We start from the raw sequence: 57,350 nt of genomic DNA on the forward strand, positions 1-57,350 counted from the left end.
CGCTGTTCTCACAGAGTTTGGAGGCCGAGGTCCCGTCGGCGCACGCGCCGACGAGGACCTCGTAGATGTCTTCTGCGTCGACCTCAGCATTCTTGCCGAGGTCAAGATCGACTTCCTCGTCAATGGAGTTGACGAGGAAGTTAAGGAGCTGGTCCTCGTGGATTGAACCGTCCGCTTGCTTTGCTTGCTTGGACACAACTCAGCAAGCGGACTTCTCAATTAACGGCTTTGTGAAGTACTGAGAATATTCTCTGTTGTCGAGTGGCGGGGAACTCCAAATTTGCAACTTCGGCGGCTGATTGCGAACCGGTTTCACTCGCGGGCCTCCGACGGTTTTTCGTCTCGAGCCGTGAGCTAGGTACCGGCAGGAAAGCGGGCCGGGCGCGATTTGAACACTCGGTCACACGGTCGCCCGATCCGCTCGCGCTGCGTGTTCCCTGCGTTCAAATCGCGGTAGCCGCTTCGCTCCTCGCGTACGTGTCCGGAGCAGAAGCGGGCCGGGCGCGATTTGAACACGCGACCGTCTGATTAAGAGTCAGACGCTCTGCCTAACTGAGCTACCGGCCCTTCACCCCCGACTTTCAGTCGGTCGGTAAAATACGTTTCCCTTGGTGCCTCCCATGGCAGAGATCCACGTGCGGAGTTTACGGGCCGTGAACTGCTCGTATCGGCCGTCAGTATTTGCTACTCTTCGGGACCGTTAAGTGCGACCGGTCCGACCACTTGGGCATATGAGTACGGGGGTTACGATCTCGTCGATTTCTGACTACGCAATTTTGGGCTGTGGGAGCGTGGGATACGCCGTCGCGGAGGAGCTCGTTGAGCAGGGGAAAGACGTCCTGATCATCGACCGCGACGAGAGCCGCGTGGAATCACTTCGAGATCAGGATCTGGACGCCCGAACGGCCGACATTAGCGAACCTGGCATCGCCGAACTGGTGACCGACCGCGACGTCGTCCTCATCCTCGCCTCCGACGTCGAGTCCAATAAACGGGCCGTCGAACACATCCGCGAGAGTACGACCGACCAGTTCGTCGTCGCACGCGCGAGCGACCCCGTCTCCGGCGACGAACTCTCCGAACTCGGGGCCGATATCGTCATCAACCCCTCCTCCGTCATCGCCGAATCGGCCCTCAGGGCGCTCGAGTCGGGCGAACTCGAGTACAACGCGGGCAAACTCGCCGAGATCGTCGAGGAGACGTCGACGCGGCTCGCGATCGTCACGCAAGATAGCCCGGATCCGGATTCGATCGCGAGTGCGGCCGCAATCCAGGCGATCGCGATCCACCTCGGAATCGAATCCGACATCATCTATCTCGGCGACGTGGGCCACCAGGAAAACCGGGCGTTCGTCAATCTCCTCGGAATCGACCTCGTCCAGTGGGACGAAATCGAGGATCACTCGATCTACGACACCGTCGCGCTGGTCGATCACGCGACCTCGAGCGAGATGGAACTCCCGGTCGACATCGTCATCGACCACCTCGAAACGGAATCGGAGACGGAGACGGGGTTCGAACCCGAGTTCGTCGATATTCGGCCGAACATGTCCTCGACATCGACGATCATGACGAAGTACATCCAGGAGTTCGATATGAACGTCTCCGAGAAGGTCGCCACGGCCCTGCTCTACGGCATCCGAGCGGAGACTCTGGATTTCAAACGCGACACGACCCCCGCCGACCTCACCGCCGCCGCCTACCTCTACCCGTTCGCGAATCACGACACGCTCGAGCAAGTCGAGTCGCCGTCGATGTCTCCCGAGACGTTGGACGTCCTCGCGGAAGCGATCACGAATCGCGACGTTCAGGGCAGTCACCTCGTCTCCAACGCCGGGTTCGTCCGCGACCGCGAGGCGCTCACGCAGGCCGCAAGCCACCTCCTGAATCTCGAGGGCGTCACGACGACCGCGGTCTTCGGAATTGCCAACGAGACGATCTTTCTCACCGGTCGCTCGAAGGATATCCGCATCAACATCGGCAAAGTGCTCGACGACGCCTACGGCGAGATCGGCGAGACGGCCGGCCACTCGACGCAGGCGAGCGCGGAGATCCCACTCGGTATCTTCACCGGAATCGAAATCTCGGAGGACACGCGGGAGACGTTGCTCGAGTTGACCGAAGAAGCCGTCAAGCGAACGCTGTTCGACGCGATGGGCGTCGAAGGCGGGAGCGAAGGGTCGAACGGGAGCTGAAAGACTCTCAGACGGTCTTCGCTGGGAACGGGGGCTTAGCGCCCCCGTCCTCACGGAGTGATCGAGTCGGGTAGTTCACACCACCAGTTCGTCTTCTTCGTCGTCGGGTTCGCGAACGCGCTCGACCACATCGTTGATCAGAATGATGTCGCCGACGGATCGGATCCAGCGGTAGGGAACGATGATACCCTGACCCCTGCGGGCTTCCTCCGCGAACAGTTCGCTGTTTAGATTCGCCACGGCGAGGCCGGTGACAGCTTCGCCGTCGATGTTGAGGCGGAGATCCTCGACTTCGCCCACGAAGACGCCGTTGTTCGAGTACACCTCGCGGCCGACGAGCGACGTTATCTCTTGGGAAATGTCGTCCATGACTGGCTTCATGCGTGGTGGACTCTTAATTCTTAGTCAGACGTGACAGTCACCGAGACGAATGTGACAGCGCCCCGTCGGGAACGACACGGCTGCAAGCCGGTCGGCAGCCCGGAGACGCAGTGACAGTCACTCGTAAACCGGGTCTCGCCCCTCGCGGAACGCGGCGACGGATTCGGCGAAATCCGGATGGCGCACGCATTGTTCGTCTAAGGCGCGACGATACGTCGACGCTCGAGCGATCGCATCGGCCCGATGCCTGACCATGGCTCGCTTCGTTTGTGCGACTGCGTTTGGACTTCGAGCAGCGATTCGACCGGCGACGTCCCGGACTGCTGCATCGAGTCGGTCGGGAGCGACGACGCGACTGAAAAGATCCGTCTCCGCGACTGCTTCGGCTTCGAGGACGCCTCCGGTATAGCACAGTTCCCTCGCAATCCCGTCGCCGAGTTCCAAAACGAGACGCTCGAACGGCGGGACGAGACCCATTCTGATTTCGGCGGGACAGAGCGTTGCATCGGTCGAGGCGATCCGAACGTCACAGGCCATGGCGAGTTCGTATCCGCCACCGTAGGCAGGGCCGTTCACGCGGCCGATAACCGGAATCGACGCGGACTCGATGATGGCGTACAGTTCCGAGAACGACTCCAGATACTCGATCACAGCATCGGGGTCGTCGGCGCGGGCCGCGAACGCGTCGACGTCCGCACCTGCCGAAAACGTTCGGCCGGAACCCGTGACGACGATCGATCGAACGGAGTCGTCCGCTGCAACCGTTTCGATTTGCTCTCCGAGGTCGTCGATAACTGCAGGCGACATCGCGTTCCCCGCGTCCGGTCGGTCGATCGTCACGGTCGCGTACCGGTCCGTAGAGTCATGTGAGACGATAACGTTAGCCATTCGATCGGAACCCACTGCGGCCAGCGATAAAACAGTACTCGTCCGGCCGGTTGCGATCCAGCTCTCCCGGGTCGCAGTGGGACCGTTGCTCCGACGGCCAGACTGCGCCGACCGCCGCGGGCTTATCCCAGAATCGAGCCGACGGCGGCGTGGTCGGACAACAGCTGTTGCATCCGGTCGACCGTATCAGCGTCGCGAACGCGGCCGCTGCGGACGACTTTCTCCGCGCGGTCGACGGTCGCGAGCGTGTCCGTTCGAACCGAGATAATCGGGACGCCCTTCTCGCTTGCCTGACCCAGGATCGCACCCGAGGGCCGATGGCCCCCGGTCAAGATGAGACAGCGAACGCCGGGGGCCTCGAGCGCCGCAGTGTGGATTTCCGCGCGGTCGCCGCCAGTGATGACGGCCGCGTCTTTCGTCCGCCGGAATCGCCGCAAGGCGCTATCCGCACCCATCGCACCGACGGAGAACCGTTCGATGTAGGCGTCCTGTCCGGCCTCGACGAGCATCGTCCCGCCGAGTTCGTCGGCCAGTTCGGCAACCGTCACGCCCGATAACTCGCGTTCGCTCGGAAGGACGCCAGTGACCGGAATCCCGCGTTCCTCGAGGAACGGGATCACGTCCGTCTCGAGCCTGTCGTACGCGTCGTCGAGCACCTGGTTGAACACGACTCCGCCGAGGCGGTCGCCGAACGACTCCGCGGCTGCGAGGACGTCGTCGACGTCTCCCGGCCTTTCGTAGGACGCGATCAGCAGAACGCGTGCGTCGAGGAGGTCCGCGATGTCCGGGTCCGTGAGACCGACGATACCACCCATGTCGTAGCGGCCACCGCCCTCGACAAACATTCGGTCGTGTTCGTCGGCGAGCGTCTCGAACGCCTCGCGGACGCGCTCGCGGAGGTCGACGGGCGATTCGCGCCCGCGGATCACCTGCTCGATGAACGTCGGCGAGTAGACCACTGGCTCGAGGTCCTGGACGTCTGCATCGAGTTCGAGCAGTTCGCGAGCGAGGAGCGGATCTTCGTCCAGGGTTTTCCCGACGTTGCTCTGGAGTCGGGTTCCCTTCGGTTTCATGTAGCCGACGCTGTCTCCATCGGCTGTGGCGAGCCGGGCCAGCGCCAACGTGATGGCCGTTTTGCCGATACTTTCCTCGAGTGAGCTCACGAGCAGCGTGTCGACTTCTCTACCGGGATCGGATATACCGGCATCGCCGTCCGTGTCTGTGGTGCGGGCAGTGTCACTATCTTCTGGGCCGGTCTGACTGTCGATGTCTGCGGTGGTGCTCTCGCTGTCGGCGGTCGTGGATTCGGGTTCTGGATCGGTCTCGGTCATAGTTCCTCCGTATCGACGGTGAGTCGCAGATCGATCGCCTGTACGCCGTCGGGACCCGCGACGAGCGGGTTGACGTCGAGCTCGAGGATCGCCGGAAAGTCCGACACCAGCTGTGAGAGCCGCTGGATCGTCTCGACGACGCCGTCGACGTCAGCCGGTTCGCGGCCTCGAGCCCCTCGCAACAACGGTGCGGCTCTGATCTCGTCGACCATCTCGCGGGCCTCGTCTTCGCCAATCGGTGCGACGCGGACTGACGTGTCCTCTAGGATCTCGACGAAGATACCGCCGAGTCCGAACAGCAACAGCGGGCCGAACTGCGGGTCGCGGTTCATCCCGACGATGGTCTCGGTCGCGGCCTCGAGGTCGAGCATCTCCTGGACCTGGACGCCGATAATACTCGCGTCGGGCTGGTAGGTACGCGCGCGGGAGACGACGTCCTCGTACGCATCGTACACGTCGTCGGTGGCGACGCCGACTTTGACGCCGCCGATGTCGGACTTGTGAGAGATGTCCGGGCTGACGATCTTCAGGACGACGTCGCCGTCGATCGAGTCCGCGACGTCCTGGGCGCGGACAGGATCGTCGACGATTTCGCCGGCCGGTGTGGGGATCCCGTAGGCCTCGAGCAGGTCCATCGACTCGACGCCGAGTCGGTTGTCGTCTCGGCGGGTTGCACGCTCCAGAATCGCTCGTGCGCGCTCGCGATCGACGTCGAACGTGGTGGGCACGTCGGCCGTGCGCTCGTGAATCTCGCTGAAGCGAGCGAGCGCGTCGAGTCCCGACACCGCCCGCGACGGATCGAAGTAGTTCGGAATCCCCGACTCGCGTAGCGTCGCTTCGGCGTCTCTGGCCCGTTTTCCGCCCATCAGGCACGTTACGACCGGCGTATCGTGCGCTTCTCGCTTCAAAATTACCGTCTCGGCGAGGTCGTCGTAGGACAGCACCGCGGTCGGCGCGGCGACCACGACTGCGCTCCCGACGGTGGGGTCTTCGAGCGCGATATCGAGGGCCTCGCCGAAGCGGTCGACGTCGGCGTCACCGATCGCGTCGATCGGGTTGTAGACGTTGGCCTCGTCCGGCATCACCTTGGCGAGCGCGGCGATCGTCTCGTCGGTGAAGTCGGCCATCTCGAGGCTCGAATCGCCAACCGCGTCGGTGGTGAGAACGCCGGGGCCGCCCGCGTTCGTCACGACTGCGACGCCGTCCGTCTCGGGTTCGGGAAGTCCCGACAGCGCCCGCGCGTAATCGAACAGTTCCTGGACCGAGTGCGCTCGGATGATTCCGGCCCGATCGAGACCGGCCTCGTAAGCCCGTTCGCTTCCCGCGATCGCTCCAGTGTGAGACGACGCCGCCTGTGCGCCGGCGTCCGTTCGGCCGGACTTGACGACGACGATCGGGGTGTCGTCGGTCACCTCGCGCGCAGCATCGACGAATTCCTGCCCGTCGTCGACGTCCTCGAGGTAGCCGATGATGACGTCTGTGTGTGGATCGTCACCCCACTCGCGGACGAAATCCGTCTCGTCCAGCACTGCCTTGTTGCCGAGCGAAACGACGTCTCGAAAGCCGATGCCTTGGTCGTTGGCCCAGTCGATGACGGCGGTGATGAACGCCCCGGACTGGCTCATGAAGGAAATCGGGCCTTCGAGTGCGCTTTCCGGCCCGAACGTGGCGTTCATGCCCGTCGCCGTGGCCATGATCCCCAGGCTGTTCGGGCCAACGACGTTGAGGTCGTTCTCGGCGGCGATCTTGCGGAGCCGGCGCTCGCGCTCGGCTCCCTTGCTGCCCGTTTCGGCGAAGCCGGCCGTGATGACGACGACGTTCTCGGTGCCCGCCTCGGCGAGATCGCGGATCGACTCGATCACGACCTCCGACGGGACCACGACTACCGCTAGATCTATCGGCGGCGCGCTCGACGCGTCCGGATAACACTCGAGCCCGAGCACTTCCTCGCGCGTGGGATTTATGGGTACGACCCTCCCCACGAACTGGTCTCGCAGGTTCTCGAGGATCGCCCGCCCGACTGCGCCTTCGCGGTCGGTCGCGCCGACCACAGCGACGGTCTCGGGATCGAAGAGTTCGGATAACCGTCCCATCGGTTGAGAGTTGGCCGACGAGCCTGTTAACAGTTGCTGGTAATACGATTTCGCTATTCATCCGCACCGTTGTATTTTTCTCGCCCGATTCACCCTGATTCTGGTGTTCCATTGGTGGCCCGTTAGCTGAAAGAGAGGGTGCTAAGCCCCCGTCTTCGAGGAGCGACCGACGGGAGCGAGGAGGGCGGGGATACAGTACCCGCACGATCGTCACACACCCCTACTCACAAACGCTTAATAAACCATACTCAGTACCTCACAAAGCGTCCCTGCTCACTCAGACTGAAGCCGCAGTTTTGTCCTGATCGGTAGTGACTGACGATAGTTCTGACCGAAGATTGAACAGAGTCGTCGCTGTCGGCGGCGGTCAGCCGCCGACGCGACGGCGTTGCCACTCGCAGAGAGGCTGGCTCGGTCGAGCGTTAGCGGTGGAACCGATCGTCCGGTGGCCGATTTGCAGGGACGGCCCGACGCATCGCGAGGGCCGTCCATGCTGCCCGGCACACCATCTTAATGAACTCCTTGAAAGACCAGGACCAGAGGCGACGCCCGCCACGGCGGGGCGTCGCCACATATTCCCAGTGCAAGTACCGCCAAACGTTCTGTAACAACAGACTCACCACGACGTACAACAGCCGAACCACCGGATTTTGCGTTGTCGTCGTTGCAATGCTTTGCTCGGAGAGCCGGTACGTCGCCTCGATACCGAAGCGTTTCGCGTAGTGGTATCGGGCGTCGCGTGGTGAGTCGATAAACGGCGCGTCAGCGGCGTAGCCGTGACGCGCCACCCCATGTTCGTCGTACCGCCCGTTTTGGTAGGAACAGTCGATGTAGACGGGAAAATCGACGGTCCAGCTGTGACCGTCGAGTTTCGCCGTCAGATCATGCTGGATGACGCGGCTCCAACCTTCCGAGAGTTCCTGCTTGATCGTCTGTCCCCAACGGATGATCGGTATCACGTAGGCGTGGTTGTGCGCCTGAAGCAGCGTGAGACACTTGCTATCGTAAAATTCACGGTCAAGATAGACGGCCTTGACGCTGAGGTCAAGGCCGTCGAGAATCCCGAGAAACTCAGCAAGGACGCTGCTGGCGGTGTCGCCGTCGGTGAGACGGCGCACCGCCAGCGTATAGCGCTTGTTCTGTACACGCGCGTAGAGAGTGGCATAGGCATGGAACGCGGTGGTTCCACGTTTCGCTTCCGAGTGATAGAGACCGTCTGTGTTGTTTTCATCACCATAGTAGGGCCGCAGGTGGAGGTCGGCGACGACCTCCACCTGCTCAGGAAGGACCTCAAGCACGTTCTTCTGAAGGAGCGCGTTCCCGGCTCGTTCAACCGATTCGAGCTCGAATTTCTCGCGGAGGTGGTACAGAACCGTGTTTTCGTGGGGCGAGTCTGCGCTGTTCTCACAGAGTTTGGAGACCGAGGTCCCGTCGGCGCACGCGCCGACGAGGACCTCGTAGATGTCTTCTGCGTCGACCTCAGCATTCTTGCCGAGGTCAAGATCGACTTCCTCGTCAATGGAGTTGACGAGGAAGTTAAGGAGCTGGTCCTCGTGGATTGAACCGTCCGCTTGCTTTGCTTGCTTGGACACAACTCAGCAAGCGGACTTCTCAATTAACGGCTTTGTGAAGTACTGATACTTCATAGACGAAAGCAAGTCGCATGGAGTACAGTCCCCGATACCGACTCTTCCCAACAACACCTATGAGAATCCTGTGATTGACCAAACCACGGATCGTCTCATAGCTGTTTCGTTGTCGATGGTGTCCGGCGCGTGTTGGTGACGTAGAACCGCACGACGTCGCTACAATTGAGTGGAAACAGCCCTCAGGCAGAGGCTATCTTGAAAGCGAGAGCAGTTGCTAACAGTGGGCGAATGCCCTGCTGAGTGGCACCATCGCGGTGCCACTCAGCGACTATGCTGTTGGCGGATCGTAGACTTCCTCACGGCTGAGCATGTGAAACATTGCGACAAGCATTTTCCGAGCTGTTGCAACGATTGCGATATTGTGATTCTTCCGCTGTTTCAGGCGGTTGTAGAACTCTCCAAGATACTCGTCAAACCGTACTGCCACGTTGGCACACTGAACGAGGGCCCAGCGCAACGGCGCTGAGCCCTCTTTCGAGATTCCACCACGCACCTCTTTGTCGCCAGATTGCCGAATAGATGGATCAAGCCCGGCGTAGCTGATCACTTTCTTTGCACTGCTAAACCGGTCGATCTCGCCAAGTTCGGACGTGATCAACAGCGACGTGAAATAACTCACGCCAGGGATAGTCATGAGCAGCTGCGCGTCACGACGCGCAGCGGCGGTGTCTTCGATACGCTTGTCGAGTTTCGTGATCTGTTCGTTTAGCGTATCAATCACCGCGAGATGTGCCTCAAGAACCGCTCGATCGACCTCAGAGAGCGTGAGTTCCGCGAGGAACTCACGCCCGGTCGGGCCGAACAGTTCGCGGCTATATTGGTTACCAGTTCGCTTGAGAACCGCTCGAACACGGTTTTTCTCCCGTGTTCGGCCTTCGACGAGTGCCTTGCGTGCGCGAACGAGATCACGTCGTTCGCGCACGTCCTTCGGCGGAACGTAGCTTTCAGCGACGAGATTCGCCCGAAGGAGATGTGCGAGCATCTTGGCGTCAACACGGTCAGTTTTGACCTTTGCATCGGCGATGACACGTGTTTTGCTTGGATTGACGAGGGTAACATCCATGTGCTCGTCAAGCGTTTCGTAGATTGGGCGGTAGTGCCCGGTCGCTTCGATGGCAACCGCCGACCCGGCATACTCGCGCGCGAACTCTTCGAGTTCGGCGCGCTCGGAGCCATGGGAGAGGCGGAATTCATCGACGAGACTGCCGTCCTGTCGCATGACCGCTACCTTCGAGTAGCGGTCATGCGTATCCATTCCGATGTACATGATATGATGTCTCTGGGGTTGGGTGAACGAACCGAATAGACACCTATGCGGGCTTTTCGCCCAATCCTTCGGATTCTTGCAAGGGGCCAGTCAGAGCAGCGTGTTCTCGGACACATGTTGAAAGACGGCCTCCTTCAACCCCAACGCGTTTCGTTCACCGACTTGGGGCTTAAACAGGATTCTCATAAAGTCAGAGCAACGGGAGAGTCTCGACTGGACTCGTGACACCGTGCGACAACTCTACAACCACGCCCTCCACGAATTCACCAAGATACCAGAAGACGAGGGGACGCTTCGACAGCGCGTCTGGCACGTCCGAGATGCACTCCCACAACTCAAACAACAGTGGACTGACCTCAAACAGGTCTACTCAACAGTGTTGCAGAAAGCTGTCGAGCGTATCCGAACCAACATCACCAACCTCGGCACACTCAAAGCCAAGGGATACGACGTTGGCTCGCTGAACTGGAAGTCACCGCGTGAGTATCGGAGTTTCACGTACCGGCAATCGGGCTTCGAACTCGACACGAAGAGTGGCCCGAGAGACCGAGCGATACTCCGACTCACAAAAGTTCGTGGTGAAACCATCGAAATCCCACTCCGACTTCACCGTGACCTTCCCGACCACGATGCTATCAAAGAAGTCACGGTGAAGAAAGAACCCACTGGAGCGTGGTACGCTTCGTTCTGCATCAGCACCGACACGCCAGAGAAACCAGACTCAGCGGACATCGACGCTGAGGATACCGTAGGAATCGACCTTGGCGTCCTTAACTTTGTCCACGATTCGGACGGACGCTCCGTCGGACGTCTTGACTTGTCTGTGGAGCGTGAGCGCCTCGAGCGCGAGCAACGCGCTCTTTCTCGCAAACAATACGAGTCGAACAACTGGGAGACGCAACGGCGGCGAGTCGCGACGGTCCATGCTCGCATGTCGAACAAGAAGCGAGATTATAAACACAAGCTCGCGCACTTTTACACGACCGAGCACGATGCCGTGTTCGTTGAGGATTTGAACGTGACGTCACTGCTTGAAGACAGTGGCAACGCGCGGAACAAGGCCGAAGTCGGCTGGCGAAACTTCAGTACGATTCTGAAACATCACGGTCGGAAGAACGGGTGTCACGTCATTGAGGTTCACCCACGTGGGACGACAACGGAGTGTGCGTCGTGTGGTATGGAGACTGAGAAGCCGTTGTGGGTTCGTGACCATTCGTGTCCATCGTGTGGGTTCGAACTGGAGAGGGATTGGAACGCGGCGTTAAACATCCAGTCGCGTGGTCTGGAGAACCTAGGAGTGGGTCACTCCGAAGCAACGCCTGTGGAGACTGCGACCGCTGTGGATACTTCTGAAGTGTCTGCAAGTCGCGTCGTCGAAGCAGGAAGCCCCGCCCTCAAGGAGTCGCCGAAGGCGACGAGTAGGGCGGGGTAGTTCACTTGCAGTTCTCCGAAGTCGTTATCGGGAGTGTGAGCCAATCCGCGTGAGGCCGTTCTTCGCGGTCTCCACCGGGCGGTCGCCGAGGCACTTCATGACTTGGCCGTGGTCCACCGTCACCAGCCTGAATACCTCGCGCTGTTCAAGGATTTTCTCCTCGCGGAGCCGGAGGTCGTCCACCCAATAGACGTGTCTCGACGGTCAGAGAACGTATCCCGTGGCGAACGCGAGGAGGCCGCTCGCGAGAACCCGTCCGTCGACGGGGAGCGATCCGACTCATACGCCTGGCGAAGACCTCAGTGCGTCGAGATAGCCGCCGTCGAGCGGCTCGACGCGAACACCGCGAGCAGATAGCACGCGATGGCGACGACGACGATCGAGCCGCCGGTCGGAAGACCCTGTGAAATCGAGAGGACGAATCCGCCGATCACCGCGACCTGTCCGAAGAGGATCGAGCAGTACAGCGTCTCACGGAAGCTACCTGCGATCTGGGTCGCCGCGGCAACGGGGACGACGAGCATCGCGGCGACGAGGATCACGCCGAGAATCTGCATCGCACCGACGACTACGACTGCGGTCATCACGATCAGTAGCGTGTTGTACCAGGTGACGTTGAGCCGCGCGACGCGAGCGGCCTGCTCGTCGAAGGTGATGAACAGGAGTTGTTTGTAGGTCGCGACGGTGACGGCCACGACGACGACGCTGATGACGGCCATCAGCCGCGCACCCGAGGGGGTGACGACGGAGATGCTGCCGAAGATGTAGTCTTCGACGGCGATCCCCGTCATTCCGCGACCGTAACTGACGACCAGCGTCCCCACGGCAAAGCTGCCGGTCAGCATGATCGCGATCGGCACGTCGCCGTAGGTGTCGGTCCGCTCGGCCAGCCACTGGACGCCGAGTGCGCCGAGAATGCCCACGACCAGTGCGACGAGCATCAACGAACCGTTCCAGCCAGTCGTCGCGCTCACCAGCAGGCCGACCGCGACCCCGGCGAAGGCCGTATGTGCCAGTGTCTCGCCGATCAAGGCCATCTCCCGGTGGACGAGGTAGGTCCCGACCAGGGGCGCGACCACGCCGATCAGGATTCCAGTCGCGATCGAGCGCCACATGAACGGGTGATAGAATACGTTCGTCCCGAGGTAGTGGTCCGCCCACCAGCCCGCGATACGAGCCTGATCGTACACCCCACCCACCAGCGGCGCCGCCCGAAGCGCGTCGATGGCGAGTAGGCCGATCATCGCGACCGAGAGGACCGCGGTCAGGCCGATACCGACGTGCTCGAGTCGCCGACGGAGTGGGTGAGTTCGACTCATCAGTGGTGGTGGTGGACGACCTGTCCCGACTTACCGTAGGCCTCCGTCAACGCGTCGCTTTCGACGAACGATTTGGTATCGCCGTGGTGGTATAGTTCGGTATTGATACAGGCGATACGGGTCGCGCGATCGGTGACGACCCCGATGTCGTGCTCGATCAGAATGATCGTGATCCCGTCGTCGTTGAGCGACTCGAGGAGCCGGTAGAACTCGTCTCTGGACTCGGCGTCGACGCCGACGGTCGGCTCGTCGAGCGCCAGCAGGTCGGCCTCGGAGGCCAGCGCGCGTGCGATGTACGTTCGTTGGCGCTGGCCACCCGAGAGCTGATCGAGTTGGCGGTCGGCAAGATCGGCGATGTCGACGGTCTGGAGTGCGTCGTCGACTGCCGTCCGGTCGTCGTCGGTTAGCTGCCCGTGGCCCGCGTGGGCGAATCGCCCCATCGTGACTACCTCGCGGACGGTAACCGGCATCGAGCCGCCACGGTTCGTCGCCTGCTGAGAGACGTACCCGATCCGCTCGCCGTCGTCAAATTCGGAGACGGGTTCGCCGAACAGTTTGATCGAGCCGCTATCGGGATTGCGCAGGCCGAGCATGAGGTGCAAGAGCGTGGTCTTGCCCGATCCGTTGGGACCGATCAGCCCCAGAAAGTCGCCCTCTCGAACCGTAAGCGAGACGTCTTCCACGGCCGGCTGCTCGCCGTAGGCGAACGTCACGCCCTCGAGATCGATCACGCTCACTGTACGTCTAGTGCCTCACTGAACGCGGGTACGTTTATTTCTTGCATCTGTTCGAGGTAGCCCCAGTCCTTGCGCTGCCACTTCGCGAGGGTTCCCGAGAGGTGCGTGATCGGCATCGCGTCGGTCGCGTCGGTATCGCGAAGAAGCGCGTTGACGAGCGGCGGGTATTGACCGTCGCGGTCTTCGAAGGGACTGTAAAGGATCGTTTCGATTCCCTCTTCGTCGACCAGGCTGATCGTCTCCGAGATGTCGCCCTGACTCGGCTCGGCTTGCGGGGAGACGCCGACAGGCGTGTAGAGTTCGAACCCGTATCGCTCCTGGAGGTAGGAAAACGAGTCGTGACCGGCGAAGACGGCGACCTGCCGGTCGGCCGCGGCGAACAGCTCTTCGAACTGCTGATCGAGAGCGTCGAGGGTCTCCGCGTACGCGGACGCGTTTTCCTCGTACGTCCCGGCGTTGTCCGGGTCTGCATCGGCGAGCCCCGACGAGATCGTCCCAACGATGTCCTGTGCGAGCACGGGGTCGAGCCAGACGTGCGGGTCGACGGACGATTCACCGTGCTCGTGCGAGTTACCGCCGTGATCATCGTCGTGACTGTCAACCGAATCGTCGTCCTGCGACCCGTTTTCGGTTCCGTGATCGTGGCCACCGCCGTCGACTTCGTGATTCCCGTCGAGTAACTGGTCATCCAGCCCAGCCAAGCCGTCGATCACCGACACGGTCTCGTAATCGGCCTCGAGCGTCGTCGCAATGTCCTGCGCCCACGAGAACTCGGGTGTGTCGAAGTAGACGAAGACCCCGGAATCGGCTATTTCGCGCGTGAGGTCGCCGCTCGGCGACCACCCGTGGCCGGGCTGGCCGGTTCCGACGGGGTTCTCGAATTCGATGCCATCCCCGGCGATTCGCTGTGACCAGTCCCACAGCGTAAAGAAGGCGGCGTACCCCCCGTCGAACGACTCGTTTGGAGCCCCTACGTCCTCGAGACAACCGGCGAGGGTTCCGACAGCAATTGCACCGGCCCCACGTCCGACCAGTGCGCGTCGGGTCAGTTCCATATACGGAAATGGCGATCCCGGCGTATAAGTATTATTATCTGGATAGGGAGTTTTATTAACAACTGGGTTCAAAAGCCATTTCTGTTAACAACAACTGGCGCTATAGCGGCTCGAGTTGCTAGAGCGATCGAGGCGACTGGTATCGGTTCAGTTGTGACGCCGGGTTCGACCGACGCTCACTCGAGTACCACCGTGAGTCGGACGTCGTCGCGTCGCCGGTAGGCCGGCCGCCGGTCGGAGTGGGAACCGCGGACGACGTCGAACGCGTCGAACCGAATCACGAGTCGGCCGGGATCGATCGTCGCCCGAAGAATAGGTCCGCGGCTCGTCACGACGACGTACGGCGGAGCGGGAACGGGACACGCCTGCAATTCGAAGCCCGTCGCCGAAACCACATCCGCCAGCACGTCAGGGAGCGACCCATGTATCCCGGTTTCCTCGAGTGATCGATGGAGGCCGCCCACGACTGCCTCGCGGTTGGTCGTTCGGGCGGTATCCCAGGGTTCGACTATCGCGTCGGCGCAGGCGCCGATCCCATCGACCACCGACTCATGCTCCGCTTGAATCCGCCGCCGAGCGGCCCGGATTGGATGGGACACGATTCTCGGTGGAACGGGCACTCACAAAGATGTCCCGACTCGAGGCGAGTCCACCATCACTTCCTTCGTCTCCAATTGCTGTGGAGCACCGCATTCCGTATGGGTTCTCATATAGCCCTCAGAGAGTTGAACAAAGGTACCAGCAATGCCGTCTATATCGAGTGAGAATTAGACGCATGCAATTCATTAGTACACCCTGGAACATATCTCATTCGTCAGGTTACTACGATTTGGACTGTCATCACAGTTCATCCACATAATGTAACGGTATTTCCGCGTTTTTCATTATCAGATGAAACATTCACGAATATTACTAAAGTCCACGACCCTAAATACAGGTGTTTATAATAGGAATGTATGAAATGATTGTTGAATATTGTGATCTATTAGACTCATCTTGTCCTAAATTTGGGTTTCTATTAGATAAATTTTCCCTGAATTTGGCTTCGAGAATAACTAATTACTGTGAAATAAAAATATCATGAAGCAACAGGGGAATTGGTCAAAAGAAACGTTATAACGAATCGAGAGCGTTGCATCTCCTCCTCGCTTTTCTCTTTCTGCCGGCTTTTCTAGCGATTGACCAGCATTTCTTGACCCAGTCACTGCATCCGAATGTGTTATAATAATCGGTTACCATGCGAGAACCTCGGCGGCGCAGGCAGATGACGTGAGAGAAGGCCCACTTTGAAATTCATCGTACTCGACAGTGTAGTTGATACCCTCGAGCACATCGATGACCGAGGAATCGAGAAACGGTATCGTTCGAAACGCTCCCGAGAGTGGACGATGATCTAGTAATAGTATGTTTAGGTTTTAATACCCGTGTTATGTATTCTATTCTTATAGTAAAGTAAATATAAATCTATACTGGATATTATTCATATAGTATCACTGATAGCGACATAGTATCTCGTCAGTAAATCGAAACCATCATCCAACTACTAGGTGTGGATAGTAGATGGTTTTGTCAAAATAATCGCACACCACATATAGGTGGATAAAAGTCGGTTATCACCGGTAAAATGCTTTTGGAGTTAAATTGCCATCCAGGTTCGGGTATGACGAGTAATTCTCATTTTGAAGGGAGAATATACTGAGCCCAAATAATTCATCGAAATATGATATTGAAAATACTGTCCCTGAATAAAGTCGCTAATCCAATTGAAACAGAGTTTTTCACTTATGACACAGGGACGTGGAGGGTGAGTGGTGAACTTGCATGATCGGGCTGGATACGACGGAGATGTACATTATGTGTTATTCCCTCCCGGTTCTTGGCCGGACAGAAAGAACTGACAGCACCGCCCAAAACTATCAAATAGGTGAGCGGACGTGGTCTGGGGTCGACGAACACGTAACGCCCTTGGTCCGTCTCTCTTCCCCCGGTACCGTCGATAATTTCACTCGACGGTCAGCCGTCCGTTGGTGCGCGCGCGAACTGATACGGCGCGTCTCGAGCCGCAGCTGGATAACAATTCACAACCTCGATAGCTGATGGCAATAACGAATTTAACGGATCAACCAGTTCGAGACGTACCGTCTTCTCCCGACCTCGATAGAGGCCACTCCGAGAGCCCGAATCTGCAGCCCGCGACGGAGGCTGCGGTCACCTCAACAGGGGGGACGATCATCATCCCTACGTTTAATGAATGTGAAAATATTTCCCAGGTCATCGCTATCTGCCTCAAAGTATTTCCGGTCTCCCAGTTCGATGTAGAGGTGGTAATCGTCGACGACGATTCTGACGATTACACGTGGCAATACCCGCCACGATTGTTCGGCCACGATCCCCGCGTTCGAGTCATACGACGGCAGACGAGTGACAAAGGGCTGGCAAAGTCGGTCACAAACGGGTTCGACGTGGCGAAATACGAATACTGCGCAGTGATCGACGCAGACTTGCAGCATCCGCCCGAGAAATTGGTCGACCTCTTCAGGGCGCTCGATCGGGGGGCCGATATCGCGATTGGGAGTCGCTACGTTTCAGGCGGCGGTATCGAGAATTGGTCGGTCTTGCGGAAACTCGTCAGTAAGGGGGCAACTGTTCTCGCAAGAATTGCTCTTCCCAATGCGCGATACGTCTCGGATCCCCTGTCCGGATTCTTTGCCGTGCGACGCAGCGTCGTCGGAGGAGTAACTCTCAGCCCACAAGGATACAAAATACTCTTAGAAATACTCGGGAAGGGATCGTACGAGACAATCGTCGAAGTCCCGTACGTCTTCAGCGAGCGCGAACGCGGAGAGAGCAATCTTACTGCAACCGAGTATCGACAATTTCTCGAGCATCTCGGTCAGCTAGCGTTCGCCAGCCGTGGCTTCGACGTAACCGAATCAGACGACACGAAACAGGTCTCTGATCACAGGCTCCTTTAGTGAAAGGCCGATCATAGCGACAAAACGACAATAATAATACATGAATGGGATACGATTGGATGGGAACTGAGTTAGAATCAAAAGATATCTTGGTCACCGGTGGAGCTGGTTTTATCGGATCGGACCTCGCAAACGAACTCGCGGTAGACAACGAGGTGCGGGTAGTCGATGATGGATACCTTGGCATTCAGGAGAATCTCCGAGACGAGGTCGAATTCCACGAACTGAGCGTCCTCGACGGCGATCTTCCGACCAAGGTTGACATCGTGTTCCACCTCGCAGCGCTATCGTCGTACGCGAAACATGAGTCGGATCCGTGCCGGGGTGCGCGTGTAAACGTCGAGGGGTTCGTCAACACGATCGAACAGGCCCGCGAGGACGGGTGTTCGATGGTCGTGTATGCCTCGACGGCTTCCGTCTACGGAGATCGGACCACACCGACCTCTGAAGGGACGGAGGTTACAGCGAGCACCGGCTTCGAAGCCTCGATGCTAGCTCGCGAACGGTACGCCGAGTACTTCGCGAATCACTATGGAATGGACATGGCCGGAATACGTTTGTTCTCCGTGTACCAGGGGTACCAGACCACCGAGGTACGGGAGAAGGGATACGCCAATGTCGTTGCACAGTTCGCCGACGACATCGCTCACGGGCGGTCACCAGTTCTATACGGCAACGGGGAACAGACCCATGACTTTACGCATATCAAAGACGTCGTCAGGGGATTGGTTACGGCGGCTGAAAATGAGCTTCTCGGCGTCTACAACGTGGGAACGGGGCGATCAGTTTCGCTCAACGACCTCGTCGAGTTGATCGGCGCTGAACTCGAGATGGACGCCGAACCTGAGTACATCGAAAATCCGATTCGTCGGGGCGCCTACGTTCGAAACGCAACAGCTGATTACTCGAAAATTCGCGCAGAAACGGGATGGGAACCGCAGATCCCACTTGAGGAGGGACTGGCTCGCGTTTGTTCGCAGTACGAGAGCGGAAACGGTAGTCGGAGGGGCCACAGATAGGTATGGTACTACAATGACAAGAATAGCGATCTGTCCGCATCTATCCGTCGAGCACTTCAGGGGCGGCGAGAAGTGGGTCGTCGAACTGGCGAACAGGCTCGTCAACGACGGGTACGACGTCTCCGTGAACGCGCTCCCATATGCGCCCGACGGCGAGCGTCGGGTCGACGCAACGGCCGTTCTCGACGATCGAATACCGTATGAGGAACGCTGGCGGCACGACCTTTCCGGTGTCGACACCGGATACCTGTTCTATCATCCCGGCGCGATGGGCTCGTTTCCCGGCGCGGAACGGTACGTCGCTGGCATCCACTCCTGGATCTACGTTTCACCGTACCTTCATGAGCGTCACTATGGTCTGGTCCCGACCGCCGTCAAGTTGCTATATCGACTCGCAGGAGAGTACGACCTGGCACGGTACGACGTCGTCCACACGGTTACGCCAGCGTTCGAGACCCGTCACTCGAACGTCGTCGCGATTCCAAACTTCGTCGACGCAGAACGCTTTTCCCCCGATCGGGCACCGCTCGCCGATGACTTCACGGTCCTATTCTCGGCGGCACACATTCCGGAGAAAGGATGGGATATCGCGCGACGGGTCGCCGCTAACCTCCCGACGGAAATCGCCGTTCTGACGACTGGGCAGACCGAGACGTCGCACATCGAAGGCATGGGATTCCTCTCCGAAGACGAACTCGCCCGCCTCTACGCGCGCTCGCACGTGGTCTTGCATCCAGCGCGGGTGGACACCGATAGCATGGTGATCAACGAAGCGTGTGCGTCGGGGACGCCGGTCGTTACGAGTCCGATCATCAGTCACGTTCGGAAAAACGGCGCGGTAATTCACGCCGGAACCGCCTCCGAGATGACAGCGGTTATACGCGGCCTCCGAGACGAGTTTCGGACCCACCGGGCGCGCTACGAGGAACGCTGTCGACTTGCGCGCGACCTCGCCGATTCGAGACGAATCGAACGGGTGTATCCCGAGTTGCAACGGCTTCTCGTAGCGCGTTCGGTGGATTCAGGAGGACCGAATCGTCGGTTACCGTTCGAACTCGCTGGTGAACGGAGCTGATACCGCAATGGATAGGAACACCATCTGGCGGTCGGTGGAATCGTACGATACGACTCGAAATCAGAGGCTTATCATGTACGTCCTGGTCGGGGCAATCGGTGTCGTGATCAATCAGAGCGTTCTCTATCTAACGACCGGCGTGATCGGTTTCAGCTACGCCGTCGGTGGATTCCTCGGCGTGACGATCAGTATCACGACCAACTATGCGATTAACGACGCCTGGACCTGGCGGGAGCACGGTGCTCGCGGGTGGAAACCCTGGGCGTGGCGGGGACTCAAGTACACGGGAACGCGCGTAGCCGGTATCGGCGTCCATATGGTGGCGCTGATCGTCTTCGTGGAATTCGTCGGGTTCCACTATCTACTCGCCAACTTGCTGGCGATTGCTGTTGGCTTCGCGTGGGGCTTCGGTGCCAGCGACGTCCTCGTGTGGAAGACGACCGACGCGCCGTACCTCGAAGAGACGGGAAACCGATGGCGCTGGCTCTCCGAGCAGATCGATCGACCGACCGCGTACGTGCTAACGTTCGCGGCGCTCATGTTCGTGTTCTTCACGACGTTTACGATCTTGCTGTACCGCGGATACTGGATGACCGGGGGCGACTTCGGCTCGTACGTACACGCGTTCGAAACGACGCGTCAGGGGATCGGGTTCATGGATACAGGTCGTTACCGCGCCGGGAATCCGACGAACAGCTACTGGGGCGAGCATTTTTCTGTGACGCTGTTTCTCGCATACCCGTTCTACTGGCTGGTTCCGACCCAGGAGACGCTCTTGGTCGTTAAATCGTTCGTGTTGGCACTCAGCGTTCCGCTTCTGTGGTTCGTCGCACGCGAGCACCTGTCGACGCGTATGGCCGGGATGTTCGTCCTGCTGTATGGGCTTAATCCGTTTTTACACGCCGCGTGGTTGTTCGACTTTCAGGAGCAGATTTTCCTTCCGGCACTGCTCTTCGGAGCGTACTACTGCTACCGGACCGAACGCTACCATGGATTTCTCGTCCTCGTCGCCGCCGCCTTGCTGACCAACGAGTTCGTCGTCTTCGTCGCCACAGGAGCGATTGTCGGCCTCGCGGTCGCGGCCCATCGTGAACCGGATCGAACGCTTCGAGACGAGTGGACTGTCTTCGCTGGCGCGTTCATGATGGCGATTGCGACCTATCTGCTCGCAATGTACGTGACCGCGCAATTCAACTTCTTCACTGGGATCCCGATCAACTCCATCGCGGAGCCGTTTCGACCGCACCTCGAAACCCGACGCGTCGGCGTGGTCGATTTGGTGCTTTTGCTCGTACGGGAGCCGATCTTACTCTGGGAGACCCTCGCGAGCAACGCGGTGGCCAAAGTGGGATTTCTAACGCTCTTTCTGGTGCCGGTCGCGTTCCTCGGAATATTCGACGAATTGACAATTGGTGCGTTCATCCCCTACCTCGGGTTCGCGTGGGTCTTCGCCGGAAACGAAGTCTATTATACGTTCGCCGTCCACTACCCGTTCTACCTGCTCCCGTTCCTCTATATCGGGGCTGTCCGGGTCGCTGACGGTCACCTGTCGATATCGGAGTCGCGCGACCTGTTGACACGAATTTTCGTCGCGGTTCTGGTGATGAGCGTGCTCGCGTCTGTCGGTGGGGGTCTGGATCGACAGGCGATCCCGGACGAACCGACTCACGCGGACGTACTCGAAACGTCCGTCGAACACGTCCCTGAGGGAGCGACGCTAGTCACGCAAAATGACGTCTATCCGCATCTGGCCGATCGGCCGAACACGCGGTACATCGCGTCTGCACTGCTGTTCAGGGAATACGAAAAGATGCACGGTACAAAACGCCCGGCGTACGTCCTCCTGAGTACTGAACCCCTGTCGGGATCGGGCCAGTGGGACGCAGAGGTGAAAAAGGCGTTCGGGGACGACTTCAACGAGGAATACGGACTCTACCGATACGAAGACGGGGTCTGGCTGTTCAAAAGAGGGTACAGCGGTGATCCGAAGGGGATCACCGACGAGTACCGTCCGCCGAGTCATGCATACACCGCCACCGACATTTCTGCGGACGAAGGGACGCTGTATGACGGCAAAATCGAGAGCCGCGTCGGCGTCGAGGACAGCACTGTCTGGTTCGGACCGTACGAGACGCTTCCCCCCGGAACGTACGACGTAACGTACCAAGTCAACGTTAGCTCGTCGGATGAGATACCCGTTGCCCGACTGGAGGTGGTGAACGAATCCGATCAATTCGCCGAGACCGCAGTCAACGAGACGGGCGGTTGGGAGGACGTGACGTTGACCGTAACTCTTGAGGAAGTCACCGACGAGATCCAGTTCCGCGGAGTCAGGGAGGCCGAAAACGGCTCGATCGCAGTTCGAAAAGTGGTCGTCGAACCCGTCGACTGAGACGGCGCTCACGGAGACGGACAGGTTCCCCTACACGTCGTAACACCGTCGCCACCGGACGCCCACGACAGTATCGCCGAATCTGGTGGAGACGGTCGGAAACTGGCGACCGGCAGTTGGAACGCGATGACCTGACTGGTCCGCCCTCACGCCGGCGAACGTGCTTCCGAAACGCGGTTACTCGAGACGCTGGTATCCGACCTCGGGCGTGGCCAGCTCGGTCGATTGACGTCGCCCGTGGTAATACTGTATTACCTGCTGCGCTCGTGGCCCGCGATACACCACCGCAGCGGATGCGGACCGTTCTTGCAGACAGTACGCCGGACATCGCCTGGAATCGCTCAGTTTTCATTCAGCCGCGGCAGCGAGGGCAATACCGGGTCACTGCCCGTCACCGTATCGGAATTGACCATGGCGGTGGTCACCAACTCCCTGCCCGGTGAGGGAGTTCCGACCAAGGGCCAGGACGATCCGACTCGAGGCGAGAACGGCTGTCTGGACTGGCGTCCGGACGAATTGGTGTCGGGCTTCGGACCTGCCACCGGGGACGTCTGATCGAGCCGCTGTTCTTCGTGAAGCCTCCCGTTCACGGCGGAGGCTGTCTCATTCCTTTCGGCTTTCGACGACACCCACTTTCAGTGTTCGAATTCGCCGGAGAGCCCCGTGTATCTTCGGTTGCCACATCGAGCCCTGGCGTGCCTCGAGATCGCGCCGGAGCCGTCCGATTTCCGACTCGAGTGCACTCTTCTCCGCCTCGAGACGATCGATCCGCGCTTCGAGTTCGTCGACACCGTCCTCGAGTCGGTACCGACGCGACCGTTGGGCGTCGCGATCGTTTTTCAGCTGATCTCGTTCCCGCTCGAGTTCTTCCACTCGACGCTCGAGGTGATTCCGTTCGCGCTCGCTCGAATCGCCCACCGGCTCGCGGTTCGGGTCTTCGTGGATCCCCTCGATCGCCTCGTCGGATTCGATCTCGATGTGGCCCGAGCGCGTCGCATTGACGACGGCGCCTGCGAGCAGGATCAGCCCGCCGAAGTACAGCCAGGTCAACAAGAGGAGAACGGCCCCGATCGGCCCTGCCGAGTCCGAGCTACTCGAGACGGCGACGTAGATCTGAAACAGCGACTGGAGGGCCGCCCAGCCGACGGCGGCGACGAGCACGCCCGGCAGCACCTGTCTGACTGTGACGTCGACGTCCGGGAAGAAGTAGTACATCGGGAGGAACGCGATCGACAGTCCGACGACGAGCAACAGCGGGTTCAAGAGGCCGATGAGGAGGCTGTTCGGGAAGAACGCGAAGACGACGGTGGTCGCTCCGGCGGCGATCAACGCGACGCTGATCGTCCCGAAGACGACAGCGCCGTCGCGCAGTTGGTCTACGAGCGAGTTCTCCTCGGTTGACGTGTAAATCTCCGAGAACGCGGTATCGAGTCCACGAAAGATTTTCAACGACCCCCAGACGAGCGCCGTAAGTCCAATGAGCGACGTTCCGACGCTGCCCGTCGAGCCTTCGATCCCGTCCTCGAGCAGGGTTTGCCCGCTTTCTGGGAGAAATCCTCCGGTCATCGACGACACCCGTGTGGCCAGCGCGTCATCACCGACGATCGAGACCAGAAAGAAGAGGAGGACGAGCAAGGGGATCAACGAAACGAACGCCTGATAGGCAATGCTGGCGGCCATGAACGTCACGTTTTTCTCCTGTATTCCCGTTACTACCGACTTCGCGAAGGGGACTGTACCGTGTTCGCCCAAGCGCATACGCTATCGTCCGCCGCAGAACCGGATAGCGATCCGGCTTGCAGCCACTTGTCTCCCGTCGAGTGCACGACTTCCAGCTACCCAACTGGTCGATCCCGTTTCCGATACCAGTGTCGCCGTGTCGGCTGCTACTCCTCGAGCACCGTCTCCACTGCCTTGCGCGTGGGCAGGGCCGTCATCGCCCCCGACTCCGTGGTCGCCGTTGCTCCGACCGCGTTCGCAAACGCGACGCTCGCACCGAGTTCTCGGCCGCTTCGTAGCGCATCGATTGCACCGGCGACGAACGCATCGCCTGCACCCGTCGTATCGACCACGTCGATCTCGAACCCGGAATGGTCGACCCTCGCTGCGGGCCAGGGTGCGTCCTCGCTCGCAATGGCGACGGCACCATCGCTTCCTCGGGTCACGAAGACGGTGTGGAGTGGCCAGCGGTCGATCGCCGCTCGAGCGATCGCGCTCGGCGTCTCACCCGCGACGCCGAGCGCCTCGAGTTCCTCGACGGTCGCGAGACAGACGTCGACGTTCTCGAGCGCCTCGGCCGCTGCGCTGGCGAACGCGCTCTCGTCCGGCCACAGTTCGGGCCGCAGATTCGGATCGAACGAGACGGTACACCCCGCACCCGCGGCGCGCGCGAGCAAATCCAGCGTCGCCGCGCGCGACGACCCGCTCGAGAGCGCGACACCGCCAGCGTGAACCCAGTCACAGTCGGCCAGCGCGTCGTCATCGATCCGTCCGGATTCGAGGCGCGTGTCGGCGGTTCCGTCCCGGTAGAAGCTGAACGACCGGTCACCGGTCTCGTCGTGGGTGACGAACGCGAGCGTCGTTTTCGCGTCGGCGTCCCGTTCGATCCATCGGTCCGTGAGACCGTACTCGACGAGCCGCCGCTCGAGATAGCGGCCGAACGGGTCGTCACCGACACGCGTCCAGAACAACGGCAGCCGCTCGAGTCGTGCGAGCGCGACGGCGACGTTTGCCGGCGCACCACCTGGACGGCGTTCGAAGGTGGCGATGTCGTCGAGTGGGCCGGGTCGATTGGGAATGAAATCGATGAGGGTCTCTCCGGCAACGAGTACGTCGTGAGCCATAGGTTGGTTCCGCACGTGGATGAGTTAGTTGTACCTTTGTTTCCGGCCTGTTGGGTGCCGTTCCGTCGCGATGTGAGCGGACGAACCCGAAAGAAACGGAGACGAGAATCGAGACTGTGTACGGGTGTCGTCGATCAGAGGATAATGCTTTTCTCGCGCATCATCGCGTGGATCGACGCGTCGAGGCCCTCGCGACCGATCCCCGAGTCCTTGTTCCCGCCGAAGGGAACGTCGCCGAGTCCGTGGCTCGGTGCGCCGTTGATTCGGACCGCACCGGCGTCGATGCGCTCTGCCATCCGCATCGCGCGCTTATAGTCGTTCGTAAAGACCGCGGCGTCGAGCGCGAGGTCGGAGCCGTTCGCGATTTCGAGTGCCTCGGCTTCGTCTTCGAACGTGGTTATCGCGGCGATGGGACCGAATTGCTCCTCGTCTACGATGCGGGCTTCGTGCGGGACGTTCGCGAGCAGGGTCGGCTCGAAGAACTGCGCGCCGAGTTCGTCCGGCACTCCATCCGGGGCGCGGCGCTCGCCCCCGCGGACGAGGTCCGCACCCTTCGCGACGGCGTCCTCGACCAGTTCTTCGACCCAGTCGGCCTGATCCTCGCTGATGAGCGGGCCAAGCGCCGTATTCTCGTCGAAGAGATCGCCCGCCTGCCAGGCGTCCATCTGGCCGTCGATCAGGTCGACCAGTTCGTCGTGGACCGATTCGTGAGCGAGCACACGCGAAATGGCCGAACACCGTTGTCCGGCGTACTTGAACGACCCTTTGGTGCAGTTGCCCGCCACCTCGGACAGATCGGCGTCCTCGAAGACGACCGCCGGGGCGTTCCCGCCAAGTTCCATGTGCAGATTGACCATCCCGCTCTCGCGTGCGACGTGCTTTCCAGCGCCCGAGGAGCCGGTCATAGCGATGGCGTTGACGCGGTCGTCGCCTGCCAGTACGTCGCCAATCTCGCTCGCTTTGCCGGGGACGAAGTTGAAGGCGCCCTCCGGAATCCCGTCGACAGTGGCGATAACGTCTGCGAGAATCGCCGCAGAAATCGGCGTCTTGGTTGCGGGCTTCAACAGCACGCTGTTGCCGGCAGCGAGTGCGGGCGCGACTTGTAAGGCGGTCGTCGCCAGCGGGTAGTTGTAGGGTGTTATACAGAGGACCGCGCCGATGGGTTCGTGCCTGACGATCGCTTGCCAGCCCTCGTGGCCCTCGGTCGATCCTTCGCGGTACTCGCCCTTGCTAACGATGTTGCGGGCCTCCTCGGCCGCCCGGTCGAACCGCTCGGCCGCCTGGCCGACCTCGCCACGAGCCGACGAGATCGGTTTCCCCGCCTCGCGAACGATGACCTCCGCGAGTTCCTCTTCGCGTTCCCGGAGTCCCTCGGCGATCTCCTCGCACCACGCTGCGCGTTCGACGATCGTCGTCTCCCGCATCGTCGGTTTGCTCTCGTGGGCTGCCTCGAGTGCGGTGCGCGCTTCGGCCGATCCTGCTGCGGCCACCTGCGCGAAAGTCCCGCCTTCAGCAAGGTCCGAGACTGAAAGCGTGTTCTCGGCCTCGAGCCACTCTCCATCGACGTACATTCGTTCTCTCCGCTGAGCGATCCTCGTTGCCATATGACCCCTTTGGAACTGCACCTTGAAAATGTTTACTCGAGGTTGAAAAAACAACGTTGTAGAAGAGAGTGTCGTCCTGTTGGACGGACATACTAATACAACCAAAATATGAGCGTAATATGGAAATATGAATTCGCAAAACCAAAATAAATGTTTTCTCCTGGGCAAGCTTTAAGTAGAATGCGAGTGTAGCCAGGATTGGGATGAGTACGCAAAAGACCGTTCGTCAACAGGCAGGCACCGTCGAGGAGAACGCGCTTCGTCTCGACCAAGACAAAGCCGAGCAGATCGTCGAGGCACTGAATACGGAACTGGCCAACGCCTACGTTCTCTACCATCAGCTGAAAAAGCACCACTGGGTCGTCGAAGGCGCAGAGTTCCTCCCGCTCCACGAGTTCCTCGAAGAGGCGTACGAACACGTCGAAGAAGGCGCGGACATCATCGCCGAACGAGCACAGGCGCTGGGCGGCGTTCCCGTCTCGGGACCGTCGGATCAGGAGCAGCGTGCGACCGTCGAATTCGAGGGCGAGGACGTCTACGACGTCCGCACGATGTTCGAAAACGACCTCGAGATGTACGGCGACATCATCGAGTCGATGCGCGACAGTATCGAGCTCGCCGAAAATCTTGGCGACCACGCGACAGCCGAGATTCTGCGCGAAATCCTCGTCACGATCGAAGAAGACGGCCACCACTTCGAACACTACCTCGAAGACGATACGCTGGTCCTCGAGGAAGCGACGCACTGACCCGCTAACCGAACGAATTCGAGGACAGTACAACGAAAACCCGAGCGAAACGACGCGAGAGCACATCGGCGGTGCTCACTAGCGGAGGTCGTTTTTTCTGCGATACCGATACCCTGCGACAGGGTCAGTTGCTGCGGAAGTAGCAGTTTGGGTGAGAGTAACGATTTGAGAGAGAGTCGTCGCCGGTACGAGCCGGTCGAACACCATCTGTACTGATTGACGTTCGTTCGACCCGAATATCGACCGAATCAGGGCTCGAGATCGACGGCCAGATCCGTGGCGATCCAGCCGTCGCTGTTGTTCCGTTCGGTGAAGACGACCTTCCCGGGACGAGTTTCGTGGCTCGTCACGACCTTCGCCGGCTCCTCGAGTTCTTCGTCGTGTTCTGATTCCTCCCTACGGACGGGTTCGACCATCACTGTGAGTTAGGCGAGCCTAAATCTAAAAAGGTTTTGGTCGCCCTAGGATCTCGGGAACGGGTCGTCGGGACGGCGGTATCGGTGTCTGTTGCCAGGTATCGGTCCACGGGTTTCTCGCGGTCGTCTCTCGTACACCGCCAGAACGAGCTCTACAGATATTCAGGGCGAGTGCCCCGGGGTCGTTCGAAAATCGGAGATTTTCGTGACTGAGCGGAGCGACGCTCCGCGAGGTCTGCGAGACCTTTTGCGTCTCGAACTACGTGACCCCGAGGCGGTTCACGCCGCTCGACTGATCCTGCGAGAGATGACCACGCGAAGATAGTATCACTTTTCTGGTCTCGCCGAAACGGATGTCATATGTGTTCACACGAGAACGGGTCACAGGGTGCTACTGGCCGCCGACGGGGTCGGAAACTGGTCGCTCAGTTGTTCGACGTCAGTACAGAGTACGTCGAATCGCTAAGTTGGCCGCTCGGAAACCGCGTGACCGTCGAAGCGGATGCGAAGCGGCGCTTTGAACTCGCACATCGCCGCTCCACACGAACGGTGACCGCCTTCGAGGTGACCGACTATACCCGTGTCGTGCGACTCAGAACCCCCATCGGCCGTGAGAAATTTTACGGCGTCGCGAACGCCGACGTCACGCCCCTCTCCGCAGGCGACGAGTGGATCCGAACCGACTGATACGCCTGCAGAAACGCGTGTTGCCTGAACCGGGCGTATCGTCACGACCAGTTTCAATTGGTTCGATCTGTATGAATCGACCATGGACTACGTCGTCATCCAGGGAGACATCGCCGACCAGTCCGCTGATGCGCTCGTCAACGCCGCCGGGACGAGCCTTCGAATGGGGTCCGGCGTCGCCGGTGCACTCCGGCGCGGCGCCGGCGACGAAATCAACGAAGACGCGATGGAAACGGGGCCGGTCGACCTCGGAACGGTCGCGGTCACGGACGCCTACGACCTCGAGGCCGAGTACGTCATTCACGCCGCCGCGATGCCCCATTACGGCGACGGGAACGCGACGTCCGAGAGCATCCGAAACGCGACGCGAAACGCCCTCGAACGAGCCGACGAACTCGGCTGCCGGTCGCTCGTCGTGCCGGCGCTCGGCTGTGGTGTCGCCGGCTTCGACCTCGGAGACGGCGCCAAGATCATCGGCGAGGTGATCGACGCATACGAGCCGACCACACTCGAGGACGTCCGTCTGATCGCCTACAGCGACGCGGAGTACGATGCGATGGTGGCCGCGACTGGAGACCGGGACGAGCGGCGTTGATCGGTGAACTGAGCTGATCGCGAGGAGCAGCACTGATCGACGGCTCTCGAATACCGACGAGACGCACCGTGCTGTCCCGGTCATCGCGGACGATTCTTGGCGGTCGAGAACGGCACGCTCCTGCTCATCGGGGCCGGCAAACGATGCTCGTGTGGCTGCGACCGATTGTGCCGGTTCCGGTGAAGGGTCGGCCGTCCGGTACTCGCCCGACCGTCCCTGATCCGGGACTCGAGTCCGGTGAGAGACAGGTCTTCGACCCGACCGTCCCGGTCTCGAGGCAGATCACGCTCCGGCCTGGGTTCGGTGGACGGTGACGGCTCAGCCTCGGCTGGTAGCCAGCCGTCGCCCAAGCAGTGCCAACGGTGCCCCAAACAGGGCGACGACGGCGACCCACGGAAGGAACAGCAGGGTCCCGAACGCGATCGTCCAGAAACGCAGGGCGGACATCGGATAGACGAGAACCACGGCGCCAGTCGGCACGAGTGCGACGATCGCCAGGAGGCCGATCGGCGTCCGGTCACGTTCGAACGCGAAGCCGATCGGGAGAAAGAGCGCGGTGGCAAATCCAAACAGAAGCGGGAGCGGGTAGGCGAGCGCCCCGGTGAGCAGCAGCGTGTATCCGGCAGCGGTCAGTGTCGCGAGGGCCGCGAGTCCGACCAGGCCGCGAGTGTGGAGGCGGTCACCGATGCGGGCCGCGGCCGCACCGAGGAGCGCGTATCCGACACCGAGAGATGAGAGGACGACGACGCCGTGAGTGAGAGCGCGACTGATCGTCAGCGCACCGAAGACGAGGATTCCGATCGCGCCGAGGACACCGATTCCGACGGTCAGTCGCTCGAGCGACGACACGTCCGTGGAGACGTCCCGCAACCCGAGACGGGTGGCGACGGCGTCGACCGCGGGACGGCCGCCAGTAGCGCGGCCGATGGCGACCCCGACGAGACCAAGTGCGACACCGGGGAGGAGTCCGGTGGCCAGGCCGCGAACGAGTACTGCTGGACCGTCTGTGAGCCCGATCGTGGCGTAGCCGCTCGCGGTACCGACCACACCGTCGCTGCCGTAGGTGACGTACGTCTGCTCGTCGAAATCCTCGCCCCAGTCGCGTTCGGTCTCGTTCGTCCACGTCGCGGTGTTTCCGTCGACGTCCGCGAGCGGAATTCGGTTCGTGACGACCGTTCCGTCGGGGGAGTGTATCGTCACTCGGTCGGCTACCACTTCGTAGCGAGTGGGTGACGTGCCGGTCGCGAAGTAGTCGACGATCCAGGCGTCGCCGACGCCCCGCCGAGCGACGCCGGTAACGGTGTAGTTCACGACGACGGTGTCGCCCTCGAGCGACGAGTCGACCGATCGGACGTCCCCGACGGCGGCGTGATATCGCGCCCACGCGTCGTCGACCGCTGCCTCGAGAGCAGTTGTGTCCGTTCGGTATCGCTCGGCCGCAGAGGAGGTGACCGGGACGCGAGCGTTCCAGCGCGAGTCACCGGTCTCGTCGATGTAGATGTCGAGCGTTCCGCGACCCGTGGCACCGGCGATTTCGGCGTCGTTTGCGATTCCCGGGCCGCAGACACCACAGATCTGCGACGGTGGCGGGGCCCCCGCGACGCCGGCGACACCGGCCAGTCCGACGGCGACACAACAGCAGAGGGCGAGGGTGAATCGAGCGGTTCGCATCTGGCAGCAACTCGAGTGTCAATTGTCAAGTAATTACTCCCGCGTTGAATCAGCCGTCCTGAGGAGCGATTCGGGAATCACTCTCCGAACGGGGAGAGTGATGGGAGTTACCGACGTACGAGGAGCGTGCTTCGCCCGACTGCGCGAGGGATCTTCGATCCCTTGCCGTTTACGGCCCGGCGGATGTCACTCGTATTCGTAGAATCCGACGCCGGTCTTCTTCCCGAGGTCGCCAGCTTCGACCTTTCGCTTCAGGAGGTACGCGGGCTTGTAGCGGTCGCCCAGTTCCTCGTGGAGAGTCTCGGACGCGTGGAGACAGACGTCGAGTCCGATGTGATCGGCCAGGGTCAGCGGCCCCATCGGGACGTTCGTTCCGAGTTCCATGCCGGCGTCGATGTCCTCCCTCGTGGCCACGCCCTCGTCGTAGGCCCGAATGCCTTCGTTGATCCAGGGCATCAGAATCCGGTTGGTGACGAAGCCGGGCTTGTCGTCGGACTCCCAGGTCGTTTTCTCGAGGGCCGCGGCGATGTCGTGGGCCAGTGCGGTCGCTTCGTCGGTCGTTTTTTCTCCGACGACGATCTCGACGCCCTCCATGATCGGCACCGGGTTCATGAAGTGTAGGCCGATCACGCGTTCGGGACGGTCGAGGTCGCCCGCGATCGACGTAATCGAGATCGTACTCGTGTTCGTCGCCAGCAGGACGTCCTCGTCGCACACGCGCTCGAGGTCGGCGAACACGTCCTTTTTCACGTCGAGATCCTCGAGGGCGGCCTCGACCACGAGGTCACAGTCCGCGAGGTCCTCCACGACCGTCGTCCCCTCGATCCGCTCGCGGATCGTTCTGGGGTCTTCGGGGAGCGCGTCCCGGCTCTCGAGGCGCCCGAGGCTGTCGTCGATGGTCTCGAAACCGCTCTCGACGAACTCCGTTTCGATGTCGCGCATGACGACGTCGTACCCGCGGGTTGCGGCGACCTGTGCGATACCGCTTCCCATCGTTCCTGCACCGACAACACCGATCCGCTCGATTCGGTCGCAAACCATACGCGTCGTACACTGAACGCCGGCGTAAGTTTGGCGGTAGACGGCGTTTCCGGTCATCGGAAGCGATCGGCACCGGTAGATCGCTTGCACTTTCCCGTCAGAAAGTATAACAGCATCGTCCTCGAGGTACCCTTCATGTGTCGGGAGACGAAGCGGGAACCAGCGTGGGTGTCGTCGATTCGACTGGCATTTCTCGAGGGGCAGGTCGACGTCGACAGCGTGATGGAAGAAGCGAATCTGATCCCTGGCCGCGAAGGAACCGTTCGAGACGTCCTCTCGACGATGGCCGATCGAAATCTCCTCAAGCCGGTCGACGGGACGGAGAACCGATACGTGCCGGGACCGGTGCTCCTCGAATCCGATCGATACGATCTGGACTTCACCAAGGCGTCCGACGGCGGCGCTCACCGGTGGCGCTCGACCGGCTGATCGGCTCTCGTCCGTCGGTATAGCGTAAACTATGTATTCACTAGGGCTGTACGCCGCGACCATGGGCAATCTCACAGATACGAAGGTTACCGAAAAGAACCTGACGACAGTACCGAAGCCCGTCCGCAATTTCCTCGTCGTCGGCCCCGGCGATCGGATCGAGTGGCACGTCGAAGACGGACAGATCATCGTCAAGAAACTCGAGTCCGAGTAATTGCCGACCGCCGCGGTTTTTTCCTTCGCTCCTCGCCGAGCGGCGCTGTCGACCGACGATCGTCCAGGAGGGCGCGCTCCGTTTCGACCGACGGCAGTCACTCTGCTCGAAGGGCACGAACCGAGGCGACGGCCGCATCCAGTTCGATTCGGTCGTCGTAGTCTTGTAGTTTCTCGCCCGGCATTAGCCTAAACGTTCGTCCAGATATGTTGTTTTGGAAACACTAAAGTATTTATTTGCGTGTTACGGGATACCATGTAGTGTGGTAAATAGTATGCACATAGTACAGGAGTATAAAAGATGATGGTGAGCGATACACGACCAGTGTGGACCGAGAGCAGGTGGTCGTAATGGAGTTCGACGGGGAGTTCGAACTCGAGGGGGTACCGCAGGAGAAGGCGTGGGTCGTTCTGTCCGATCCCGTCGCGGTTCGGAACGCGCTGAAGGGCTGTCAGTACATTACCCCAATGGACGAGGACTTCAGCTTCGACGAGTACGAGGCCGACGAGGACGCGGAGACGCTGCCCGAAGCCGATCCGGAAGCCGTCGCCGCACGGGCGTTCGAGGAGGATCAGGAGTACGCCGCGCTGATGCAGGTCGGAGTCGGGAGCGTCAAGCCCAGGTTCGAGACCTCGATGACGATCGAGGAGCGCGACAAGGAGGACTTCTGCATGATCGCGAGCGGCAGCGGAACCGCTAGCGGCAGCAGTTTTAGCATGGAGTCGGGGATGCAGATCTATCCGCTCGAGGACGGCGAAGGCTCGCGGATCGAGTGGTGGACCGAGGCCGACATCTCGGGTCGCATCGCACAGCTCGGCTCGCGGGTCATCGACCCGGTCGCGACCAAGATCGTGAACAACTTCTTCGGCAACATCGAGCAGCAGATGACCGACGTCGAGGAGACGGATTCGGGCATCACGGACCGAATCCGCGGGATGTTATGAAACCGGCACAGTTCGAACACCACGAACCAGAAACCGTCGAAGAGGCCGTGAGCCTACTCGAGAGCCTAGACGACCGGGCGATCCTGGCCGGCGGCCAGAGCATGGTGCCAATGCTCCGGTTCCGACTCGCGGTTCCGGAGACGGTCATCGACATCAACCGCATCGAGAGCCTCGATTACCTCGAAGAGGACGACGAGTGGCTCAGAATCGGAGCACTCGCGCGCCACGCCGACCTCGAGGAGTCGGCCCTGATCGACGAGAAGTACGGCAGCTTCGCCGACGCGGCGCCGCTGGTCGCGGACCCGCAGATCCGCAATCGCGGCACGGTCGCCGGTGCGATCGCGCAGGCGGACCCGAAGGGCGACTGGGGGAGCGTCCTGCTAGCCCACGAGGGCGAGATCGTCGCGCACGGCCCGGACGGCGAGCGGGTCATCCCCGCGTCGGACTTCTTCTTGCTGCCGTACGATACGACCCTCGACGAGAACGAACTCGTCACCGAACTCCGGGTTCCGACGCCGGCGGCTCACGAGGGAAGCGGCTATCACAAGCTGAAACGGAAGGTCGGCGACTACGCGATGGCCGGCTCTGCCGCGCGGCTCGTTCTCGACGAGGACGGCCGAATCGAGCGCGCTGGCATCGGTCTCACTGCTGTCGACATCACGAACGTCCGGGCGACCGACGCCGAGGATCACCTCGAGGGCGACGAGCCCGGCTGCGAGGTATTCAAACGCGCAGGCGAGCTGGCGGCCGAACAATCGAACCCGGAGTCCGACGAGCATGGGGACGCCGGCTACAAAGAGCGCATGGTAAACGTCCTCACGCAACGGGCGCTGAGCGACGCTGCCGAGCGCGCCGGACTCGTCAAACGGAGGGTATCACAGTGACAGACACGCGAGAGATTACGCTGACGGTCAACGGCACCGAACACACGATCGACGTCGAACCGCGACGGCTGCTCGTCCACGCGATCCGGGAAGAGCTGGACTTGATCGGAACCCACATCGGCTGCGACACCGGCAACTGCGGGGCCTGTACGGTCCTCAAAGACGGGGAACCGATCAAGTCCTGTCTCATGTTCGCAACCCAGGCCGACGGGAGCGAACTCACCACCGTCGAAAAGATGGAGGACCTCCCCGAGGCCGGCGACGACCTGCACCCGCTGCAGGAGGGGTTCCGCGAGGAACATGGGCTGCAGTGTGGCTACTGTACGCCCGGAATGATCATGTCGGGCAAGGCGTTGCTCGACGAGAATCCCGACCCGAGCGAGGAGGAGATCCGCGAGGCGATCAGCGGCAACCTCTGTCGGTGTACCGGCTACCAGAACATCGTCCGCTCGATCGAGTACGCCGCCGAGGAACTCGCGGACGAGGAAGTCGCGGCCGCCGACGGCGGCGTCATCACAGGCGCCGACGGCTCGACGGTCGCGCCGCCTGACCACGAGGCCGACGGGGGCGCCAAGTTCGACTGCGGCGTCGAGAACTGCTGTGGCGGGCCCGCGGCCGACCGCGAGTGCGGCTCCGACCTCGGAGGTGAGAGCGAATGAGCAGCGATTCGGAACGGTACGCGGAGGCGGAAGACGGCGGTCCGCAGCCCGAGAAGCACTGCGGTCACGGCCGCGGCGGGATGGGTGAGGAGGTCAAACGCAAGGAAGATCAGCGGTTCATCACCGGGCGCGGCAACTACGTCGACGACGTGAAGAAGCCAGGGATGCTCCACTGCGAGATCGTCCGCAGTCCGCACGCTCACGCCCGCATCGAAGGCATCGACAAGTCGCGAGCGCTGGACGTCGATGGCGTCGTCGCCGTCCTCACCGCCGAAGACCTGCTCGAGTACGACCTCGCGACGATGCCGACGCTGATGGCCGACACCCAGGACGTGCTGGTCAACGACAAGGTCAAATTCCAGTCTCAGGAGGTCGCCGCCGTCATCGCGACAGACCGGTACACGGCGAAAGACGGCGCCGAGAAGGTCGTCGTCGACTACGACGTTCTGGATCCCGTCGTCGACGCCCAGGAGGCGCTCGAGGACGACGCGCCGCTGATCAGGGACGACATCGAGGGACAGGACGACAACCACTGTCTCGACTGGGAGACCGGTGACGAGGAGGCCACCGCCGAGGTCTTCGACGAGGCACCGGTCACCGTCGAAGAGGACATGCTCTACCAGCGGCTTCACCCCGCGCCGATCGAGACCTGCGGCGCCGTCGGCGACTACGACCCCGGGAAGGACAAGCTGACAGTCCACATGACCTCGCAGGCGCCCCACATCCACCGGACGCTGTTCGCGCAGGTCTCGGGGATCCCCGAACACAAGATCCGGATCGTCAGTCCGGACGTCGGGGGCGGGTTCGGCAACAAGGTGCCGATCTACCCCGGCTACGTCGTCGCCGCCGCGGCGTCGTACGTCCTGGAGCAGCCGGTCAAGTGGGTCGAAGAGCGTTCGGAGAACATCCAGTCGACTGGGTTCGCCCGCGATTACGACATGACCGGCGAACTCGCTGCGACCGAGGACGGCGAGATTCTGGCAGTCCGGACCGACGTGCTCGCGGACCACGGCGCGTACAACGCCGTCGCACAGCCGTCGAAATTCCCGGCCGGGTTCTTCAACATCTTCACGGGGTCGTACGACATCGATACGGCGTACGGCTCGCTGACCGCAGCCTACACTAATACCGCGCCAGGCGGCGTGGCCTATCGGTGCTCGTTCCGCGTGACGGAGGCCGTCTATCTCATCGAGCGGATGGTGAAGGTGCTGGCCGACGAACTCGACATGGACCCCGCCGAGGTCCGGCGGAAGAACTTCATCCAGCCCGACCAGTTTCCCTATGAGAGCGCGACTGGCTGGAACTACGACTCCGGCGACTACGAGAAGGCCCTCGACAAGGCCCTCGAGATGGCCGACTACGAGGCCTACCGCGAGGAACAGCGGCGCCGGATCGAGGAGGACGCCGACAAACTGCTCGGCATCGGAATCTCCTCGTTCACCGAGGTCGTTGGCGCCGGACCCGGAAAGTCCTGCGACATCGCGGGCGTCGAGATGTTCGACTCTGCCGAAATCAGAGTCCACCCGACCGGCAACGCGACGGTCCGGGTCGGCGTCCAGACCCAGGGACAGGGCCACGAGACCACGTTCGCTCAGATCGTCGCCGAGGAACTCGGGATGGACGTCGACGACATCACCGTCGAACACGGCGACACTGACACCGACCCGTACGGCCTCGGGACCTACGGCTCGCGAAGTACACCCGTCGCAGGTGCAGCCGCGGCCGTCGCCTCCCGCAAAGTCCGCGAGAAGGCGACGTCGATCGCGGCCAACGAACTCGAGGCCGCCGAGGAGGACATCACGTGGGACCGCGAGAGCGGCGAGTTCCACGTCGCCGGCGCGCCCGATCGGTCAATCTCGATCACCGAGATTGCCGCGGGCGCGTACATGAATCACCCGACGAGCGAGGAGCCCGGCCTCGAGGCGGTCAACTACTACGATCCGCCGGAGATGACTTACCCGTTCGGATCGTACGTCGTGATCGTCGAGGTCGACCGCGAGACCGGCGAGGTCGAGTTCGAGAAGTTCGTCGCGGTCGACGACTGCGGGAACCGGATCAACCCGATGATCATCGAGGGCCAAATCCATGGCGGCCTCGCCCAGGGGATCGGGACCGCAATGCTGGAACACGTTACCTTCGACGACAACGGCAACGTTACCGGCGGGGACTTCATGAACTACCTACTGCCGACCGCGATGGAGATCCCGGAGTTCGAGACGGGCCACACCGTCACGCCGTCGCCCCACCACCCGATCGGCGCGAAGGGCGTCGGTGAGTCGCCGACCGTCGGCTCGCCGCCGGCGATCGTCAACGCCGTCGTCGACGCCATGTCCCACGGCGGGATCAGCCACGTCGAGATGCCCATGACGCCCGACCGCGTCTGGGAGAACCTCGACGAGGCGGGGCTGGCAATGGACCCCGCGGATAACATCGAACTCACGTTCGAGGGCTGGGAGAGTGACGGCGTCGCGGACGATTGAGCGCCCAACCCCGCGGGTCCTTCGGTTCCAATCGGGGACGGGCGCCGCCGACACGACATTACCGAATGATGGGGGATACACCACCGGACGACGCTGACGAGACCGACGGTGATCGAGGAGTCGAAGCGACGGACAGCGACCTCGCGGCGCGGGAACGCGTGTTGCGGGACCGCGAGGAGCCGTACGTCCGTGCGACCGTCGTCCGGCGCGAGCCGCCGGTGTCGGCGAACGTCGGCGACCGCGCGCTCGTCACGGCAGACGGTGACCTCCACGGCTGGGTCGGCGGCGCCGCCTGCGCGCAATCGCGCGTCGTCGAGGTCGCTCGAGCGGCCATCGCCGACGGCGAGCCACGGCTACTGGGGCTCGCGCCCGACACCGACGACGTCGATCGCCCCGGCCTCGAGGCCTATCCTATGCTGTGCCACAGCGAGGGTGTCCTCGAGATATTCGTCGACCCCGTGATCCCGGCGACGCGGTTGCTCGTTGTCGGCGGCTCGCCGATCGCTCGGTCGCTGGCCCGGCTGGCGCAGGAACTCGACCTCGAGGTGACCGTTGTCGACCCTGACGCCGACGGAGACGAGTTCCCGGCGGGGACGACCGTCCTGTCGACGCTCGAGCCTGCCGAGATCGCAGACGCGGTCGGCGCGGGCCCGTTTGTGGTCGCGGCCTCGATGGGCGAGTACGACGCTTGCGGGGTCGCCGCCGGCGTGCTCGCCGACGCGCCCTACGTCGGTCTCGTCGGGAGTGACAGCCGGGCCGCGGCGGTCATCGAGCGGGCCACCGGACTCGTCGACTGCGACCCCAAGACGATCCGCGAAGCGGTCACGAACCCCGCAGGGGTCGACGTCGCGGCGTCGTCGGGCCCCGAGATCGCGGTGAGCCTGCTGGCCGAACTGATCGACGTGCGGGCCGAGACCGAGACCGTCGTCGCGTCCGGCTCGAGCAGCGAAGCCGCTGGTGAGACGGCCGACGATGAGCCAGATGGGACCGCCGCGGCGACCGACGCCCCCGCGGAGCCGGCGACCGACCCGGTCTGTGGCATGACCGTCGAGCCGGCGGACGCGCCGAGCGTCACCCACGACGGGACGACCTACTATTTCTGTTGTCCCGGCTGCGCAGACTCGTTCGAGAACGACCCTGAGGAGTACCTCGAGTCCGCGGACAGCGGGGTGACGGAGCGAGCATGACGAACGAGACGCCGGTGACGCCGGTCGAACCGTTGACCGAAGCGGCGATCCGGGAGCGGTTCGACCGCCAGCAGTACGTCGCCGACGACCGCGTGGTCACGACCGTTTACCTGGCACTGCAACTCGGCCGTCCCCTCCTCGTGGAGGGGCCGCCCGGCAGTGGCAAGACCGAACTCGGTAAGGTCCTCGCGGAGGGGTTCGACACGAAGCTGATTCGGTTGCAGTGCTACGAGGGCCTGACCGCCGAGAACGCCCTCTACGAGTGGAACTACACGAAACAGCTACTCGCTGTGCAGTCCGACGAGGGAACGGTCGCCGGCGGTTCTGCGGGGGCCGTTAACAGACAGACCGACGCCGAGCACGGTGATCGATCCCAGTCCGTCTTTGACGACGAGTTCCTGCTCGAGCGTCCCCTGTTGCGCGCGCTCACCGCCGGCGAGAACCGCTCGCCAGTGCTGTTGATCGACGAGATCGATCGCGCCGACGAGGCTTTCGAGGCCTTTCTGCTCGAACTCCTCTCGGACTACCAGGTGTCGATTCCGGAGCTGGGGACGGTCAGCGCCGAGCACCGGCCGATTGTCGTTCTCACGTCGAACCGGACCCGCGGGCTCAGCGACGCACTCAAGCGTCGCTGCCTCTACCTGCACGTCGAGCCGCCCTCGTTCGAGATGGAGTACGAGATCATCTCGCGAAAGGTGCCCGAACTCGACGCGGCGATCGCTGCCGAGGTCTGCGCCGTCGTTGAGCGGCTCCGCGAGAAGTCGTTCCTCAAGCGTCCCGGCGTCGCCGAGACGCTCGACTGGGCGCGGGCAGTCGCCGCGCTCCGGACCGACGACCGGGACCGGCCGCTCTCGACCGACGAGATCGAGCGGACGATCGGCTGTCTCCTCAAGGAGGTCGAGGACGTCTCCCGGATCGACACCGAGTTGCTCGAGCAGTTACGGGCGGCCGCGGCCGACGCCGACGCGCGAGTCGAGACCGAACCATGACGCCGAATCCCGACGCCAAGCGGCGCGAGCACGACCACCGAGCCGACACCGGGCGATGCGACGACTATCGCCGAGCCGACGGCGGTCGTCGCAGTCGACGGGAGCTCGAACGGCCGACCGCCAGCGGTGTGCCGGACTTCGAGGCTGCTCGGACGAGCGTGCTGACGGAAATCGTGCGCTTCGTCGGGCGGCTCCGCCGAGAGGGTGTGACGGTCGCGGCCGACGGCACGCTCGAGGCGGCGAGGGCGCTCGCCGTGGTCGGACTCGCAGACCGGACGCCTGTCGCGGACGCGCTCCGGTCGACCCTGCTTACCGAGGCCGGCGATCGCGAGATCTTCGACGCGGAGTTTCCGACCTTCTGGCATCGGTTGCGGACCGGACTCGATCGAATCGCGACCCACGAGGGGAGCCGCTCCACCGACGGTGACGGCCCCGAGAGAGGGCCCGCCGCGGACCTCGAGGCCGACGACGGAACGGCGGTCCCGTCGATCGACGACGAGGCACCGACGCCCGACTCGAGCGACGGATCGAGCGACGTCGACGTCCTGATCGCGACCGGCCGGCGCCACGCCACCGGCGAGCGAGCGGTCGACGACGGCGAGGAGGCCGCGCGCCGGTACAGCGCCGTAGGGGGGCGCCAGCCGGTCGAAGCTGACGACGCGTCGCTGTCGGCCGGCGACGACACGGCGATCGATCGGTTCGCCGCCGCGCTCGCGACGATTCCGGGCCGGCGCACTCGGGCGTGCCCGGACGGCGACCGCGTCGATGCGCGCCGGGCGCTCCGCGCGAGCCTCGGGACTGGCGGAACGGCGATGAAACTACCCGCTTGCGATCCAGTGCCGACCGAACTCCGGTGTTGTCTGTTGATCGACGTTAGCGGTTCCGTCCTCGATACGGTCGACCGCGACGCGCTACTGGCCGTCGCTGAACGGCTCCAGGAGCGCGCGCGGGCGGCTTCGGTCTTCCTGTTCGACACCGACCTCGTCGACGCCACTATGGAGTTCGAGCGCGCTGGCGGGGATCCGGCCGGTGCCCTCCGCGAGGCCGAGATCGAGTGGGGCGGCGGGACGCGGATCGGCGATGCGTTCGAGACGCTACGGCGGCGTCACCCCCACGCGGTGGACCGCCGGACCGTCGTCGTCGTGGTCAGCGACGGCCTCGACGTCGGCGACCCGGCGACTCTGGAGGACGGGATCACCTGGCTGGCCCGCCGGGCCGACGCGGTCGTCTGGCTCAATCCGCTGGCCGTCTCGCCGGCGTACGAGCCCCGATCGCGGGGGATGGCGACCTGTCTCCCGTACGTCGACGGCCTGTTCGGCTTCGCGACGCCGCTGGACCTCACTGCCGCTGCGCGCCAACTCGAACGCCGCGGGATCGACGGTCCAGTCGGCTACGAACACGACCCGCGACGGATCGCGGCCGAAGACGGGGGTGATCCCGAATGACCGATCCGATCCTCCCCGCGGTCGTCGACCGCCTGCGGACCCGCGGCGCGCTCGAGGGAACGACGGTCGACCGCGTGACCGTCGGCGATACGGCGGTTCTCGTCGAACTGGTGGATACCGACGGTGACGCGACGCCGCGGAACCGACGCACCGCCGGTCTCGCCCACCGCCCCTCCGGGGACGGCGAGGCGGCGACCGAACTCGAGAAGATGTCCAACGCGGTCGATCTCGAGACACTCCTGGCGTGGGCGACGCAGATGGATTCCGAGTCGGGGACGGGTCCGCTCGAGGCCGCGATCGGCGTCGGCGCGGTCAACGCGCTGGCGGCCCCGTTCGTCGACTGGACCGTTGGCGATCCGATGGCACTGCTGGACCCCGCCACTGAGACAGTCGCGACGGTGGGGCTCTTCCGGCCAGCGTTCCGAAAGTTCGCCGACGTCGACGTCCGCGTCGTCGAACGGCGAGCCGTTGAGCCCGTGTCGGCTCCCGAGGGGGTCCGAGTTACCGCGTTCCGACCGGACGAAGCGACTGCGGCGATGGCCGGCGCAGCCGTCGTCTTCGTCACCGGTTCGACCCTCATCTACGGCGGACTCGAGCGCTATCTTTCGGCCGCACCGGCGTCGGCGACGGTTGTTCTGATCGGCGCGACGGCGTCTATCCTCCCGGGACCTGCTTTCGACGCCGGGATCGACGTCGTCGCCGGCGCGGCGGTGACGGACCGCAAGCGCGTCCGCGAGGCCGTTCGGACCGGCGCGTGCGGGACCGACCTGCACGATGCAGGCGTTCGCAAGGTCTACTTGGTGGCCGATCGAGAGACGAGAGGGGTCGGGGGATTGCGGGGGATGGGCGGCAGCGGGAAGAACCGCGGCGGAGCGACCGACGACGACCTGATCCGAACCAATGACACGAAGTAACTGGAGCGTTCCCGAGACCGAGGTAGTACAGCGAATTCACGGGCGACTCGACGCGGCCGGAACCGACGTGCTAGCGACGATCGTCGACGTCGAGGGCAACGCCTACCGGCGACCGGGCGCGAAGATGCTCCTCGACGAGGCCGGCGAAGGCGTCGGCTCCATCACTGCCGGCTGCCTCGAGGACGACCTGCTTGCGGTGGCCGAGTCGGTCCGCGAGGCCGGTCGACCGGAGTTGATTACCTACGACCTGATGGAGGACGACGAGGACGTCTGGGGGCTGGGCGTCGGCTGCAACGGGATCATCGACGTCCTGCTGGAGCCGCTGACTGAGACCTATCGCCCAGCCGTCGAGGCGTTCGACGAGGGGCGGGATGTCGCCGTCCTCACCGTCCTCGAGGGTGGGATCGGCCCGCTCGAGCGGGGAGACCGCGCGTACTACCGCCCCGACGAAGGGAGTCTCTCACGCCCGGACGGCGACCCGGCGACTGACTGGCCGGCCGACCTCTCGACTCTCGCGGCCGATCTGGCAGGCCGTGGCCAGGCCGACGTCCTCGAGATCGGAGCAGGCGAGGACCGCCTCGAGGTCTTCGTCGACGGCCTTGCGGCCTCGACAGGTCTGGTCATCTTTGGGTCGGGCCACGACGTGGGGCCGGTCACAGAACTGGCCGCGAAGAACGACTTCCGGGTCACCGTCGTCGGCTTTCGCGGGAGCGTCGACCTCGCCGAGCGGTTCCCCGACGCCGACCGAACGCTGACGACCTCGCCGGGGGCCATCGACGACGCGGTCGATCTCGACGAGCGTACCTACGCAGTCGTCATGACGCACAACTTCGTCGACGACCGGTTGACCATCGAGCGGTTGCTAGACTCGCCGGTCCCCTACGTCGGCCTGATGGGGCCCCGCGAACGATTCGAGGAGATGCTCGAGGCGTTCGAGAATGAGGGGCAGACGTTCGACGAGGAGACGCTCTCGTCGCTATATACGCCGATCGGGTTGGATCTCGGGGGCGGCTCTCCCTACCAGATCGCCCACAGCATCGTCGCAGAGGTGCTGGCGGTGTCGAAAGACCGGACACCGCGGCACCTGCGGCGCCGCGAGGGATACATCCACGACCGCGTGACCGTCGAACCGAAGGGGGACGTCCCGCCGCAGTAGCGCGGTCCTCACCTGTCGGCCGCTTGTCTCTCGCCGTTCGCCATCGGCAGCACGTCGTTTTGCCCGGTTGTTCGGGTCTCAAGTGGCACTCAATCGATGTGACAATTACCGGTCTCACAGGGTTGAATTACTACAGCTGTACGTAATTTCGATAATCCGGACCATCAAAGATTTATAGCGGCCTGTTGGACCGTCTAACAGATGATACCGATCGACGACTCTCCGATCGTTCGCGATGGCAAGTCACTGATTTTAGCGATGGACCACGGGCTCGAGCACGGCCCCGTCGACTTCAAAGACGTCCAGAAGAAGCTCGATCCGTCGACGGTCTTCGAGACGGCGACCCACGACGCCGTCACTGCGATGGCAGTTCAAAAGGGGATCGCAGAGGGGTACTATCCGAGCTACGAGGACGACGTCAACCTGCTGATGAAGCTGAACGGAACGTCGAACCTCTGGATGGGCGAACCCGACTCGGCGGTCAACTGTTCAATCGACTACGCCGTCGACGTCGGTGCCGACGCCGTCGGCTTCACCGTTTACGGGGGGTCGAACCACGAAATCGAGATGGTCGAAGAGTTCCGTGACGCACACGAACAGGCCCGCGAACACGGCCTCCCCGTCGTCATGTGGTCGTACCCACGTGGGCAGGGAGTGAAAAACGACACTAAGCCGAGCACCATCTCCTACGCCTCGCGGCTGGCGCTCGAACTCGGTGCCGACATCGCGAAGGTCAAATATCCTGGGAGCAAGGACGCCATGGCCCACGCAGTCACGTCCGCGGGCGATATGAAAGTCGTCATGAGTGGCGGCTCCAAAACGTCCGACTACGAGTTCCTCTCACAGGTGGAAGCCGTCATCGACGCCGGCGCGAGCGGGCTCGCGGTCGGGCGCAACGTGTGGCAGCGCGAGGACCCCACCCGGATCCTCGACGCGCTCGAGCTCGTCATCTACGAGGGAGAAACCGCTGACGCGGCACTCGAGGCGACCGAATAGGAATGACGGTCGCCGATCCCGATCCGGTCGACGACGTCGTCGCCACGATCGCCCGCTCGGCGGCCGAGATCCGCCAGGGACTGGTCGGTCGCCGGGGGAAAGCCGACGAGGAGAACCCCAGCGGCGAGACACAGGCCGAGGCCGACGTCTGGGCCGACGAACTGCTCGCCAACCGGCTGTCGTCGATCGACGGCGTCGGCGAGTACGCGAGCGAAGAACGGTCCGAGATCATCGATACCGGCGACGAACGGGTCTACGTCGCCGTCGATCCCCTCGACGGCTCGTCGAACCTAAAATCGAACAACACGATGGGGACGGTGTTTGGTATCTACGACGAACCGCTCCCCGCGCCGGGCTCTGCGCTCGTCGCGTCCGGCTGGGTCCTTTACGGCCCGATTACGACGATGGCGTACGCCCGGGACGGCTCGGTCACGAAGTACGAACTTACCAGCGGCGAGCGAACGGTCGTCGAGGAAGACGTCACTCTGCCCGACGATCCACTCGTCTACGGCTTCGGCGGCCGGGTTCCCCACTGGCACGACGACTTTCGGGAGTACGTCCGCGAGATTGAGTCGAACCCCGATCACAAACTCCGGTACGGCGGTGCGATGATCGGCGACGTCAACCAGGTGCTGACCTACGGCGGAATCTTCGCCTACCCCGCCCTCAAGGACGACCTCCGTGGAAAACTCCGCCTGCAGTTCGAGGGGAACCCGATCGCGTACCTCATCGAAGCGGCCGGCGGTCGCTCCTCCGACGGGAGTCAGTCGATACTCGAGGTCGAACCGACCGACCTCCACGACAGGGTGCCGCTACACGTCGGCAACACCGAGTTGATCGATCGGCTCGAGGACGCGCTCTAGTGAGCGACGGCCGCGAATCAGTCTTCGTGTTCCGCGACCGTCAGGACCGTCTTCACCGCGACGTTCGACGGCCGAAATCGAATCGATATCGGTCGCGAGCAGGAACTCGGTGTACTCCGGAATCGTCGAGGGTACCTCCGCCACAAGATTCCAACCGGACGGCCGTGGCGGTGAGCCTCCTCGGCGTTATCGAGCGCATCACTGACTCGTCGGTCTCGTCGAACAGCGGCGCGAGTTTCTCCGAGTTGCGATCCACGCCGAGAGTAAGCTGTGTGAGGTCGTTCGATCCGATGGAGAAACCGTCGAACAACTCCGAGGGCTGATCCGCGAGCACGATGTTCGCGGGCAGTTCCGCCATCACGTGACCCCGAGGCGGTTCACGTGGTTCGAGACGCTTCGCGTCTCGTCATCACGCGAGACCGTCGTTCTCGCAGACCTCGCGGAACGTCGCTCCGCTCAGTCACGAAAATCTCCGATTTTCGAACGACCCAGAGGCACTCGGCCTGCTCCGCCGGTAGAACACGGGGCCATCTTCGCGATTCCCGTCCGAAGGGTGTCGATGAACCGCGTTTCCTCGTCCCGCTTGAGCAACTCGAGCGGGTGGGAGCCGACGTGAGAGGTGACGATGAACTCCTCGCGGGCCAGGCCGACGCCGTCGACGGGGTGGGTCGCGAGCGCGAACGCCCGACCGGGATCGCCGAGGATCAGTTTGATGTTGGTGTCGGTCTCGGGAAGGTCGCCCACGGTCTCCTCGATGTCGCAGTCGTAGGCCGACGCGGTCGTCGTGAACCCGGGCGGGACCGGGACGTCGAGGTCCGTCATTCGGACTACGCGCACGGCGATAAGTGAGTAACGACGGACGGCACTGGCCCCCAAGATTATCCCGCTGCGTCTGGGAGAGAGCCGTGCCATGCAGGACGTCCACGCCCAACTGGAGGGGGACATCGCCATGGTCGAGGCGCTGCCGGTGTTCATCGCGTACAACGCGAACGTCGACGCGATCGTTCGCGTCGACGAGGAACTGGAATCCTTCCTCGATCGACCGGCCGATCCTGGGGCGGACGTCCACCCGAGTCCGTTAGAGTCGAAACGAGAGCTCGCGGCGGCGATAACACACACGATGGCGGCCGGCCAGGGCGACGAGATCGCAATGACCGATTCGTTCGCGACGATCATCGAGTCCGAACTCCACCCAGACAGTCAGCAGATGGGCGGCCAGGCGGGGATCATGACCAACCTGCTCACCGCGCTGAGGACGGTGCCGATCACGTACACGTACCTGATTTCTGAGCGACAGTTGTCGATGTTCGAACACCCCGAGAATGTTCGGTATCCGACCGTCGAGGACGGCCAGGTGAGCTACGTCCCATTGCCCGAGGCCGTCAACACGGATCGAACGAAGATCAACTGGGTGTTCGAGTTCAGGGAGGGCGACCAACTCTTCGGCGTGACTGCGACGGAAGACGCCCGCTTCATCGCCGCCTCGAGACCACCGGAATTCGACCTGACTGCCGGCGAACTCGACGAGGCGATCAACCAGGTCGGCGAGGACGTCGACGGAGCCCTCCTCGCGGGGTATCACAACCTCACGCCCGACCACGTGGAGGACGGGTACGAGGAAACGCACCGCCACGCACGCGAGGTCATCCACCGACTCCGGTCGGGGAGCGACGTCGATGTCCACATCGAGTACGCAGTCACCCACAACGCTGACCTCAGGGAGAGCATGTGCGAGTGGATCTTACCGGAAGCGGACGTCGTGGGTACCGATACGCACGAGCTGACGATGCTCCACGACGACGCGAGCCTGGAGGTCGTGGCGGACCCACCGTCGGAGGCGACGCCGTTCGAACCGAACGAGATACTTGATCACTACCGGATGCTCGAGGCGGTTCGCGAGGAACTCGGCGTCGACTGCGTTCAGTTACACGCCATGGAGTATCACCTCGCCGTCATGGCGTCGTACCACTCGCCAACGGCCATTCGACGGGGGCTCGAGTTCGCCGCCGTCAACGCAGCGGCCAAAGCGGCCCGCGGGGAGATCACGTCGCCCGACGACCTCGAGACCGGGTTGGAGTACGAACCCTCGGCGATGGGCCGCGAGGCGATCGAACTGTTGGCGGATCACCTCGACGAGACGGCCGAGGGAGGGGTCCTCGAGACCCCCAGGGTCGCCGCCTGCCCCAATCGCATCGTCGACGAGCCGGCGGGCACGGTCGGCATCGGCGACATCGTCTCATCATCGAGTTTTATCCTGGCACTCGCCGTGGTCGACGACCGGTAGTCGGCGACGGCATCACGGCGGCTCGGCACTCACCGGCACGCAAAACACCGGTACCTCTGCCTGACGGACGACGTTTTCGGTGACGCTCCCGAGGAACCACTGTCCGATCCCCGTCCGGCCGTGGGTTCCCATGACGATCATGTCGACGTCGTGCTCGGTCGCGTACGAGGTGATCTCGACCACTGGGGAGCCGGTCACGATCGATCCGGAGACGCTCACGTCAGCCTCCTCGCCGCGCTCTCGTACTGCGTCGACTACGTCTTCGCCCCTCTCCTCGAGGGCTTCGAGGAGTTCGTCGCGCTCTGGTACGTCGTCCAACGGACTCGTGTCGATCGAGTAGAGCGTGTGGACCGACGACTCGAGTCGGACCGCCAGTGCGATTCCCCACTCGGTCGCGATCGCCGCTCCGTCGCTGCCGTCCGTGGGCAAGAGCAGTCGGTCGAAGGGGACGTCGTCGATCTTGGTTTCGACGGCGTTCGGGGGGACGGCGAGGACAGGTGTCCGTGCCGTTCGGAGAACGTTCTCGGTCACACTGCCGAGGAAGACCCTGTCGAGCCCCGTGCTGCCTTTCGTCCCCATCGCGATGACGTCGATCTCACGCCGGTTGGCATACTCCCTGATCGACTGGAACGGGGTTCCCTCCCTGACCCTCGTCGTGACGTCGAGGTCATCGTCGTGATCCGCGGCCAGCCCCGCGATTTCCTCGACCGCTTCCTTGGCCTTCACCTCGAGCGATGGATGTTCTAACTTGTCGAAATCCGCCGCCGAGATTCGGGATTCGACGACCGACAGGACGTGGAGGTTTGCATCCGTCTGCGACGCGAGCGCGATCCCGCGTTTTGCACCTGCGAGCGCCCCATCGCTGCCGTCGGTCGGTATCAGTACCGATTCGATGAACCGGCTCATTGGAGAGTCCCCTATTGCTTCATCGGCTCAGCGGTTAATTGTGTAGGGGTGGTCGGCCGGTAGGCCTTGGTGTCAGTTGTCATATTCCAGTATCTCGACGAAAATCTCGAGGAGATCTACGAGTTGACGAGGGAGCAAGAAACGTTTGCGAACGTGTTCACGGGCGTTCACGCCGAACTGAGTTCGGCACTCGTCGTCCTCGAGGAGCGTGACGATCCGATCGCTGGCGGCCGCCGCGTCGTCCGGCTCGACGAGGTAGCCGTTCCGGCCGTCCTCGATCTGCAGTGGGATCCCGCCGACCGTCGATCCGACGACTGGCGTACGCTTCCAGAGTGCCTCCGAGACGACGAGTCCGAACCCCTCGCGCAAGGATTTCTGGACGACGACGTCCGACAGTCGCTGGAGGGCATTCACCGTCGTGTCCGGGAGATCCGCCAGGACGTGGACGTCCGGATCGTCGACTGCCTCGTCGGCGACCTGCTCATACAGCCTCAGCCCCTCCGGATCGTCGCCGGCCATCCCACCAGCAAGCGCTAGCTGAAGTTCCGGGACGTTCCTCTGAGCACTGCGATACGCCTCGAGCGTTCCGAACTGATCCTTCCAGGGATCGAAGCGCGACACCTGCGTTACGACCGGCGCGTCGAACGAGAGCGGATCGAGTCGGTCCCGTTCGGTCGCTAGCTCCTCCTCGTCGAGCGATCGGTTCTTCTCCGTTACCGGATCGATCGACGGGTAGACGATGCTCGTCTTCGGAACGTCGATCGCCGCCGCGTACGCAGAGCGGCTGAAAATTCCGTGATCGATCCGATCCGCGTACGCCGACAGGAACGCGCGGTACTCGTCGACCGGGTCAGAGAGATCGACGTGACACCGCCAGACGATCGGCGCGTCCGGCAGCCGTTCCTCGAGTCGCTCGAGCATGCCGAGTGGCTGTGGATCGTGAGCGACGACGAGATCGTATTCGTCCTCGATCTCGGCCGCGTTCCGTGCTGTCTCCTCGCGATAGGTTGCTTTCATCTCGTCGGTCAACGGCTCGCCGTTCCCCTGGAGGCCGTTGTGAACCGCCTTCGTGACCTCGAAGAAGTCGTCGTCGGCGTCCATGACGAGCCAGTCAGTGTCGATACCGAGGTCGTTGCAGACCGGCACGATCGAACGGAGCAGTTCCGCGACCCCGCCGCCGGTCGCCGTCGAACTGACGTGGAGGATCTGGACGTCTGAAAGCGCCTCGGCGAGCGAACGAAGTCGCTCGAGACGGTCGCGTTCCGTCACGGAGGCGTATGCGTCGATCGATCGGTCCGGTACCACGGGTGCGTGCATCGTTCGCACCCGTTTGGACGACGACGACGCTCGTATCAGTTGGGGATGCCTGCGGATCGAAACAGTAGTTAGAAATCCTTCAATTCCCAATTAATGATGTGTAGGGAAGAACAAATTTACCCGGACGTGGAGACTTCCGACCATGAGATTAGATACCAACAGTGGCGGTTCGGGGCTCGATGACACCGTCGACCGGTTCTGCCTCGGTGGCATCGTCGGGAAACGCTTCTTACGGGCCGGCGGCCACACTGTGGGCTACGACGTCGCGGATACCTCGCTCTTCGACCACCAGCGAGGCAACCATTGGGGTGACCTCGAGCGCATCCTCGAGGCCCATCGCAACCAGTTGCACCTCCCGCCCGGTCTCGCCTACGAGGCCGACTGCTTCTCGGTTGTCGACAGCGGCGACACCGCCCGCGCCGTCGAACTGTACGATTTCGACGAGGACGACTTCTCGCGCATCACGATCACCGGCGGGACATACGTTCACGCGCTCACCGGCGATCCGCTCGTCGGTGTCGACGTACTCGAAGCCTCTCACTGAGATGACTGGACCCACCACAGCCGTTGTCCTGGCTGGCGGCTACGCGACCCGACTGTGGCCGATCACGAGGCATCGACCCAAGATGTTCCTTCCGCTCGGAGAGACCACCGTTATCGATCGGATCTACGCCCAACTCGAAGGCGTCGATCGGATCGACGAGGTCTACGTGAGCACGAACGAACGGTTCGCCGCCAACTTCGAGGACCATCTCGAGGATGCCCCGTACGACAAGCCCCGCCTGTCCGTCGAGGAAACGGCACACCAGGACGAGAAGTTCGGCGTCGTCGGCGCACTCGAGCAGTTGATCGACCGGGAGGGGCTCGACGAGGATCTGCTGGTGATCGCGGGGGACAACCTTTTCGACTTCGCCATCGAGGACTTCCTCCACTATTTCGACCGACGGGACGGGCCGGCGATCGCCGCCTACGACGTCGGCTCCCGGGAGCGGGCAACGTCCTATGGCGTGATCGAACTGGACGACGAGCGCATCGTCGACTTTCAGGAAAAGCCCGCCGATCCGGAGAGTTCCCTCGTCTCGATCGGCTGCTACGCGTTCCCCGAGGAAACGCTGTCGCTGTTCACCCCGTACCTCGAAGCGGGGAACGATCCGGACGAACCCGGCTGGTTCGTCCAGTGGCTCCAGGACCGGGAATCGACCTACGCCTACACCTTCGAAACCGCGTGGTTCGACATCGGTACCAGGAGGAGTTATCTCGATGCCGTTTCATGGTACCTCGACGGCGAGTCCCACGTCGCCGATTCGGCGACCGTTCGGGAGAGCGCCGTGGGCGACGACGTCCATGTGATGCCGGGCGCGACCCTCGTCGACGCCGACGTCGAACGGTCGGTGATCTTCCCGGACGTGGAACTCGAGTCTACGACCGTTTGCGACTCTATCGTCGACGAGGGAGCCAGCATCTGCGGGTTCGACCTTGAGCGCGCCCTGATCGGTGCCCACACTCGAATTCCCGACGACCGATGAGGGCTAAGGCCCCCAGTCCGTCTCCTGCGGAACGGTTCGTACGCTCCACTGTCGGCGGTCGTCAACGCTCACCAGCCGCTCGTGATCGACACGTAGACGCCGACGCCGAGCAGCAGTACTCCGTAAAACGCCCACTGCGGCCAGCCGGTCTCGAGAAAGAGCAGCGTCAGTAACAGGACCCACAGCGAGACGAGGAGCAGGTCGCCGAGGAGTCGGATGCTGCCGTTCATGAGCGCGGCGAAGACGCTCCGGTCGGACTCGACGTCGGATCGGGAGGAACGGGTGGAATCGTTACTCATGTGGGATCGGCGGCTGATTTCCGGTCTGCTGGTGAGTGCGGTTCATTCGGTCGGTCGGACGGTGGTCAGAAGTGGTAGCCATGTTCCTCAGTCAATCGATACGCGCCGACGCCCCAGACGTAGCTCTGACCGGGCCACCACGTGCGAGCGTTGTTGAAGCCCGCAACGAGGACGTCGCGGTCACTGCCCTCGGGATCGCGGTGGTAGCTCACGGAACCGCTATCGCCGTCAGTCAGGTCCATCTCGCCGCCCCAGCGAAGCTGGCCGCGGCGACAGAAGTTCTCCGTAAAGCAGGTAACCGCGTCGACGCCCTGTATCTTCCCGGTCGTGTGTCCGCTCAACGCGCCGACCTTCTCGAGTTTTTCGTCGCGGGCGGCGAGATCGGCGAGCCCGAATTTGGTGAACTGGCCGCGCACACGGGGTTGAGATGGCGCGTCGATCCTGCTGGCGGGCTCGATCCGGCCGCCCGGTTCGACGACGGCCACGTCCTCGACTGGGTGATAGCGGGCGACGGTCCCGAGTTCGATCACGTCGGCGTCCTTCCGTGGGAGGACCAGTGATCCGCCGCGCGGGTCGTGATTCTCCCTGAACGCGTGTTCTGCGGTGACGAAGAACGCGCGCTCGCCGTCGGGGTGGTAGAGCGCCGGACCGAGCGTCGACAGGCTCGTATCGGTCTCACAGGCAACACCGCTGGGGACGCGTCCGTTCTCGATGGCGGTTGCGAACCGCGGTTCCCAGTAGTCGCCACCGTCCCGAAAATTGTCGATTTCGATGATCGTCTTGACGTCGATATCGATACCTTCCGCGAGTTCCGCGAGCATTTCGCCGGCCGAGTGGCCCTCGCTCGAGACGCCGACGGAGACCGTGGCGGACCCGCTCTCGTGACTGCCGGGAACGACCGCGCTGCCGAAATAGCCGGTAAAGGCGACCCGTGCCAGTCGTCTGTTCACTTCGAAGGCCTTCTCGACGGCCGCGTACCATTCGGCGGGAACGTACGTCTTCTGTTCCCGAATCGACCAGGGATCGTCGGGATCCTTCCGTGAGAGGGCCGTCACGATGGGAACCTCGCCGTCGTCTGCCGCGAGGAAATCGTCGACGCGGAGCCAGTTCGCCATTCCGATCGCGTAGCCGCCGCTGACAATGGTTCGAAGGAACTCTCGCCGATCCATTCCCGTCTCCACGCGCTCGCGAAGCGTTGCGAGTCGCTGCACGAGCCTCTCTGTGTGTGGCATCTCGGCCGGACCTCGAGACTGGTATTCGGTCGCTGCTGTCCCCGTTCTGCCACCGTATTTGTTCACGGACACAGGATCGGTAACCGTGGAAACGAACGGCGAAATTGACGAAAGGGATTCTGCCTGCAACTGCCGTTTTTCTCCCGCTCATTACTATCAGTAGAATTGACCTCTTCGGTGCTCGAGAATGGGTTGTCGTGGCGCCGATTCCGATCCCTGATATAATGACTGTACGACTGAACGCAAGCGTTCGTGTCACGCGGCCATTCAGTACAGTTCGTCTCCGTGGTGGTGACCACGGAGGCAGTATGCACTCTCGATCGATGCGCGCCGCGACCGCGAAAACGCGTCCACCTCATCCATCGCGGTGATCTTCGACGATCAGTGGCGATCGATGCGGCGCGATCCGGTCTTTCCTCTCTTCGGACGTCTCTCCGATCATCGATGGTCCGAAACCAATCCGCTCGAACGATCGAGCGCCAGGGAAAACGGTATTTGGTCGCCCCACACAGACAGGAGCATGCGAGTTCGTATCGCGGCTGGTGCGGCCGACGAGGAAGCTGCGGCGATTGCGGCCGCCCTCGCCAATCACGTCGGGGAGACGGTCGAGGTGTTCGTTGGCCAGGAGACGAAGCCGACGGCAGTTCACGACACGTCACTCGAGCAGGACAGGCGGGTCGACGTCGATTCGAACGCGGGTGACGAATCCGCCGACGGTGGTGCCGACATCGAACTCGGGCCGACGGACAGGGAACGGCGACTCAGAGAGGAGATCGACGACATTCACGCGGGCGGACCAGAGAAGTACAAGGATCAACTCGCCGACGAAGGCAAGCTCTTCGTTCGCGATCGACTCGAGCTGTGGTTTTCTGATTCGGATACCGCGCTGCACTTCGAAGACGGAACGTTCGCGGCGTTCGACGAGTGGCATCCGCGCGGTACGGACACCGAGTCGGCGGACGACGGCGATAGGCTCCCAGCGGACGGCCTCATCACGGCTGCAGCCACGTTCGAGGGACGCGACGTTCACGTGATGGCCAACGACTACACCGTCAAGCGGGGGAGTATGGCCGCGAAGGGCGTCGAAAAGTTCCTCCGGATGCAACAGCGCGCCCTGAAAACGGGAAAACCGGTGTTCTATCTGATGGATTCCTCCGGCGGCCGAATCGACCAGCAGACGGGTTTTTTCGCGAATCGTGAAGGGATCGGGAAGTACTACTACAACCATTCGATGCTCTCCGGGCGGGTTCCCCAGATCTGCGTCCTTTACGGGCCGTGTATCGCCGGCGCGGCGTACACTCCCGTCTTCGCCGATTTCACCGTCATGGTTGAGGGGATGTCCGCGATGGCAATCGCCTCCCCGCGAATGGTGCGGATGGTCACCGGCGAGGAGATCGACCTTCAGGAACTCGGCGGACCGCAGGTCCACGCACGGGAATCTGGATCGGCTGATCTGGTCGCCTCCGACGAGGAACACGCACGCGAACTCGTGGCGCAGTTGATTACCTACCTGCCCGACAACGCCGACGAAAAGCCGCCGACGAGCGAATCGAAGCCGCCCGCAAACTCCCCCACCGAGATCGACGGCATCATCCCGGACGAACCAAACCGCGGATACGATATGCTCGACGTCGTCGAACGACTCATCGACGAGGGGTCACTCCTCGAGTTACGACCAGATTACGGGACGGAGATTGTCACCGCCTACGCGCGGATCGACGGGCGTCCGGTCGGCATCGTCGCCAACCAGCCGACCCAGCGCGCTGGTGCGATTTTCCCCGACGCGGCCGAGAAAGCGGCGGAGTTCATCTGGAAATCTGACGCATTCAACATTCCGTTACTCTACCTCTGTGATACGCCGGGATTCATGGCCGGTTCGCAGGTCGAGAAGGACGGAATATTGGAGCAGGGCAAGAAAATGATCTACGCGACCTCCTCGGCGACGGTTCCGAAACAGACGGTCGTCGTCCGCAAAGCCTACGGGGCGGGAATCTACGCGATGGGCGGTCCCGCATACGATCCCGAGAGTGTCATCGGCCTTCCACCGGGTGAAATCGCGATTATGGGGCCAGAAGCGGCGATCAACGCCGTCTACGCCCGAAAGCTCGGCGCGATCGACGATCCCGACGAACGCGAGCGAATGGAGCGAGAACTCAGGGAGGAGTACCGCGAGGATATCGACGTCCACCGAATGGCGAGCGAAGTCGTCATCGACGAACTCGTCCCGCCGAGTTCGCTGCGCGACGAACTGGCCGCCCGGTTCGAGTTTTACGCCGACATCGAGAAATCGCTCCCGTCGAAGAAACACGGCACTGTACTCTAACTGCCTGCGGACTGCTCACTGCCAGTGGCGTTCTCCCGGACGACCGACTACTATCCCCGAACCGACTGACGCCGTCGGGTTCGAAGCGACTCGAGACCAGGTGGTCTCCCCGCGTTTGATGTCGCCGTCGAGTAATTACCACCATTTAACGGTGTCGTATCATCTCCTACGCCTGTCATAACAATACCCCGCGTGCCTGTACTCGTGGTTGCTCCCGGTGGCTCGACGCTCCGGTTCGACCCCGGTGGGGAGCCTATGAGTTCCGAGGGCGCGCTGTGGCGCCTCCGACCGATCGGCGACATCACATCTGTCGATCTAGAGCGACTGCTCTGGGCGGTCGTGGTTCTCGCGATGATCGCCGACATCGCGACGACGTTCGTCGGACTCCACCTGGGACTGTCCGAATCGAACCCGGCCGCCCGGGGAGCAATCGAGGGCTACGGCATCGCCGGGATGCTGGCCCTGAAGGGGTTCGCGATCGGTGTGGGGCTTGGCTGTCGTCTCCTCCTCGAGCGGCAGTATCGCCCCATCGTTCCAGCCGGACTCGCGGTTCCGTGGTTGCTCGCTGCGGTCCTGAACGTCTACACGATATCCGCGGTACTCTGAGTCGGACCGGTGAGAATCGAACCGGCACGAGGACGGGTGGCCGTCACGGGTTTCGCTCCAGGACACGTCGCCACTCCCGAACCTCGGCGAGGACCGCCTCCCATTGATCGCGTGAACCTGGAACCTCGGTGCCGGTCAGGCGCTCGCGTTCGGCCTCGAGTCGCTCCCGAACCCGCGTCGGTTCCTCGACGTTCCAGAACGAAAGTTCGGTGCCGCTCGCCGTTTCGAGGGTGACGGTCCCGTACCCGACGAGTCGACCGAGCGGTTGCTGTTCGACAGTCGTGTTTTGAATGCGCTCTATCGACACGGTCCGGACGGTCAGGCCGAAGACGCCGTGACGGGTCGCGGCGACCGCGTTCGTGACGACGAACGCCGCCCGGGAGACGCGAGCGTACTGCCATAGCGCAGGCACACCGACGAGCGGAACCCCGACGGCCGCGAGTACCGGCAGGAGTTCGAGGACGACCCCGGTCAGGATCCCAATCGTTCCGATGACGGCGAGTGCGACCCACGGAAGCACGGTCTGAATTCGCGGCCTGCCCTGCCAGCGAACCCGTTCGTCTTCCTCGCGCGGGAGCCACGTCAGATCCGCGGCAGTCGAGTCGCCAGCGGTGGGCGGATTGCCACCGTTCGCCGCCGGTTTCGAGCCGGGATCAGTTCGACTGGTCCTCGTCATACTCGGTAGGTGTCCGATCGCCGGGTTCGCGGGCGGAACGGCTCGTCGACCGGGTATCGGTCGACCCCTTGCCGACCGATCGCGTCTCCTCAGTGAGCGGGCGGCTGTCGGTGCTGTCGTGGCGGTTCTGCCGTGCGGTCGCATCGTCCTCGACGGCGGCTCGGATCGCGCGCAATTCCTCGAGGATCGCCGCGAGAACGTCGTCGCTCGTCTGATCCGACGCCGGTTCGCCGCGAGTCCGGTCGATTCGCTCGCTGATCAACCGCTGGACGGCCTTCGGGTCAGTGACCGCGGCGAAGGACATTTCGACGCCGGAGCCGCCCGCTGTGCTGACCTCGACGGTACCGTAACCGAAGTAGTTTCCGAGCGCGCTCTGGCTGTAGGAGATGTCTTGGACCTTCTCGTGTTCGATTCGCTTGACGTCACGCGAGAGAACGCCGGTCTTCTTATACAGCGCCCGGGTCGTCACGACGTAGTGGGTGTTCGTCACGCGGAGGTACTCCCCCGCTATGATGACCAGTCCGATCAGGACGATCGAGAGCGGAATCCCGATCGCGAACGCCGGAACGAGCGTTCGTCGGTCCGGACTGGCGGCCCAGACGAGTTCCTCGTCGGCGTCCGGCGACAGCCACTCGAGGTCGACGTCGGCGTCGACCGGGTCCGCGGTCATCTGTGGATCACACCTCGCTCTCTTCGACCCGTTCGCGTTTCAGCGAGAGGACGGTCCGATCGAACTCACAGACGAGGTCGTCGTGCTGATTGAAGGCTTCGACGTGCATGGTGACCAGTCCGCGTTCTCCGTCGCTCGTTTCGCGCTTTTCCGTGACCGTCGACCGGGCGCGAATCGTATCGCCGTGGAAGACGGGGGCCGGGTGTTCGACGTTGTCGTAGGAGAGGTTCGCGACGATCGTACCGTCGGTCAGCTCTGGGATCGAGACGCCGACCGCCAGCGACATCGTATAGAGGCCGTTGACCAGTCGTTCGCCGAACTGGGTGTCGCCCGCGAACTCCCGATCGAGATGGAGCGGTTGCTGATTCATCGTCATATCACAGAACCGCTGGTTGTCGCTCTCGGAGATCGTCCGCCGGCGCTCGTGATCGATGGTTTCTCCGACTGTGAACTCCTCGAAGTACAGTCCAGTCATACGTTCGAGGTCGCATAGCGACCACTAAAACGCGTCGCCTACCGGAGAATCACGAGTCGACCAACTGTTCCGACAGTCGGGACTGCTTCGAGACAAATGGGATGAGGTCCATTACGCGGATGGATCGATATACGGCGAGAAGACGGTCGAACGAGCAATCGCGAACACAGACGATGTCTATGATCCGTCGGGTACCGCGGGGTCACGTGTGAAGCGAACCGGCCAGCGAAGACAGACGACTATACAGGAACCTGCTCAAGATGGACAGTCATCGGCAACGGAACAAACTATTGGTGGATACGTCGTCACGCTGGACGGCGTGACCGAAGAGCAAATGGCGTGTACCTGCCCGCATCACGACCACCGGAGCGCATTCTGTAAGTACATGGCGGGCGTCGAAGACGCCGCTGACGACGACGGCAACGCTATGCCGACGACGCGCTCGGTGTCCTTCTCGGGCTG

The 57,350-nt window shown here is 62.5% G+C and carries 50 protein-coding genes, 1 tRNA gene and 4 pseudogenes (1 of these 55 cut by a window edge); 28 read left to right on the forward strand and 27 right to left on the reverse strand.

The genetic code is table 11. The features are described from left to right. Both NJU76_RS14165 and NJU76_RS14170 read right to left on the reverse strand, forming a co-directional pair. Window positions 1-196 (reverse strand): annotated as a pseudogene (locus NJU76_RS14165) (ISH3 family transposase) (its annotated part extends 809 nt beyond the left edge of the window); the annotation flags it as partial. A 297-nt stretch (window positions 197-493) separates the two neighbouring features. Further along, window positions 494-567: transfer RNA gene (locus tag NJU76_RS14170), tRNA-Lys, on the reverse strand. A 164-nt stretch (window positions 568-731) separates the two neighbouring features. Between NJU76_RS14170 and NJU76_RS14175 the strand changes: the two genes are divergently transcribed. Next, window positions 732-2,195, forward strand: coding sequence for a DHH family phosphoesterase (locus tag NJU76_RS14175; RefSeq protein WP_254529766.1), 1,464 nt, complete (start codon window positions 732-734; stop codon window positions 2,193-2,195). A 75-nt stretch (window positions 2,196-2,270) separates the two neighbouring features. Here NJU76_RS14175 and NJU76_RS14180 read toward each other — a convergent pair whose 3' ends face one another. The 6 genes from NJU76_RS14180 to NJU76_RS14205 form a co-directional block, all read right to left on the reverse strand. Beyond that, complete coding sequence (locus NJU76_RS14180) at window positions 2,271-2,564, reverse strand: PRC-barrel domain-containing protein (protein WP_254529767.1); 294 nt, start codon at window positions 2,562-2,564, stop codon at window positions 2,271-2,273. Window positions 2,565-2,693: 129 nt separating this feature from the next. Then, window positions 2,694-3,464: an enoyl-CoA hydratase/isomerase family protein gene (locus NJU76_RS14185; protein ID WP_254529769.1), complete on the reverse strand. Its 771-nt coding sequence runs from the start codon at window positions 3,462-3,464 to the stop codon at window positions 2,694-2,696. A 122-nt stretch (window positions 3,465-3,586) separates the two neighbouring features. Continuing rightward, entirely contained in the window at window positions 3,587-4,795 is a 1,209-nt protein-coding gene (locus NJU76_RS14190; protein ID WP_254529771.1) for a phosphotransacetylase family protein, read from the reverse strand. Then, on the reverse strand, window positions 4,792-6,888 hold the full coding sequence (locus tag NJU76_RS14195) for an acetate--CoA ligase family protein (protein WP_254529773.1): 2,097 nt from the start codon (window positions 6,886-6,888) through the stop codon (window positions 4,792-4,794). The genes NJU76_RS14190 and NJU76_RS14195 overlap by 4 nt, the downstream gene beginning before the upstream one ends. 422 nt (window positions 6,889-7,310) lie before the next feature. Beyond that, window positions 7,311-8,480, reverse strand: a complete 1,170-nt coding sequence (locus NJU76_RS14200; protein ID WP_254529775.1) for an ISH3 family transposase — start codon at window positions 8,478-8,480, stop codon at window positions 7,311-7,313. A 325-nt stretch (window positions 8,481-8,805) separates the two neighbouring features. After that, on the reverse strand, window positions 8,806-9,804 hold the full coding sequence (locus tag NJU76_RS14205; RefSeq protein ID WP_254529776.1) for an IS110 family RNA-guided transposase: 999 nt from the start codon (window positions 9,802-9,804) through the stop codon (window positions 8,806-8,808). 229 nt (window positions 9,805-10,033) lie between these two features. Here NJU76_RS14205 and NJU76_RS14210 point away from each other — a divergent pair, with 229 nt between their 5' ends. Further along, on the forward strand, window positions 10,034-11,236 hold the full coding sequence (locus tag NJU76_RS14210; protein ID WP_254529778.1) for an RNA-guided endonuclease InsQ/TnpB family protein: 1,203 nt from the start codon (window positions 10,034-10,036) through the stop codon (window positions 11,234-11,236). Between the two features lie 24 nt (window positions 11,237-11,260). Here the strand turns inward: NJU76_RS14210 and NJU76_RS14215 are convergent, their stop codons facing one another. The 5 genes from NJU76_RS14215 to NJU76_RS14235 form a co-directional block, all read right to left on the reverse strand. After that, complete coding sequence (locus NJU76_RS14215) at window positions 11,261-11,419, reverse strand: hypothetical protein (RefSeq protein WP_254529780.1); 159 nt, start codon at window positions 11,417-11,419, stop codon at window positions 11,261-11,263. A 116-nt stretch (window positions 11,420-11,535) separates the two neighbouring features. Then, window positions 11,536-12,555, reverse strand: a complete 1,020-nt coding sequence (locus NJU76_RS14220) for a metal ABC transporter permease (RefSeq protein ID WP_254529782.1) — start codon at window positions 12,553-12,555, stop codon at window positions 11,536-11,538. Then, the gene (locus NJU76_RS14225) at window positions 12,555-13,292 is read right to left on the reverse strand and encodes a metal ABC transporter ATP-binding protein (protein WP_254529784.1); all 738 of its coding nucleotides are present in this window, start codon (window positions 13,290-13,292) and stop codon (window positions 12,555-12,557) included. Before NJU76_RS14225 ends, NJU76_RS14220 begins: the two co-directional genes overlap by 1 nt. Further along, a complete protein-coding gene (locus NJU76_RS14230; protein WP_254529786.1) occupies window positions 13,289-14,347 on the reverse strand; it encodes a metal ABC transporter substrate-binding protein in 1,059 nt (352 codons plus the stop codon). Before NJU76_RS14230 ends, NJU76_RS14225 begins: the two co-directional genes overlap by 4 nt. A gap of 176 nt (window positions 14,348-14,523) precedes the next feature. Next, complete coding sequence (locus tag NJU76_RS14235) at window positions 14,524-14,946, reverse strand: DUF7988 family protein (protein WP_254529788.1); 423 nt, start codon at window positions 14,944-14,946, stop codon at window positions 14,524-14,526. 1,635 nt (window positions 14,947-16,581) lie between these two features. Here NJU76_RS14235 and NJU76_RS14240 point away from each other — a divergent pair. The 4 genes from NJU76_RS14240 to NJU76_RS14255 are packed head-to-tail and all read left to right on the forward strand — an operon-like array spanning window position 16,582 to window position 21,808. Further along, the gene (locus NJU76_RS14240; RefSeq protein WP_345781953.1) at window positions 16,582-17,322 is read left to right on the forward strand and encodes a glycosyltransferase; all 741 of its coding nucleotides are present in this window, start codon (window positions 16,582-16,584) and stop codon (window positions 17,320-17,322) included. 59 nt (window positions 17,323-17,381) lie between these two features. After that, the gene (locus NJU76_RS14245) at window positions 17,382-18,341 is read left to right on the forward strand and encodes an NAD-dependent epimerase/dehydratase family protein (protein WP_254529792.1); all 960 of its coding nucleotides are present in this window, start codon (window positions 17,382-17,384) and stop codon (window positions 18,339-18,341) included. A gap of 13 nt (window positions 18,342-18,354) precedes the next feature. Then, complete coding sequence (locus tag NJU76_RS14250) at window positions 18,355-19,416, forward strand: glycosyltransferase family 4 protein (RefSeq protein WP_254529794.1); 1,062 nt, start codon at window positions 18,355-18,357, stop codon at window positions 19,414-19,416. A 7-nt stretch (window positions 19,417-19,423) separates the two neighbouring features. Then, window positions 19,424-21,808 carry a DUF2079 domain-containing protein gene (locus tag NJU76_RS14255; RefSeq protein ID WP_254529796.1) on the forward strand — a complete coding sequence of 795 codons (2,385 nt, stop codon included), beginning with the start codon at window positions 19,424-19,426 and terminating at the stop codon, window positions 21,806-21,808. Between the two features lie 603 nt (window positions 21,809-22,411). Here NJU76_RS14255 and NJU76_RS14260 read toward each other — a convergent pair. From NJU76_RS14260 to NJU76_RS14270, 3 genes are all read right to left on the reverse strand, one after another. Beyond that, window positions 22,412-23,566 carry a YhjD/YihY/BrkB family envelope integrity protein gene (locus tag NJU76_RS14260; protein ID WP_254529798.1) on the reverse strand — a complete coding sequence of 385 codons (1,155 nt, stop codon included), beginning with the start codon at window positions 23,564-23,566 and terminating at the stop codon, window positions 22,412-22,414. 128 nt (window positions 23,567-23,694) lie between these two features. After that, window positions 23,695-24,651: a carbohydrate kinase family protein gene (locus tag NJU76_RS14265; RefSeq protein ID WP_254529800.1), complete on the reverse strand. Its 957-nt coding sequence runs from the start codon at window positions 24,649-24,651 to the stop codon at window positions 23,695-23,697. A gap of 134 nt (window positions 24,652-24,785) precedes the next feature. Next, window positions 24,786-26,255 (reverse strand): aldehyde dehydrogenase family protein, encoded by a 1,470-nt coding sequence (locus tag NJU76_RS14270; protein WP_254529802.1) that lies wholly within the window; start codon window positions 26,253-26,255, stop codon window positions 24,786-24,788. 203 nt (window positions 26,256-26,458) lie between these two features. Here NJU76_RS14270 and dpsA point away from each other — a divergent pair, with 203 nt between their 5' ends. Beyond that, window positions 26,459-27,004, forward strand: a complete 546-nt coding sequence (gene dpsA / locus NJU76_RS14275; RefSeq protein WP_254529804.1) for a DNA starvation/stationary phase protection protein DpsA — start codon at window positions 26,459-26,461, stop codon at window positions 27,002-27,004. A 248-nt stretch (window positions 27,005-27,252) separates the two neighbouring features. Here dpsA and NJU76_RS14280 read toward each other — a convergent pair whose 3' ends face one another. Then, window positions 27,253-27,420, reverse strand: coding sequence for a hypothetical protein (locus NJU76_RS14280; protein ID WP_254529806.1), 168 nt, complete (start codon window positions 27,418-27,420; stop codon window positions 27,253-27,255). 360 nt (window positions 27,421-27,780) lie between these two features. Between NJU76_RS14280 and NJU76_RS14285 the strand changes: the two genes are divergently transcribed. Both NJU76_RS14285 and NJU76_RS14290 read left to right on the forward strand, forming a co-directional pair. After that, window positions 27,781-28,107 (forward strand): hypothetical protein, encoded by a 327-nt coding sequence (locus tag NJU76_RS14285; protein WP_254529808.1) that lies wholly within the window; start codon window positions 27,781-27,783, stop codon window positions 28,105-28,107. Between the two features lie 82 nt (window positions 28,108-28,189). Next, on the forward strand, window positions 28,190-28,702 hold the full coding sequence (locus NJU76_RS14290; RefSeq protein ID WP_254529810.1) for a macro domain-containing protein: 513 nt from the start codon (window positions 28,190-28,192) through the stop codon (window positions 28,700-28,702). A gap of 318 nt (window positions 28,703-29,020) precedes the next feature. On the opposite strand, the gene NJU76_RS14295 is transcribed toward NJU76_RS14290, so the two are convergent. Both NJU76_RS14295 and NJU76_RS14300 read right to left on the reverse strand, forming a co-directional pair. Next, a complete protein-coding gene (locus NJU76_RS14295) occupies window positions 29,021-30,373 on the reverse strand; it encodes a hypothetical protein (RefSeq protein ID WP_254529812.1) in 1,353 nt (450 codons plus the stop codon). 186 nt (window positions 30,374-30,559) lie between these two features. Beyond that, window positions 30,560-31,414, reverse strand: a complete 855-nt coding sequence (locus NJU76_RS14300) for a 3-hydroxyacyl-CoA dehydrogenase family protein (RefSeq protein WP_254529814.1) — start codon at window positions 31,412-31,414, stop codon at window positions 30,560-30,562. 135 nt (window positions 31,415-31,549) lie between these two features. Between NJU76_RS14300 and NJU76_RS14305 the strand changes: the two genes are divergently transcribed. From NJU76_RS14305 to NJU76_RS14365, 13 genes are all read left to right on the forward strand, one after another. Next, window positions 31,550-31,843, forward strand: coding sequence for a hypothetical protein (locus NJU76_RS14305; RefSeq protein WP_254529816.1), 294 nt, complete (start codon window positions 31,550-31,552; stop codon window positions 31,841-31,843). A gap of 61 nt (window positions 31,844-31,904) precedes the next feature. Further along, a complete protein-coding gene (locus NJU76_RS14310; protein ID WP_254529818.1) occupies window positions 31,905-32,057 on the forward strand; it encodes an AbrB/MazE/SpoVT family DNA-binding domain-containing protein in 153 nt (50 codons plus the stop codon). A 350-nt stretch (window positions 32,058-32,407) separates the two neighbouring features. Next, window positions 32,408-33,001, forward strand: coding sequence for an SRPBCC family protein (locus NJU76_RS14315; RefSeq protein ID WP_254529819.1), 594 nt, complete (start codon window positions 32,408-32,410; stop codon window positions 32,999-33,001). Then, entirely contained in the window at window positions 32,998-33,885 is an 888-nt protein-coding gene (locus NJU76_RS14320) for an FAD binding domain-containing protein (RefSeq protein ID WP_254529822.1), read from the forward strand. Before NJU76_RS14315 ends, NJU76_RS14320 begins: the two co-directional genes overlap by 4 nt. Beyond that, complete coding sequence (locus tag NJU76_RS14325; protein WP_278002475.1) at window positions 33,882-34,544, forward strand: (2Fe-2S)-binding protein; 663 nt, start codon at window positions 33,882-33,884, stop codon at window positions 34,542-34,544. Before NJU76_RS14320 ends, NJU76_RS14325 begins: the two co-directional genes overlap by 4 nt. Further along, entirely contained in the window at window positions 34,541-37,024 is a 2,484-nt protein-coding gene (locus NJU76_RS14330) for an aerobic carbon-monoxide dehydrogenase large subunit (protein WP_254529824.1), read from the forward strand. Before NJU76_RS14325 ends, NJU76_RS14330 begins: the two co-directional genes overlap by 4 nt. A 65-nt stretch (window positions 37,025-37,089) precedes the next feature. Next, window positions 37,090-38,211 carry an XdhC family protein gene (locus tag NJU76_RS14335; protein WP_254529826.1) on the forward strand — a complete coding sequence of 374 codons (1,122 nt, stop codon included), beginning with the start codon at window positions 37,090-37,092 and terminating at the stop codon, window positions 38,209-38,211. Next, complete coding sequence (locus tag NJU76_RS14340) at window positions 38,208-39,200, forward strand: AAA family ATPase (protein WP_254529828.1); 993 nt, start codon at window positions 38,208-38,210, stop codon at window positions 39,198-39,200. The genes NJU76_RS14335 and NJU76_RS14340 overlap by 4 nt, the downstream gene beginning before the upstream one ends. Further along, the gene (locus NJU76_RS14345; protein WP_254529830.1) at window positions 39,197-40,645 is read left to right on the forward strand and encodes a VWA domain-containing protein; all 1,449 of its coding nucleotides are present in this window, start codon (window positions 39,197-39,199) and stop codon (window positions 40,643-40,645) included. The genes NJU76_RS14340 and NJU76_RS14345 overlap by 4 nt, the downstream gene beginning before the upstream one ends. Further along, the gene (locus NJU76_RS14350; RefSeq protein ID WP_254529832.1) at window positions 40,642-41,559 is read left to right on the forward strand and encodes a Rossmann-like domain-containing protein; all 918 of its coding nucleotides are present in this window, start codon (window positions 40,642-40,644) and stop codon (window positions 41,557-41,559) included. Before NJU76_RS14345 ends, NJU76_RS14350 begins: the two co-directional genes overlap by 4 nt. Further along, window positions 41,546-42,715, forward strand: coding sequence for an XdhC family protein (locus tag NJU76_RS14355; RefSeq protein ID WP_254529834.1), 1,170 nt, complete (start codon window positions 41,546-41,548; stop codon window positions 42,713-42,715). The genes NJU76_RS14350 and NJU76_RS14355 overlap by 14 nt, the downstream gene beginning before the upstream one ends. Window positions 42,716-42,916: 201 nt before the next feature. Continuing rightward, a complete protein-coding gene (locus NJU76_RS14360; RefSeq protein WP_254529836.1) occupies window positions 42,917-43,711 on the forward strand; it encodes a class I fructose-bisphosphate aldolase in 795 nt (264 codons plus the stop codon). A gap of 2 nt (window positions 43,712-43,713) precedes the next feature. Next, on the forward strand, window positions 43,714-44,574 hold the full coding sequence (locus tag NJU76_RS14365) for a class 1 fructose-bisphosphatase (RefSeq protein ID WP_254529839.1): 861 nt from the start codon (window positions 43,714-43,716) through the stop codon (window positions 44,572-44,574). Between the two features lie 17 nt (window positions 44,575-44,591). Here NJU76_RS14365 and NJU76_RS27065 read toward each other — a convergent pair. Then, a pseudogene (locus NJU76_RS27065) lies at window positions 44,592-45,327 on the reverse strand (putative PEP-binding protein); the annotation flags it as partial. A 157-nt stretch (window positions 45,328-45,484) separates the two neighbouring features. Between NJU76_RS27065 and NJU76_RS14380 the strand changes: the two are divergent. Next, window positions 45,485-46,858 carry an ADP-dependent glucokinase/phosphofructokinase gene (locus tag NJU76_RS14380; protein ID WP_254529844.1) on the forward strand — a complete coding sequence of 458 codons (1,374 nt, stop codon included), beginning with the start codon at window positions 45,485-45,487 and terminating at the stop codon, window positions 46,856-46,858. Between the two features lie 12 nt (window positions 46,859-46,870). On the opposite strand, the gene NJU76_RS14385 is transcribed toward NJU76_RS14380, so the two are convergent. Further along, window positions 46,871-47,764, reverse strand: a complete 894-nt coding sequence (locus NJU76_RS14385; protein ID WP_254529846.1) for a universal stress protein — start codon at window positions 47,762-47,764, stop codon at window positions 46,871-46,873. A 72-nt stretch (window positions 47,765-47,836) separates the two neighbouring features. Next, window positions 47,837-49,081 carry a glycosyltransferase gene (locus NJU76_RS14390; protein WP_254529848.1) on the reverse strand — a complete coding sequence of 415 codons (1,245 nt, stop codon included), beginning with the start codon at window positions 49,079-49,081 and terminating at the stop codon, window positions 47,837-47,839. A 175-nt stretch (window positions 49,082-49,256) separates the two neighbouring features. Between NJU76_RS14390 and NJU76_RS14395 the strand changes: the two are divergent. After that, window positions 49,257-49,625 (forward strand): annotated as a pseudogene (locus tag NJU76_RS14395) (phosphoglycerate kinase); the annotation flags it as partial. A gap of 1 nt (window position 49,626) precedes the next feature. After that, window positions 49,627-50,607 carry a nucleotidyltransferase family protein gene (locus NJU76_RS14400; RefSeq protein WP_254529850.1) on the forward strand — a complete coding sequence of 327 codons (981 nt, stop codon included), beginning with the start codon at window positions 49,627-49,629 and terminating at the stop codon, window positions 50,605-50,607. A gap of 68 nt (window positions 50,608-50,675) precedes the next feature. Here NJU76_RS14400 and NJU76_RS14405 read toward each other — a convergent pair whose 3' ends face one another. Next, a complete protein-coding gene (locus NJU76_RS14405) occupies window positions 50,676-50,906 on the reverse strand; it encodes a DUF8119 family protein (protein WP_254529852.1) in 231 nt (76 codons plus the stop codon). Between the two features lie 65 nt (window positions 50,907-50,971). Beyond that, window positions 50,972-52,138 carry a hypothetical protein gene (locus NJU76_RS14410; RefSeq protein ID WP_254529854.1) on the reverse strand — a complete coding sequence of 389 codons (1,167 nt, stop codon included), beginning with the start codon at window positions 52,136-52,138 and terminating at the stop codon, window positions 50,972-50,974. 520 nt (window positions 52,139-52,658) lie between these two features. Here NJU76_RS14410 and NJU76_RS14415 point away from each other — a divergent pair. Continuing rightward, window positions 52,659-54,461 carry an acyl-CoA carboxylase subunit beta gene (locus NJU76_RS14415; protein ID WP_254529856.1) on the forward strand — a complete coding sequence of 601 codons (1,803 nt, stop codon included), beginning with the start codon at window positions 52,659-52,661 and terminating at the stop codon, window positions 54,459-54,461. Between the two features lie 255 nt (window positions 54,462-54,716). Then, window positions 54,717-55,067 carry a DUF5658 family protein gene (locus NJU76_RS14420; protein ID WP_254529858.1) on the forward strand — a complete coding sequence of 117 codons (351 nt, stop codon included), beginning with the start codon at window positions 54,717-54,719 and terminating at the stop codon, window positions 55,065-55,067. 43 nt (window positions 55,068-55,110) lie between these two features. Here NJU76_RS14420 and NJU76_RS14425 read toward each other — a convergent pair whose 3' ends face one another. From NJU76_RS14425 to NJU76_RS14435, 3 genes are read right to left on the reverse strand one after another with little or no spacing between them, the layout of a single operon-like run. Next, window positions 55,111-55,743 (reverse strand): PH domain-containing protein, encoded by a 633-nt coding sequence (locus tag NJU76_RS14425; protein WP_254529860.1) that lies wholly within the window; start codon window positions 55,741-55,743, stop codon window positions 55,111-55,113. Then, window positions 55,721-56,413, reverse strand: coding sequence for a PH domain-containing protein (locus NJU76_RS14430; RefSeq protein WP_254529862.1), 693 nt, complete (start codon window positions 56,411-56,413; stop codon window positions 55,721-55,723). Before NJU76_RS14430 ends, NJU76_RS14425 begins: the two co-directional genes overlap by 23 nt. A gap of 7 nt (window positions 56,414-56,420) precedes the next feature. Next, on the reverse strand, window positions 56,421-56,888 hold the full coding sequence (locus NJU76_RS14435) for a MaoC family dehydratase (protein WP_254529864.1): 468 nt from the start codon (window positions 56,886-56,888) through the stop codon (window positions 56,421-56,423). A gap of 49 nt (window positions 56,889-56,937) precedes the next feature. Here NJU76_RS14435 and NJU76_RS27070 point away from each other — a divergent pair. After that, window positions 56,938-57,078 (forward strand): annotated as a pseudogene (locus NJU76_RS27070) (phage NrS-1 polymerase family protein); the annotation flags it as partial. Window positions 57,079-57,350 lie beyond the last annotated feature (272 nt).

The sequence above is a fragment of the Natrinema gelatinilyticum genome (assembly GCF_024266705.1).
Lineage (GTDB): Archaea > Halobacteriota > Halobacteria > Halobacteriales > Natrialbaceae > Natrinema > Natrinema gelatinilyticum.

What these genes read in the sequence shown, in the direction of transcription:
- NJU76_RS14175 (WP_254529766.1), top strand. Translation starts at nt 732, where the DNA reads ATGAGTACGGGGGTTACGATCTCGTCGATTTCTGACTACGCAATTTTG.
- NJU76_RS14180 (WP_254529767.1), bottom strand. Translation starts at nt 2,564, where the DNA reads ATGGACGACATTTCCCAAGAGATAACGTCGCTCGTCGGCCGCGAGGTG.
- NJU76_RS14185 (WP_254529769.1), bottom strand. Translation starts at nt 3,464, where the DNA reads ATGGCTAACGTTATCGTCTCACATGACTCTACGGACCGGTACGCGACC.
- NJU76_RS14190 (WP_254529771.1), bottom strand. Translation starts at nt 4,795, where the DNA reads ATGACCGAGACCGATCCAGAACCCGAATCCACGACCGCCGACAGCGAG.
- NJU76_RS14195 (WP_254529773.1), bottom strand. Translation starts at nt 6,888, where the DNA reads ATGGGACGGTTATCCGAACTCTTCGATCCCGAGACCGTCGCTGTGGTC.
- NJU76_RS14205 (WP_254529776.1), bottom strand. Translation starts at nt 9,804, where the DNA reads ATGTACATCGGAATGGATACGCATGACCGCTACTCGAAGGTAGCGGTC.
- NJU76_RS14220 (WP_254529782.1), bottom strand. Translation starts at nt 12,555, where the DNA reads ATGAGTCGAACTCACCCACTCCGTCGGCGACTCGAGCACGTCGGTATC.
- NJU76_RS14230 (WP_254529786.1), bottom strand. Translation starts at nt 14,347, where the DNA reads ATGGAACTGACCCGACGCGCACTGGTCGGACGTGGGGCCGGTGCAATT.
- NJU76_RS14245 (WP_254529792.1), top strand. Translation starts at nt 17,382, where the DNA reads ATGGGAACTGAGTTAGAATCAAAAGATATCTTGGTCACCGGTGGAGCT.
- NJU76_RS14250 (WP_254529794.1), top strand. Translation starts at nt 18,355, where the DNA reads ATGACAAGAATAGCGATCTGTCCGCATCTATCCGTCGAGCACTTCAGG.
- NJU76_RS14255 (WP_254529796.1), top strand. Translation starts at nt 19,424, where the DNA reads ATGGATAGGAACACCATCTGGCGGTCGGTGGAATCGTACGATACGACT.
- NJU76_RS14260 (WP_254529798.1), bottom strand. Translation starts at nt 23,566, where the DNA reads ATGCGCTTGGGCGAACACGGTACAGTCCCCTTCGCGAAGTCGGTAGTA.
- NJU76_RS14265 (WP_254529800.1), bottom strand. Translation starts at nt 24,651, where the DNA reads ATGGCTCACGACGTACTCGTTGCCGGAGAGACCCTCATCGATTTCATT.
- NJU76_RS14270 (WP_254529802.1), bottom strand. Translation starts at nt 26,255, where the DNA reads ATGGCAACGAGGATCGCTCAGCGGAGAGAACGAATGTACGTCGATGGA.
- dpsA (WP_254529804.1), top strand. Translation starts at nt 26,459, where the DNA reads ATGAGTACGCAAAAGACCGTTCGTCAACAGGCAGGCACCGTCGAGGAG.
- NJU76_RS14280 (WP_254529806.1), bottom strand. Translation starts at nt 27,420, where the DNA reads ATGGTCGAACCCGTCCGTAGGGAGGAATCAGAACACGACGAAGAACTC.
- NJU76_RS14285 (WP_254529808.1), top strand. Translation starts at nt 27,781, where the DNA reads ATGTGTTCACACGAGAACGGGTCACAGGGTGCTACTGGCCGCCGACGG.
- NJU76_RS14290 (WP_254529810.1), top strand. Translation starts at nt 28,190, where the DNA reads ATGGACTACGTCGTCATCCAGGGAGACATCGCCGACCAGTCCGCTGAT.
- NJU76_RS14295 (WP_254529812.1), bottom strand. Translation starts at nt 30,373, where the DNA reads ATGCGAACCGCTCGATTCACCCTCGCCCTCTGCTGTTGTGTCGCCGTC.
- NJU76_RS14300 (WP_254529814.1), bottom strand. Translation starts at nt 31,414, where the DNA reads ATGGTTTGCGACCGAATCGAGCGGATCGGTGTTGTCGGTGCAGGAACG.
- NJU76_RS14305 (WP_254529816.1), top strand. Translation starts at nt 31,550, where the DNA reads ATGTGTCGGGAGACGAAGCGGGAACCAGCGTGGGTGTCGTCGATTCGA.
- NJU76_RS14310 (WP_254529818.1), top strand. Translation starts at nt 31,905, where the DNA reads ATGGGCAATCTCACAGATACGAAGGTTACCGAAAAGAACCTGACGACA.
- NJU76_RS14315 (WP_254529819.1), top strand. Translation starts at nt 32,408, where the DNA reads ATGGAGTTCGACGGGGAGTTCGAACTCGAGGGGGTACCGCAGGAGAAG.
- NJU76_RS14320 (WP_254529822.1), top strand. Translation starts at nt 32,998, where the DNA reads ATGAAACCGGCACAGTTCGAACACCACGAACCAGAAACCGTCGAAGAG.
- NJU76_RS14330 (WP_254529824.1), top strand. Translation starts at nt 34,541, where the DNA reads ATGAGCAGCGATTCGGAACGGTACGCGGAGGCGGAAGACGGCGGTCCG.
- NJU76_RS14335 (WP_254529826.1), top strand. Translation starts at nt 37,090, where the DNA reads ATGATGGGGGATACACCACCGGACGACGCTGACGAGACCGACGGTGAT.
- NJU76_RS14340 (WP_254529828.1), top strand. Translation starts at nt 38,208, where the DNA reads ATGACGAACGAGACGCCGGTGACGCCGGTCGAACCGTTGACCGAAGCG.
- NJU76_RS14345 (WP_254529830.1), top strand. Translation starts at nt 39,197, where the DNA reads ATGACGCCGAATCCCGACGCCAAGCGGCGCGAGCACGACCACCGAGCC.
- NJU76_RS14350 (WP_254529832.1), top strand. Translation starts at nt 40,642, where the DNA reads ATGACCGATCCGATCCTCCCCGCGGTCGTCGACCGCCTGCGGACCCGC.
- NJU76_RS14355 (WP_254529834.1), top strand. Translation starts at nt 41,546, where the DNA reads ATGACACGAAGTAACTGGAGCGTTCCCGAGACCGAGGTAGTACAGCGA.
- NJU76_RS14360 (WP_254529836.1), top strand. Translation starts at nt 42,917, where the DNA reads ATGATACCGATCGACGACTCTCCGATCGTTCGCGATGGCAAGTCACTG.
- NJU76_RS14365 (WP_254529839.1), top strand. Translation starts at nt 43,714, where the DNA reads ATGACGGTCGCCGATCCCGATCCGGTCGACGACGTCGTCGCCACGATC.
- NJU76_RS14380 (WP_254529844.1), top strand. Translation starts at nt 45,485, where the DNA reads ATGCAGGACGTCCACGCCCAACTGGAGGGGGACATCGCCATGGTCGAG.
- NJU76_RS14385 (WP_254529846.1), bottom strand. Translation starts at nt 47,764, where the DNA reads ATGAGCCGGTTCATCGAATCGGTACTGATACCGACCGACGGCAGCGAT.
- NJU76_RS14390 (WP_254529848.1), bottom strand. Translation starts at nt 49,081, where the DNA reads ATGCACGCACCCGTGGTACCGGACCGATCGATCGACGCATACGCCTCC.
- NJU76_RS14400 (WP_254529850.1), top strand. Translation starts at nt 49,627, where the DNA reads ATGACTGGACCCACCACAGCCGTTGTCCTGGCTGGCGGCTACGCGACC.
- NJU76_RS14405 (WP_254529852.1), bottom strand. Translation starts at nt 50,906, where the DNA reads ATGAGTAACGATTCCACCCGTTCCTCCCGATCCGACGTCGAGTCCGAC.
- NJU76_RS14410 (WP_254529854.1), bottom strand. Translation starts at nt 52,138, where the DNA reads ATGCCACACACAGAGAGGCTCGTGCAGCGACTCGCAACGCTTCGCGAG.
- NJU76_RS14415 (WP_254529856.1), top strand. Translation starts at nt 52,659, where the DNA reads ATGCGAGTTCGTATCGCGGCTGGTGCGGCCGACGAGGAAGCTGCGGCG.
- NJU76_RS14420 (WP_254529858.1), top strand. Translation starts at nt 54,717, where the DNA reads ATGAGTTCCGAGGGCGCGCTGTGGCGCCTCCGACCGATCGGCGACATC.
- NJU76_RS14425 (WP_254529860.1), bottom strand. Translation starts at nt 55,743, where the DNA reads ATGACGAGGACCAGTCGAACTGATCCCGGCTCGAAACCGGCGGCGAAC.
- NJU76_RS14430 (WP_254529862.1), bottom strand. Translation starts at nt 56,413, where the DNA reads ATGACCGCGGACCCGGTCGACGCCGACGTCGACCTCGAGTGGCTGTCG.
- NJU76_RS14435 (WP_254529864.1), bottom strand. Translation starts at nt 56,888, where the DNA reads ATGACTGGACTGTACTTCGAGGAGTTCACAGTCGGAGAAACCATCGAT.